Origin of the sequence: Ensifer sp. Root31 (assembly GCF_001424825.1) — a bacterium.
Taxonomy (GTDB): Bacteria; Pseudomonadota; Alphaproteobacteria; order Rhizobiales; family Rhizobiaceae; genus Ensifer; species Ensifer canadensis.
This window is the reverse complement of sequence record NZ_LMCO01000013.1, coordinates 1-57,428: the sequence shown is the minus strand read 5'-3', so window position 1 is coordinate 57,428 and position 57,428 is coordinate 1. Positions and strand designations below refer to the sequence as shown.

The 57,428-nt window shown below is 62.0% G+C and carries 50 protein-coding genes and 1 pseudogene (1 of these 51 running past the window's edge); 21 read left to right on the top strand and 30 right to left on the bottom strand.

The window, feature by feature from the left end:
* The 6 genes in view from ASD00_RS14970 to ASD00_RS14945 are tightly spaced (at most 18 nt apart) and all read right to left on the bottom strand, a layout consistent with a single transcriptional unit that may run on beyond the window.
* Positions 1-544: the 5' portion of a phosphotransferase gene (locus tag ASD00_RS14970; RefSeq protein WP_057207366.1), read on the bottom strand. 470 nt of this gene lie to the left of the window's left edge; 544 of the gene's 1,014 nt are visible here — the first part of the coding sequence; it begins with the start codon at positions 542-544; its stop codon lies beyond the left edge, outside the window.
* 7 nt (positions 545-551) lie between these two features.
* Positions 552-1,835 (bottom strand): aminotransferase class III-fold pyridoxal phosphate-dependent enzyme, encoded by a 1,284-nt coding sequence (locus tag ASD00_RS14965; RefSeq protein ID WP_057207365.1) that lies wholly within the window; start codon positions 1,833-1,835, stop codon positions 552-554.
* Between the two features lies 1 nt (position 1,836).
* Positions 1,837-3,195, bottom strand: a complete 1,359-nt coding sequence (locus ASD00_RS14960; RefSeq protein WP_057207364.1) for an aspartate aminotransferase family protein — start codon at positions 3,193-3,195, stop codon at positions 1,837-1,839.
* An 18-nt stretch (positions 3,196-3,213) separates the two neighbouring features.
* Positions 3,214-3,861: an HAD-IA family hydrolase gene (locus ASD00_RS14955; RefSeq protein ID WP_057207363.1), complete on the bottom strand. Its 648-nt coding sequence runs from the start codon at positions 3,859-3,861 to the stop codon at positions 3,214-3,216.
* A complete protein-coding gene (locus tag ASD00_RS14950; protein ID WP_057207362.1) occupies positions 3,858-5,111 on the bottom strand; it encodes a Tm-1-like ATP-binding domain-containing protein in 1,254 nt (417 codons plus the stop codon). The genes ASD00_RS14955 and ASD00_RS14950 overlap by 4 nt, the downstream gene beginning before the upstream one ends.
* Positions 5,111-5,893, bottom strand: coding sequence for an IclR family transcriptional regulator (locus tag ASD00_RS14945; protein WP_057207361.1), 783 nt, complete (start codon positions 5,891-5,893; stop codon positions 5,111-5,113). The genes ASD00_RS14950 and ASD00_RS14945 overlap by 1 nt, the downstream gene beginning before the upstream one ends.
* Positions 5,894-6,200: 307 nt before the next feature.
* Between ASD00_RS14945 and ASD00_RS14940 the strand changes: the two genes are divergently transcribed.
* Positions 6,201-7,652 carry an APC family permease gene (locus ASD00_RS14940; protein ID WP_057207360.1) on the top strand — a complete coding sequence of 484 codons (1,452 nt, stop codon included), beginning with the start codon at positions 6,201-6,203 and terminating at the stop codon, positions 7,650-7,652.
* A 59-nt stretch (positions 7,653-7,711) separates the two neighbouring features.
* Entirely contained in the window at positions 7,712-9,190 is a 1,479-nt protein-coding gene (locus tag ASD00_RS14935) for an aldehyde dehydrogenase (RefSeq protein WP_057207359.1), read from the top strand.
* Between the two features lie 77 nt (positions 9,191-9,267).
* On the opposite strand, the gene ASD00_RS14930 is transcribed toward ASD00_RS14935, so the two are convergent.
* Positions 9,268-9,780 carry a flavin reductase gene (locus ASD00_RS14930; protein WP_057207409.1) on the bottom strand — a complete coding sequence of 171 codons (513 nt, stop codon included), beginning with the start codon at positions 9,778-9,780 and terminating at the stop codon, positions 9,268-9,270.
* A gap of 10 nt (positions 9,781-9,790) precedes the next feature.
* Complete coding sequence (locus ASD00_RS14925) at positions 9,791-11,353, bottom strand: 4-hydroxyphenylacetate 3-hydroxylase N-terminal domain-containing protein (RefSeq protein WP_057207358.1); 1,563 nt, start codon at positions 11,351-11,353, stop codon at positions 9,791-9,793.
* Positions 11,354-11,448: 95 nt separating this feature from the next.
* Here ASD00_RS14925 and ASD00_RS14920 point away from each other — a divergent pair, with 95 nt between their 5' ends.
* The 3 genes from ASD00_RS14920 (at position 11,449) to ASD00_RS14910 (ending at position 13,855) form a co-directional block, all read left to right on the top strand.
* A complete protein-coding gene (locus ASD00_RS14920; protein WP_057207357.1) occupies positions 11,449-12,330 on the top strand; it encodes a helix-turn-helix domain-containing protein in 882 nt (293 codons plus the stop codon).
* Positions 12,331-12,922: 592 nt separating this feature from the next.
* Positions 12,923-13,216 carry a hypothetical protein gene (locus tag ASD00_RS14915; RefSeq protein ID WP_128090486.1) on the top strand — a complete coding sequence of 98 codons (294 nt, stop codon included), beginning with the start codon at positions 12,923-12,925 and terminating at the stop codon, positions 13,214-13,216.
* A 78-nt stretch (positions 13,217-13,294) separates the two neighbouring features.
* Complete coding sequence (locus ASD00_RS14910; RefSeq protein ID WP_057207356.1) at positions 13,295-13,855, top strand: type 1 glutamine amidotransferase domain-containing protein; 561 nt, start codon at positions 13,295-13,297, stop codon at positions 13,853-13,855.
* 91 nt (positions 13,856-13,946) lie between these two features.
* On the opposite strand, the gene ASD00_RS14905 is transcribed toward ASD00_RS14910, so the two are convergent.
* The 5 genes from ASD00_RS14905 to ASD00_RS14885 all read right to left on the bottom strand — a co-directional run bounded on the left by ASD00_RS14905 (position 13,947) and on the right by ASD00_RS14885 (position 19,498).
* Positions 13,947-14,954 (bottom strand): alpha/beta hydrolase-fold protein, encoded by a 1,008-nt coding sequence (locus ASD00_RS14905; RefSeq protein ID WP_057207355.1) that lies wholly within the window; start codon positions 14,952-14,954, stop codon positions 13,947-13,949.
* A gap of 115 nt (positions 14,955-15,069) precedes the next feature.
* Entirely contained in the window at positions 15,070-15,876 is an 807-nt protein-coding gene (locus ASD00_RS14900) for an alpha/beta hydrolase (RefSeq protein ID WP_057207408.1), read from the bottom strand.
* Positions 15,877-16,038: 162 nt separating this feature from the next.
* Positions 16,039-17,718, bottom strand: a complete 1,680-nt coding sequence (locus ASD00_RS14895) for a flotillin domain-containing protein (RefSeq protein WP_057207354.1) — start codon at positions 17,716-17,718, stop codon at positions 16,039-16,041.
* On the bottom strand, positions 17,715-18,362 hold the full coding sequence (locus tag ASD00_RS14890; protein WP_057207353.1) for an OB-fold-containig protein: 648 nt from the start codon (positions 18,360-18,362) through the stop codon (positions 17,715-17,717). Before ASD00_RS14890 ends, ASD00_RS14895 begins: the two co-directional genes overlap by 4 nt.
* A gap of 5 nt (positions 18,363-18,367) precedes the next feature.
* A complete protein-coding gene (locus ASD00_RS14885) occupies positions 18,368-19,498 on the bottom strand; it encodes a PspA/IM30 family protein (RefSeq protein WP_057207407.1) in 1,131 nt (376 codons plus the stop codon).
* 265 nt (positions 19,499-19,763) lie between these two features.
* Between ASD00_RS14885 and ASD00_RS14880 the strand changes: the two genes are divergently transcribed.
* A complete protein-coding gene (locus tag ASD00_RS14880) occupies positions 19,764-21,254 on the top strand; it encodes a sensor domain-containing diguanylate cyclase (RefSeq protein WP_057207352.1) in 1,491 nt (496 codons plus the stop codon).
* Between the two features lie 158 nt (positions 21,255-21,412).
* Here the strand turns inward: ASD00_RS14880 and ASD00_RS14875 are convergent, their stop codons facing one another.
* Together ASD00_RS14875 and ASD00_RS40010 are read right to left on the bottom strand one after the other, a co-directional pair.
* Positions 21,413-21,754, bottom strand: coding sequence for a GFA family protein (locus ASD00_RS14875; RefSeq protein WP_025428289.1), 342 nt, complete (start codon positions 21,752-21,754; stop codon positions 21,413-21,415).
* 282 nt (positions 21,755-22,036) lie between these two features.
* Positions 22,037-22,201 carry a hypothetical protein gene (locus ASD00_RS40010; protein ID WP_156408417.1) on the bottom strand — a complete coding sequence of 55 codons (165 nt, stop codon included), beginning with the start codon at positions 22,199-22,201 and terminating at the stop codon, positions 22,037-22,039.
* On the opposite strand from ASD00_RS40010, the gene ggt reads away from it, so the two are divergent.
* Entirely contained in the window at positions 22,200-23,945 is a 1,746-nt protein-coding gene (gene ggt / locus ASD00_RS14870) for a gamma-glutamyltransferase (RefSeq protein WP_057207351.1), read from the top strand. The genes ASD00_RS40010 and ggt overlap by 2 nt on opposite strands.
* Positions 23,946-23,971: 26 nt before the next feature.
* Here ggt and ASD00_RS14865 read toward each other — a convergent pair whose 3' ends face one another.
* Complete coding sequence (locus ASD00_RS14865; protein ID WP_057207350.1) at positions 23,972-24,862, bottom strand: LysR family transcriptional regulator; 891 nt, start codon at positions 24,860-24,862, stop codon at positions 23,972-23,974.
* 97 nt (positions 24,863-24,959) lie between these two features.
* On the opposite strand from ASD00_RS14865, the gene ASD00_RS14860 reads away from it, so the two are divergent.
* On the top strand, positions 24,960-25,709 hold the full coding sequence (locus ASD00_RS14860; protein WP_057207406.1) for a sulfite exporter TauE/SafE family protein: 750 nt from the start codon (positions 24,960-24,962) through the stop codon (positions 25,707-25,709).
* Positions 25,710-25,819: 110 nt separating this feature from the next.
* Here the strand turns inward: ASD00_RS14860 and ASD00_RS14855 are convergent, their stop codons facing one another.
* The 5 genes from ASD00_RS14855 to ASD00_RS14835 all read right to left on the bottom strand — a co-directional run bounded on the left by ASD00_RS14855 (position 25,820) and on the right by ASD00_RS14835 (position 31,530).
* A complete protein-coding gene (locus ASD00_RS14855; protein ID WP_057207349.1) occupies positions 25,820-27,214 on the bottom strand; it encodes a CehA/McbA family metallohydrolase in 1,395 nt (464 codons plus the stop codon).
* Positions 27,215-27,229: 15 nt separating this feature from the next.
* Positions 27,230-28,330 carry an ABC transporter ATP-binding protein gene (locus ASD00_RS14850; RefSeq protein WP_057207348.1) on the bottom strand — a complete coding sequence of 367 codons (1,101 nt, stop codon included), beginning with the start codon at positions 28,328-28,330 and terminating at the stop codon, positions 27,230-27,232.
* Positions 28,331-28,346: 16 nt separating this feature from the next.
* Complete coding sequence (locus ASD00_RS14845) at positions 28,347-29,177, bottom strand: carbohydrate ABC transporter permease (RefSeq protein ID WP_025428295.1); 831 nt, start codon at positions 29,175-29,177, stop codon at positions 28,347-28,349.
* Positions 29,177-30,085: a sugar ABC transporter permease gene (locus ASD00_RS14840; protein ID WP_025428296.1), complete on the bottom strand. Its 909-nt coding sequence runs from the start codon at positions 30,083-30,085 to the stop codon at positions 29,177-29,179. Before ASD00_RS14840 ends, ASD00_RS14845 begins: the two co-directional genes overlap by 1 nt.
* Before the next feature lie 83 nt (positions 30,086-30,168).
* Positions 30,169-31,530 (bottom strand): extracellular solute-binding protein, encoded by a 1,362-nt coding sequence (locus tag ASD00_RS14835; RefSeq protein WP_025428297.1) that lies wholly within the window; start codon positions 31,528-31,530, stop codon positions 30,169-30,171.
* A gap of 290 nt (positions 31,531-31,820) precedes the next feature.
* On the opposite strand from ASD00_RS14835, the gene ASD00_RS14830 reads away from it, so the two are divergent.
* The gene (locus ASD00_RS14830) at positions 31,821-32,861 is read left to right on the top strand and encodes a LacI family DNA-binding transcriptional regulator (RefSeq protein WP_025428298.1); all 1,041 of its coding nucleotides are present in this window, start codon (positions 31,821-31,823) and stop codon (positions 32,859-32,861) included.
* Between the two features lie 10 nt (positions 32,862-32,871).
* Positions 32,872-34,803, top strand: coding sequence for a DUF5054 domain-containing protein (locus ASD00_RS14825; protein WP_057207347.1), 1,932 nt, complete (start codon positions 32,872-32,874; stop codon positions 34,801-34,803).
* A 73-nt stretch (positions 34,804-34,876) separates the two neighbouring features.
* Here the strand turns inward: ASD00_RS14825 and ASD00_RS14820 are convergent, their stop codons facing one another.
* The 8 genes from ASD00_RS14820 to ASD00_RS14780 all read right to left on the bottom strand — a co-directional run bounded on the left by ASD00_RS14820 (position 34,877) and on the right by ASD00_RS14780 (position 44,697).
* Positions 34,877-36,325: an MFS transporter gene (locus ASD00_RS14820; protein WP_057207346.1), complete on the bottom strand. Its 1,449-nt coding sequence runs from the start codon at positions 36,323-36,325 to the stop codon at positions 34,877-34,879.
* Between the two features lie 554 nt (positions 36,326-36,879).
* Complete coding sequence (locus ASD00_RS14810) at positions 36,880-37,506, bottom strand: DUF1554 domain-containing protein (RefSeq protein WP_025428302.1); 627 nt, start codon at positions 37,504-37,506, stop codon at positions 36,880-36,882.
* 404 nt (positions 37,507-37,910) lie between these two features.
* Entirely contained in the window at positions 37,911-38,249 is a 339-nt protein-coding gene (locus ASD00_RS14805) for a hypothetical protein (RefSeq protein ID WP_025428303.1), read from the bottom strand.
* 13 nt (positions 38,250-38,262) lie between these two features.
* Positions 38,263-38,823 carry an ATP-binding protein gene (locus tag ASD00_RS14800; RefSeq protein ID WP_025428304.1) on the bottom strand — a complete coding sequence of 187 codons (561 nt, stop codon included), beginning with the start codon at positions 38,821-38,823 and terminating at the stop codon, positions 38,263-38,265.
* 4 nt (positions 38,824-38,827) lie between these two features.
* Positions 38,828-41,188, bottom strand: a complete 2,361-nt coding sequence (locus tag ASD00_RS14795; RefSeq protein ID WP_025428305.1) for a SpoIIE family protein phosphatase — start codon at positions 41,186-41,188, stop codon at positions 38,828-38,830.
* Complete coding sequence (locus ASD00_RS14790) at positions 41,185-42,363, bottom strand: class I SAM-dependent methyltransferase (RefSeq protein ID WP_025428306.1); 1,179 nt, start codon at positions 42,361-42,363, stop codon at positions 41,185-41,187. Before ASD00_RS14790 ends, ASD00_RS14795 begins: the two co-directional genes overlap by 4 nt.
* Positions 42,360-42,878: a hypothetical protein gene (locus ASD00_RS14785; RefSeq protein WP_025428307.1), complete on the bottom strand. Its 519-nt coding sequence runs from the start codon at positions 42,876-42,878 to the stop codon at positions 42,360-42,362. Before ASD00_RS14785 ends, ASD00_RS14790 begins: the two co-directional genes overlap by 4 nt.
* 139 nt (positions 42,879-43,017) lie before the next feature.
* The gene (locus ASD00_RS14780) at positions 43,018-44,697 is read right to left on the bottom strand and encodes an EAL domain-containing protein (protein ID WP_025428308.1); all 1,680 of its coding nucleotides are present in this window, start codon (positions 44,695-44,697) and stop codon (positions 43,018-43,020) included.
* 772 nt (positions 44,698-45,469) lie between these two features.
* On the opposite strand from ASD00_RS14780, the gene ASD00_RS14775 reads away from it, so the two are divergent.
* The 8 genes from ASD00_RS14775 (at position 45,470) to ASD00_RS14740 (ending at position 52,736) form a co-directional block, all read left to right on the top strand.
* Positions 45,470-46,243: an amino acid ABC transporter ATP-binding protein gene (locus tag ASD00_RS14775; protein ID WP_025428309.1), complete on the top strand. Its 774-nt coding sequence runs from the start codon at positions 45,470-45,472 to the stop codon at positions 46,241-46,243.
* Positions 46,240-46,884, top strand: coding sequence for an amino acid ABC transporter permease (locus ASD00_RS14770; RefSeq protein WP_025428310.1), 645 nt, complete (start codon positions 46,240-46,242; stop codon positions 46,882-46,884). The genes ASD00_RS14775 and ASD00_RS14770 overlap by 4 nt, the downstream gene beginning before the upstream one ends.
* Positions 46,884-47,546, top strand: coding sequence for an amino acid ABC transporter permease (locus tag ASD00_RS14765; RefSeq protein WP_025428311.1), 663 nt, complete (start codon positions 46,884-46,886; stop codon positions 47,544-47,546). Before ASD00_RS14770 ends, ASD00_RS14765 begins: the two co-directional genes overlap by 1 nt.
* A gap of 27 nt (positions 47,547-47,573) precedes the next feature.
* Positions 47,574-48,413, top strand: a complete 840-nt coding sequence (locus ASD00_RS14760; RefSeq protein WP_057207345.1) for a transporter substrate-binding domain-containing protein — start codon at positions 47,574-47,576, stop codon at positions 48,411-48,413.
* 102 nt (positions 48,414-48,515) lie between these two features.
* Positions 48,516-49,250, top strand: a complete 735-nt coding sequence (locus ASD00_RS14755; RefSeq protein WP_025428313.1) for an aspartate/glutamate racemase family protein — start codon at positions 48,516-48,518, stop codon at positions 49,248-49,250.
* A gap of 43 nt (positions 49,251-49,293) precedes the next feature.
* Positions 49,294-50,433: an aldo/keto reductase gene (locus ASD00_RS14750; RefSeq protein WP_057207344.1), complete on the top strand. Its 1,140-nt coding sequence runs from the start codon at positions 49,294-49,296 to the stop codon at positions 50,431-50,433.
* 50 nt (positions 50,434-50,483) lie between these two features.
* Complete coding sequence (purU, locus tag ASD00_RS14745; protein WP_057207343.1) at positions 50,484-51,374, top strand: formyltetrahydrofolate deformylase; 891 nt, start codon at positions 50,484-50,486, stop codon at positions 51,372-51,374.
* A gap of 78 nt (positions 51,375-51,452) precedes the next feature.
* Positions 51,453-52,736, top strand: a complete 1,284-nt coding sequence (locus ASD00_RS14740) for an FAD-binding oxidoreductase (protein WP_057207342.1) — start codon at positions 51,453-51,455, stop codon at positions 52,734-52,736.
* Here ASD00_RS14740 and ASD00_RS14735 read toward each other — a convergent pair.
* Entirely contained in the window at positions 52,733-53,668 is a 936-nt protein-coding gene (locus ASD00_RS14735; RefSeq protein WP_057207341.1) for a LysR substrate-binding domain-containing protein, read from the bottom strand. The two genes, ASD00_RS14740 and ASD00_RS14735, sit on opposite strands and share 4 nt — an antisense overlap.
* Positions 53,669-53,763: 95 nt before the next feature.
* On the opposite strand from ASD00_RS14735, the gene ASD00_RS14730 reads away from it, so the two are divergent.
* The 3 genes and pseudogenes from ASD00_RS14730 to ASD00_RS14720 form a co-directional block, all read left to right on the top strand.
* Positions 53,764-56,205 carry an FAD-dependent oxidoreductase gene (locus ASD00_RS14730; RefSeq protein WP_025428318.1) on the top strand — a complete coding sequence of 814 codons (2,442 nt, stop codon included), beginning with the start codon at positions 53,764-53,766 and terminating at the stop codon, positions 56,203-56,205.
* A gap of 23 nt (positions 56,206-56,228) precedes the next feature.
* Positions 56,229-56,981 (top strand): electron transfer flavoprotein subunit beta/FixA family protein, encoded by a 753-nt coding sequence (locus ASD00_RS14725; protein ID WP_057207340.1) that lies wholly within the window; start codon positions 56,229-56,231, stop codon positions 56,979-56,981.
* A gap of 216 nt (positions 56,982-57,197) precedes the next feature.
* A pseudogene (locus ASD00_RS14720) lies at positions 57,198-57,428 on the top strand (electron transfer flavoprotein subunit alpha/FixB family protein); the annotation flags it as partial.

The window sequence follows — 57,428 nt, the reverse complement described above, 5'->3', positions numbered from 1 at the left end:
AGCGGCCCCAGACCGGCCTTTCGCCAAGCAGGCCCGCGATGTCCCAGGCAGGACGTTTGAAGCCTGATGGCGCCGACCAGCGATCGGCAAGGTTGTGCATGTCGGCCATCATTGCCCCAAGCGCATGAAACAGGACGATCTGCCTCTCACCGCTATGCGCGAGCGGAACGCCGCTTTCACCGAGCGGCGAGCCGTCCAGCCAGCTGACGATATCGGCATGCTGTGCGCCAAAATCATCGGTCGGGTCGAGATGCACGAGAAGACGGCCGTCCGGTGTCGCAATCGCGCTAGGCACCGTAAGGCCGCCGTCGCGCAAGGCTGTCATCCACTGCAGTTCGGAGCGCAGCGCGGCCTCGTCGTGATAACCCGGTCGGTGCAGTCTGAGCGCAGCCGGCTCGCCGTCGGCGAGGGTGACCCGGAAGACGGCGTTCTCCCGATATTTCAGCAGCTCGGGCCGCACGTCGGCAAGTCCCCAGTGGGTTATGGCCTCCAGTGCGCGGGCCTCGAGTGCTAGCAGCAGATGTTGTGGCAGATGCTCGGCCATGGCGCGTTCACAAGCCTGAAAGCACGTCGTCGAGGGTCGAAAGCATCAGGTCGGCGTTCTCCTTGGAGAACGGCATCGGCGGGCGGATCTTTGTCGCGCATTGATGGATGCCGAGCTTGCCCATCAGCACGCCACGCTCGCGCATGTCGTTGATGACCTTGGTGGCGAGTTCGGCGGCCGGCGTCTTGTTACCCCGGTCGAGCACGAGTTCCGCTCCGAAGAACAAGCCGCTGCCGCGCACGTCGCCGATGATGGCGTGCTTGTGCCTGAGCCGGTCGATGCCGGCCTTGGAATAGGAGCCGACCTCGCGGGCATTATCTACAAGCTTTTCATCCTCGATGACGTCGAGCACGGCCATCGCCGCGGCACAGGACACCGGATTGCCGCCGAAGGTGTTGAAGTAGCGGAACGCCTTGCGGAACGTGTTCAGCGCATCGCTGCCGGCAACGACGCCGCCGATCGGATGGCCGTTGCCCATCGGCTTGCCTAGCGTGACGATGTCGGGGGTGATGCCGGCCTTCTGGTGGCCCCACATGTGCCCGCCCGTGCGGCCGAAACCGGGCTGGACCTCGTCGGCAATCACCACGCCGCCGGCTTTCCGCACGGCCGCAACGGTCCTGTCGAGGAAGCCCTCAGGCAGATCGGGGAAGCCCTCATTGGCGAAGAACGGGTCGATGATCAGCGCGGAAAAACCAAACGGGCTTTTCTGCAGCTCGGCGATCGCCTTTTCCACTTCGGCCGCAAACGCGATCGAAAAGGCTTCGCCGGAAACGCCGCCGAGTAGCCGGTAGCTATCCGGTGCCGGCACGTGGCGCACATGGCCGCCGAAGCCGCCGACCGGCGGCATCCGGGTGGAAAGCTGCGAAACGGAGGCAGTGTTGCCGTGATAGGTGTGATCGGTGGCGATGACCCCGGTTTTTCCGGTCACCGCCTGAGCCATGCGCAGGGCAATGTCGTTGGCCTCGCTGCCGGTGCAGGTCAGGATCGCTGTGTCTAGACTAGGATCGAACGTCGCGGTCAGTCGTTCGACATAGTCGAGGATACCCTCGTGCAGGTAGCGCGTGTGGGTGTTCAGCGTCGATGCCTGCCGGGCGATTGCCTCGACCACGTGCGGATGGCAATGGCCGACATGCGGCACATTGTTGTAGCAGTCGAGATAGCGTCTGCCGTCGGCGTCAAAGAGCCAGACGCCTTCTCCCCGCACGATGTGCACCGGGTCGCTGTAGAACAGCGACATGTTCTTGCCGAGCAGCCGGTCGCGGCGTGCCAGCAGCGCTGCGGTGTCGCTCATGTCATTTGCCTCCGGCAGCACTCAGGCCGGCGTCGAGCGCCGAAAGAATGCGCGTGACATCCTCGGCAGTGATCACGAGTGGCGGCGACAGGATCACATTCGGGCCGGAGGTTCGGACCATGACGCCGGCCTCGTAGGCTGCGTCCTGGACCTTCTGGATCACATCCTTGGCGGCGGGCGACTTCTTTTCGCGATCCGACACGAGTTCGAGCGCGCACATCAGGCCCTTGCCGCGCACATCGCCGATGAGGTCGTGGTTGGCCTTCAGAGCTTGCAGGCCGGCCATCAACTCCTCGCCGCGCGCGCCCGCATTGGCCGCCACATCAAGGCGTTTTGTTTCCTTGAGGGTTGCAAGGGCGGCAGCCGCACCGACCGGGTGACCGGAATAGGTGTAGCCATGGCCGATCGAACCGGCAGCCGTCCTGTTGGTCTCGAAAGCCTCGGCAACCTTGTCCGAGATCATCACCGCGCCGAAGGGATAATAACCGTTGGTGATGGCCTTGGCCGTCGACATCAGGTCCGGCTTGACACCCCAAAGACGCGAACCGGTCCAGGCGCCGGTGCGGCCGAAGGCGGTGATCACCTCGTCAGCAATCAGCAGGATGCCGTGGCGATCGCAGATCTCGCGCATTAGCGGCATGAAGGTTTCGTGCGGGACGATCACGCCGCCAGCACCGAGAACCGGTTCCATGATCAGCGCGGCGATGGTGTCGGCCCCCTGGAAGGCGATCTCGTCTTCGAAGAGGCGGGCAATGCCCCTGGCGATCTCGGCGCCGTCCGTCGTCGCGAACGGATTGCGGTAGGTATAGGGGGCGGGAAGGTGGAAGACGCCCGGCAGCAGCGGCTCGTAGTTGCGGCGGAAATTAGAGTTGCCATTGACCGACGCGCCGCCGAAATGCGTGCCGTGGTAGCCCTTCTTCAGCGCGACGAATTTGGTGCGCTCCGGCTGGCCGTTGAGCTTGTGGTACTGGCGGGCGAGGCGAAGGCAGGTCTCGACCGAGTCCGAGCCGCCCGAGGTGAAGAACGAGCGGCTGAGGCCATCCTCCTTGAACCATTCGGCAAGTTCATAGGAAAGCTCGATCAGCGGCGAGTTGGTGGTGCCGCGGAAGGTCGAATAATAGGGCAGGTCGTCGAGCTGATCGCGGATCGCCTTCTTCACCGGCTCGCAGGAATAACCGAGATTGACGTTCCACAAGCCGCCGACCGCATCGAGTACCTTCTTGCCGTGGATGTCGACGATCTCCACGCCCTCGCCGGCATTGATGATGCGCGGCGGCGTCGCGTGCATTTCGGCGGGGTGTGCCATCGGATGCCACAGGTGGCGGGCGTTGTTCTCGATGAGGAAATTGGTTTCGCGCATGTCTTGCTCCTGGTCAGTTCAAATGCCGAGCATCCGGAGGGCTCTGGCGTAGCTTTCGGCGGGTCTGGTGACATCGAAGTGCACGTTGGGCAGGGACACTGCCTCGGCGCCCTCAATGTTCTTTTTCTGGTCGTCGACGAAGACGCAGGCCTCTCGCGGCAGGCCGAGCTCGGAAAGTGCGAGTTCGTAGGCCCGCGGGTCCGGTTTCAGGATGCCGGTGTAGGTGGCATCGACGATGACGTCGAAAAGCTGGATCAGCGGGAAGCGCTTGCGAAACTCGACCCCGTAGAAAAGATCGAGCTCGTTGGAAAGAATGGCGAGCCTGATACCGGCGTCCTTGGCCTGTAGGATCGCATCGCGCGCTTCCGGGCGCAGCACCAGTTCCGGCTCGGCGCCGCGCGCGCGCTGGACGAAGGTCTTCATATCCGTCCAGTCTTCACCGACGAGGCGCCCGACTTCGCGGGTGCGCTCCGTCCAATAGTCGCGCTCGGTGATCTCGCGCCTCTGCATCGACACCCAGAGTGGATCGGTGGCGGTGTCGAACGGCCCCCGCCAGGTCAGGCTGCCGGGGGCAAGGCCGAGCGCGCGCTCGGTGACATCGTGGGTTTCAAACAGCGTGCGTGTAACGACGCCGCCGAAGTCGAGGATGAGAGCGCGATCCGTCACGGGCGGCCTCCCGGGATCACGCCGCGGGCGATCCAGTCGTCGAAGATGGCGAGCGCCTTTGCCGAAAACTCCGGTGCGTTGATGTGGCTGTCGATTTCATGAAGGCTGACGGAGGAGGGGACGGCGCGGCGCATCTCGTCGATGAAGGCGTCGAGCGCTTCAGGTTCGTGCAGCGGTTCCTCCGGCTTGTCCCATTCCTGGATGCCCTTGAGCGGCAGGATGAAGGCGACTTCGGCGCGGGTGTCGGCGAGCTTGCCGCCGATGATGCGGGCGATCTCGCGCCGGTCTTCAGGCGATGTCGTCACCGAACCGAGCAGCCGGTTATGCGCATGGTAGGGCCGGTCGGCGAAAGCAGCAGGCAATGCCTGCCAGGCGGGCAGGTCGACCATATCGACTGCTCCCGGTGCGACAAGCTGCGGAATTCCGACGCGGCCGGCATTTTCCAACCGGTCGGGGCCGGAGGTGACGACGGTGCCGTGATGATGGTTGCTGACTTCCTGGATGCAAAAGTCGAAGACGGCCGTAAAGCCGTTCTGTGCGGCAATCGCTTCGAAGGCGCGGCCGCCCATGCCGGTTGCGTGAAACACCGCGACATCATAGCCGCGCCGTTCCAGTTCGGGCTTCAGGTATTTCATATATTTGAGGCAGCTCGACCCCAGCGAGGTCATGCCGATCAGCGGGCGGTCCTTGTCCGGCTTGGTGCCGAAACGCGCAGCTCCGACGACGGCGCCACAGGCTTGCGAAAGCACCGATCGGCAAATGCCGTTGAGGCCGTAAAGCCCGCCGGCCCAAAGGATCATCATCAGATCGGGCGCGATGCGCTCGGGCGGGAGCAGGTGCGAATAGGCGATCGTCGAAACGACGAACTTCGGCACGCCGAGCGGCAGGGCCGCCGCGACATCGAGCGCCAGATCCGTGCCCATCGAGCCGCCGAGAATGATGACGCCATCGGCCTGCCCGGCATCGTAGAGGGTGCGGGTGAGGGCCGCCGCCCCTTTGGCCATCAGTTCCATCGCGCTGTTTTCGTCGCCGCTCGCCGCAATCGCTGCGATCGAGGTGCCGGCCGCATCGGCGATATCGTGGCGCGAATATTCCGGGGCATAGGGTGGGTCACCGAGGATGCTGACATCCATCATGACAGGCAGGCCGCCGGCTTCCCGGATGACGGAGGCCATGAATTGAAGTTCTTCGCATTTGGTGTCACCCGTTCCGACGACGAGGATGTTGGGTAGACGGTTCATCGCATTCATCAGCCGGTCTTCCTTGCCAGCGGATTGGCAGTCACCTGCTCCAACCCAAAGAATTTCTCCGAAATGCGTTTGGCGATCGCTGCCGTTGCCGGTCCGAGTTGCTCGATCGTGTCGGCATTGGCGCGGACCTGCGGTGCGGCAACGGCAATCGCGCCGATCGGCACGCTGTTCGGCGCACGGATCGGCGCGGCGACACTGATGACGCCGCTCTCAAGTCCCTGCTGGCTGATCGAATAGCCGCGGTGGACGGTCTCCGCGAGCAGGCGGAGAAGTTCCGTTTTCGAAGTGATCGTGTGTTCGGTGAAGGCTTCAAGGGGCATGGACAGTGCATCTTCGACCTGCCTTGGCGGGCAGAAGGCAAGGAAGGCGTGGCCGGACGCGGTCGCATGGAACGGCAGCGCGCTGCCGATATCGACGATAACCCTATGGGCGCGCGGCGAATCCTCCACGTGGACGGTCGAAAGTCGGCCGGCGACGAATTCCGAGAGATGCACGGTCTCGCCTGATGTGCTGGCAAGCTCTTTTACGAATGGAATGGCGAGCGTGAGAAAGGGGAACCGTGCTTCCCGGATGCGGGCAAGCCGGACCGGCGCGCCGCCGATGCGGTAGCGCTTGGTATCCGGATCCTGTTCGACGAAACCGTGTTTTTCGAGCTCGACGAGAAAGCGTCGCGCTGTCGCCTTGTCGAGCGCGCAATGCCTGGCGATGTCGCTCAAGCCCACTTCCTTGTCCAGCCGCGAGATCGCGTCCAACAGGGTCAGTGCCTTACCGATGGTGCTCATCCAGTCCTCCGTCGCCGAGCGCCGCCGCCAGTGATCCCGATGCCTGTTCCCTTGATTTCCAGGCGGTTTGGCCGCCCGTATCGCGTTTTTATCCGGCCGAGATACTTAACATGCGAAATAACTTGACAGGTCGCCGTGGCATTTGCAAGTCTATATTTGAAGCAACGGTTTGAATATTGAACCGATTATTGCGCGCGGCCAAGAACAAAAAGCAACATGGTCAGCAGCAGCTTCGCGGAGGATGCCTTTGGAGAGATGGACCTGAGGCGAAGGCAAATAGTGCCAAGAAAAGGGGAGCTAAGAAGCTATGGACAATCAATCGTCGCCCGCAACCGGCGCCAACCAGTTGCGCAGGAATGCGCTCGGAGTCGGTGCCGTCACATTTCTCGTGGTATCGGCCGCCGCGCCGTTGACGGCGGTCGCCGGCGGTGTGCCGCTGGCAATGCTGCTCGGCAACGGCGCCGGCATTCCCGGCACGTTTCTGCTGGTCACGCTGATCCTTCTGATGTTTTCGATCGGCTACGTCGCCATGGCGCGGCATATCCGCAACGCCGGCGCCTTCTACGCCTATACCGCGCAGGGGCTCGGCGGGTTGATGGGCGGTGCCGCCGCGATGATCGGGATCCTTGCCTATAACGCGATGCAGATCGGCGTCTTCGGCCTGTTCGGCGCGGCGACCGCCGGCCTCTTTGCCGGGCTCGACCTCGACCTGCCCTGGTGGGTCTGGACCTTCATCGGCATCGCGATTGTCGGCGTTCTCGGCTACCGCCGCGTCGACCTGTCAGCGAAAGTGCTGACGGTGCTCGTCATTCTCGAATATCTCGTCGTGCTGGTCATCGACGTTGCGATCATCGCCAAGGGCGGCGACAGCGGCCTGACGATGACGTCCTTCGCGCCTTCGGCCCTGATGTCCGGCTCGCCGTCGATCGGCATCCTGTTCTGCTTTGCAGCCTTCATCGGCTTCGAGGCGACGACGATCTACAGCGAGGAAGCCCGCGATCCGCACAGGACCGTGCCGCGCGCGACCTATATTTCCGTGCTGATTATCGGCGTTTTCTACATGCTGACATCCTGGCTGATGGTGAATGCGGCCGGTGCAGACAAGCTGGTGCCGGAACTGCAGGGCCTTGCCGACCCGACCACCTTCCTCTTCGGCCTGGCGGAACGTTATGCCGGAGGCTGGCTGCCGCCGATCATGAATGTACTCTTCGTCACCAGCCTGTTTGCCGGCGTGTTGGCGTTTCACAATGGTGTCGCCCGCTATCTCTACGTCGCTGGCCGCGAGCGCCTGTTGCCGGCTTCGATCGGCGTCACCCATCCGGTCTACCATAGCCCGCACGCCGGCTCGGTCATCCAGACGATTACAGCTGTGCTTGTCGTTGCGCTGTTTGCGGCAACCGGACAGGATCCGGTGCTGGCGCTGTTTTCCTGGCTGACCAATGTCGGCACGCTGGCCGTCATGGTGCTGATGGCGTTTACCGCCTTTGCCATCGTCGCTTTCTTCAATCGCAATCCGGGATTGGAATCGAATGCGCTGGTGACCAAGATCATCCCGGTCATCACAGGCATCATCCTGATTGCAGTGATCATCGCCATTGCGATCAACTTCGGCGACCTCGCCGGCGCCACCGGTCTGCTTGCGGTCTTCCTGCCCGGACTTGTCGTTATCGCTGGCGTCATCGGGCTTGGCTTGGCGGCGATGCTCAAATCGGGCCGTCCGCTCGAATTTGCCCGGCTTGGCGCCGGCCAGGAGATCTGATCCGATAGGGGCGGCCGAGCAATCGGCCGCTCTTCTGCCTGACACATGGAACAGAAAACATGCAGGAAAAAATCGACCAGTTGCGCCGCAATGTGGTGCCGTCGCAAAAGCTTTTCATCGGCGGCAATTGGCGCGACGCACAGTCCGGCAGGACGCTGGATGTCATTTCCCCGATCGATGGTACGCAACTCACGACCATCGCCGATGCTGATGTCGACGACGTCGACGCCGCTGCGCGTGCGGCCCGGGCGGCCTTTGAGAAGGGCACATGGTCGAGGGCTGCACCCGCGGAGCGCAAGAAGGTGCTTCTGCGCATAGCCGAACTCATCGAGAAAAATGCTCTCGAACTTGCAGTTCTTGGCGTGCGCGACAATGGCACGGAAATTTCGATGGCGCTGAAGGCTGAGCCCGGCAGCGCCGCCGGTACCTTTCGCTACTATGCCGAGGCGATCGACAAGGTCTACGGCGAGATCGCGCCGACCGCTGATAACGTGCTCGGGCTCGTTCATCGCGAACCCGTCGGTGTTGTCGCCGCTATCGTTCCCTGGAACTTTCCGCTGATGATCGGCGCCTGGAAGATCGCGCCGGCGCTCGCGGCCGGCAATTCGGTCATTCTGAAGCCTGCAGAGGGCGCGTCACTGACTTTGCTGCGGCTCGCCGAACTTTGCGCCGAAGCCGGCCTGCCTGAGGGCGTGTTGAATGTCGTGACGGGAAGGGGATCAGTCACCGGCGAGGCGATCGGCCTCCATGCCGATATCGACGTGCTGGCCTTTACCGGTTCGGGAAGCGTCGGTCGGCGGCTGCTTGAATATTCGGCGCGATCCAACCTCAAGCGCGCCTATCTGGAGCTAGGCGGCAAGTCGCCCAACATCGTCTTTGCCGATGCCCCGGATCTCGATCAGGCGGCCAAGATCTCCGCCTATGGTATCTTCCGCAACGCCGGCCAGGTCTGTGTCGCCGGCTCGCGCCTGCTGGTGGAGCGATCGATCCACGAGACCTTTGCCGAAAGGGTTGCGGCGATCGCAGCAAACATGAAGGTCGGCGATCCGCTGCTGCTCGCAACCGAAGCCGGTGCGATCTCCAGCGAAATCCAGCTTAACAAGAATCTCGGTTTCGCCGAGCAAGCGATAGCCGAGGGCGCGCGGCTGAGGGCCGGCGGCAAGCGCATCCTCGAAGACACCGGCGGCTTCTACATGCAGCCGACGATCTTCGACGTCGAGCCTGGGATGACGCTCGCCAAGGAAGAGGTCTTCGGACCAATCCTGTCGATCATCCCCTTTGACGATGAAGCCGATGCGCTCCGCATCGCCAACGGCACCGAATACGGGCTTGCGTCTGCCGTCTGGACCGCGAACCTGTCGCGGGCACATCGCATGGTGCGCTCCATCCGGGCCGGCGTCGTGCATGTCAACACCTATGGCGGCGCCGACAATACGGTGCCGCTTGGCGGAGTGAAGCAGTCGGGCAATGGCCACGACAAGTCACTGCATGCGCTCGACAAATACACCGACCTCAAGACCGCCTGGATCCAGCTCTGAGGGCAGCGAATAATCGCCACCAAACGAAACGGGCCGGAGTTGAACACCAGCCCGTTTCGTTTTTGTATTTCGGTATTCTACCCGCCGAAACTGCCGAGCTGTGTTGGCACGTGCACGTAGTTGCGATCGAAGTAGAGGAGCGCGTTGCCGTCGCTGCGCGATCTTATGCCGACGACGCGGCCGATCAGGATGTGGTGGGTGCCGAGCAATCTTGCTTCCGCCAGTTCGCAATCGAGCGAGACGATCGCATCCTTCACAGCGAGACTTCCCGACTGCATCTCGACCCAGTCGGCGGCGGCATAGCGGGTTGCCATGTCCCGTGTCGCGCCGGCGAAATGGCCGGCGAGCTCGGTGTGGTCGTGGCTGAGCACATTGACGCAGAAGCGGCGGTTGTCGATGAACAGGCCGCATTGCGTCGAGTTCCGGTTCATGCAGACGAGCAGGCTCGGCGGGTCGTCGGTCACCGAGCACATCGCCGTTGCAGTGAACCCGCCGCGCCCGGCGGGTCCATTGGTGGTGACGACATTGACGGGCGCACAGACCCGCGCCATCGCGTTGCGGAATTCGGTCTTGGAGATAGCCGTTTCCATGGCAATCGCCTCACTCGGCCGCATTGCGGATCGGCGTCTCGGCGCCGATTGGCGGCAGCCAGGTGTTGCCGGTCCAGCCATGCTGGTCGTAGTCGCTCATGCAGGTGTCGACGAGGGCTTCCATCTCCTTCAGGCGTCCGCCGCGCTCGGCGCCCTTCAGCACCTGCAGGCGGACTTCTTCAGGCGCGCCGGCATAGTTGAGTTCATAGAGCGCATGGCGCCCGCCGAACTCGGTGCCGGTCGCGTCCCACAGCAGCTTCATGATCTTGATGCGCTCGATATGCTCCATGTCGTTGGAGCCGCGGACATATTGCGCGAGGTAGCGATCGATCTCGCCATTGCCGAAATCCTTGACCGACGACGGCAGGTAGATGAGGCCGGAGGCGATAACCCGGCGAATGGTGTCGACCACTCGCGGATAGGCTTCCGACATGAACGTTCGGTAAGAGAGTGCGGCTTCGAGATTGGGCAGAACGGCGCCATCCGCCCACGGGATGGGGTTGTAGGCCATGGCATTGGAAAAGCTCCAGAACATGTGCCGAAGCGCAATGACCTCGCCAAGGGCTGCCTGGTTGCCGCGAAACGCGTCGCCGCCGGTTGCCCGCAGTGCCTTGGCCAGCAGGCCGGCGAGGAAGTCGAGCTTGACGGCAAAGCGGGTGCAACCCTGGAAGCAGTAGCCGTGCATGAAGCCCGATGCCGGATGAAACGAAAGGATCTTGGCGGCATCGCGCAGCACGAGCACGTCCTCCCAGGGCACGAAGACATTGTCGAGCACCAGGATGGCGTCGTTTTCGTCGAAGCGCGACGACAGCGGATAGTCGAAGGGGTGGCCGACGGTGTTGGCCGTCTGTTCGTAGGAAACCCGGCAGAACATCTTGATCCCCGGCGCATTCATCGGGACGATGAACATCACCGAGAGCGACGGATCCTCGGTCACTGTTGCCGAGCTCTGGGCAAGGAAATTATAGTGCGTCAGCGCTGACGACGTCGCCACCACCTTGGCGCCGGAGACATAGATGCCGGTATCGGTTTCCTTGGTGATATGAACGAACACGTCTTTCACCGCACCGGCAGGTTTATGCCGGTCGATCGGCGGGTTGACGATCGCGTGGTTCATGAACAGCGCCGCTTCCTGGGCGCGTTTGTGCCAGGCGAGTGCATTGTCCTTGAAGGGTCCGTACCAGGAGGCGTTGGCGCCAAGCGTGTTCATCAACGCCGCCTTGTAGTCGGCCGTGCGTCCCATCCAGCCGTAGGACATACGCGCCCATTCGGCGATCGCGCCCTGCTGGGCAACGAGGTCGGCAGACGATCGGGCGACGCGGAAATATTTGTGGGTGTAGCCGCCGGAGCCGGTGTCAGTGGGGGCGGTCAGGGTCTCTTTCCTCGCCGGGTCGTGCAGCGCATCGTAGAGCCTTGCCAGCGAGCGGGCCGAATTGCGCATGGCCGGGTGCGTGGTCACATCCGCGATGCGCTCGCCGTTGATATAGACCTCGCGGCCATCACGCAGGCTTTCGAGATATTCGGCCCCGGTAAACGGGCGCGCCTTGTCGGCGCGAAAATCCTCAGCTCTCACGGTTCTCCTCCTTGAGTTTCGTCAAGACTAGGCATTGATTGTCGAGGCAGCCATGGACAGAATGCCAAAATGACTTGCACTTTTTCGGGTGGTTGATGGCCGACATCATTCCAAGCTTCTTTGTCTACGGCGAACCGGAACAACAGCTCGAACCGGGGTTCTTCCACGTCGAAACGGTGATGGCTCGGCGTGGACTGCATCAAGGACAGGTCAGGGCCCATAAGCATGATCAACTTGCCCAGGTGACCTACTGGTTTCGCGGACGTGGGTCGTATTTCATCGAAGACAAGGTTTTGGACTTTTCCGCGCCAGCCGTCAGCTTCGTGCCAAGCGGTATCGTGCACGGTTTCTCCGTCGAACCGCTGGAAAGCGATGCTTTCGTAATATCGATCGCCGACGGCTTGATGCTGTCCGCCCGGGAGAGAACAGTCCTGGCGCTCGATGCGCCGATCATGGTTGCCGGCGCCCGGGACGACCGGCAGTGGCAGCGCCTATCGTCATTGATGGACATGATCGCAGAGGAGTACGGCACGGGAGCTTTCGGTACCCAGTCGATGATGGCATCGCTGGTATCGGCGATCCTGACGCAGATCGCGCGCCTTGCCACCGCCGCGCCATCGCCGTCGCAGTCCCCCGATATGATACTCGCAACACAGTTGCGGCGCATGATCGATGCGCATTTTCGCGAGAACTGGACGGTTGGGCGCTATACGAGTGCTCTTGCGACCACCCCGCACCTGCTTGCCAAGGCCAGCAATGCCGCGTTCGGGATGCAGGTGAAGGAACTGATCAATGAGCGCCGGCTGCTGGAAGCCAAACGTCTGTTGCTTTTCACCGTTCGATCACTGGAAGATATAGCCTACGAGATCGGACTGAAGGATGCCGCCTACTTCTCCCGTTTCTTCCGCTTGCGTACCGGCATGGCGCCAAGCGACTGGCGACGGCTCAAGCTGGCGGACGCGATCGTGCCATCCTGATTACGACTTCGCCTATCTGTCCCGACAATGCGCTCATCCATGCTTCATTACGGACCGCCGAGTGGAAGAAATCCCGATCGGATCCGGCCCGACAAAGTGTCTTTGCCGTGCCGATCAAACAATTTCCGGGATAATCATGATTGGGCCTTGAAAACCCTGAGCCACTGACTATTTAGGGCATCACTACCCGTATCGATGGCGTCCTGCAGCGGCTAAGCCCGCGCGTTTGACGTTGTCCGGGTCAAGAAAGGGCGCTCCCCGTCAAGGGTCGAGCGCCCTTTCTATTTCGGGGCTCTCCCGCATCGGGCGGCGGCGGGCCTGCCGTCCGTCAGCTTGCAGGTGCTGTGGTCACGAGACGTCTGCCGCCCTTCGCGTTTTCCGGGCGGTGAACCGTGTTGTGATGGAACAAACGCGTTTCCGGTGTATTGTTGTTACGGGAGGCCCCAAGATGTCAGTCCGTCACCCGAAAGGCAGACGCACGTCCGCAATGCTGCTGCCGTCAGCGCAATGGCCACGTCACGCGGCGACGGCTCAGGCGCGCCGTGCCTGGCTTCACGCGCTGTTGGGACGACCGGAGCCGGAGGATCGCGTGTTGCGTGAGAGCCAGGTGGCAGATGCCGGCGACGGCGGGATTGTCAGCGCCGGGGTTTATTTTGACGAATCCACAACGGTGAACCGGCAGCCGCGTCCTCACGATTACAGTTCGGCAGTGTCAGCGCAACAAGCGCCGGCGTCTGCGGCAACCACCGACGTCGATGCTTCCGGCGGAGCCTTGTGGAACGCGCTTTTGGGCGACGACACATCCCACGGCATGCAGCGCTTCGCCAGGCTGATCGCCCTTTTCATCCTTCTTTCCGGGCTGGTGTTCTGGTTGCTTGCGCCCTGAAGGGCTTGCAGAAGGTCGGAACCATTTCATTCGCAGCCGGTTCTACCCCTGGGTTCACAAACCGGGAAGGACTTCGCCATGCCATCGATCGACACAGCCAAAATTCTGATCCTCGCTACCGACGGCTACGAGCGCTCGGAACTGCACGTCCCGCGCGACGAACTGTCAAAGCGCGGCGCCAAAGTGACCATCGCATCGCTGGAAAAACGGGCCATCAAGAGTTGGGACAAGGGCGACTGGGGCGACACCGTTGACGTCGACCTGACGGCAAAGGACGTGTTCGTGCGAGACTTTGATGCGCTTGTGCTGCCAGGCGGGCAGATCAACCCGGACCTGCTAAGGAAGAACCCCGACGCGATGCGCGTCGTCACCGATTTCGTGCAGTCGGGCAAGGTGGTGGCAGCCATCTGTCATGCGCCGTGGCTGCTTGTCGAAGCCGACGCCTTGAAGGGGCGCAAGGCCACGTCCTATGCCTCCATCCGCAAGGATGTCGAGAATGCCGGCGCGCAATGGGTCGATCTGAAGGTCGTCAGCGACCACGGTATCGTCACCTCCCGCTCGCCCGACGATCTCGACGCCTTTGTTGCCAAGATCGTCGAGGAGATCGAAGAGGGTCGCCACGATCGGCGTGCCGCTTAAGCTCGACAGAACGAGGGCGACCGGATCAGGTATCGCCGCATCTCGAGACACTATGGCCGGCGTTTGCTTCCGGCCGGGCCATTGACGCTCGTTACTGCAGCGCCTTGGCAAGGAAGGGCAGGCTGACATCCATGCGGTAATCGACCGAATTGTGGTTGTCCTCGAACTCCTCATAGGTGTGTTCGATGCCGAGTTGCTTCAGCGTCCGATGGATGCGGCGGTTGCCGTAGAGCAGATTGTACTGATCCACAGTGCCGCAATCCATGTAGAAGGCCTTGAGCTTGCCGATGTTGTGCCCATGGGTCTTGGCGAGCTCAACGGGATCGCACGCCATCCAATTCTGCCAGCGGTCGTCGATCGGCTCGCAGGTCTCCAGATCGACCGGGAGCCGCAGGCCTTTGAAGGCCTCGAGGTTGGGATCGGGGTCGTAGCTTGCCGCCTGGGCCAAAACGAGGAGGACGGGGATGTCCTCATCGGCATGTTTCTCCCGGGCCTCATAGGCTCGAAACCAGCTTTCAATCGAGAGATCATGCCGCGCAAGCGCGCGCAGCACCATGGGAAAGTCAGCAGCCATCAGGTCGAAGCCGGCATCTCCCGAATGGCTTGCCGCCGCGGCCCAGACATCCGGCCGCCGGAAGGCGTGGGAGAACGAGCCGTAGCCGCCCGAGCTTTTTCCAAAAACGCCGCGCCGTCCGGTGCCGCCGCAGCCGAAGCGGGATTCGACTGCCGGAAGCATCTCGTCGATGAGGAAATCCTCCCAACGGCCGACGACCGTGCTGTTGACATATTGGTTGCCGCCAAGAGAAGTGAAGCAATCGGGAAAGGCGACGACCACCGGCAGCATCTGCCCGGTCGCAATCAGCCGGTCCAGGCGTTCCGGGACATTTTCGAAGAAGGCTTTCCAGGCGGTGTGCAGTGGGCCGCCGGCGGTAAAGCCGACGAGATCGACGAGCAACGGCAGGCCGGCGCCATCATGGTTTGCCGGGACATAGACGTCCACGTCGCGACGGCTCGGATCCCCGAGCCTGTTGCTTTTAAGCACGTCGCTGTCGACGCTGAGACGGGACACCGTGCCCTTGGGGTAATCTGATTTCCGCATTCTTTCCTCCTGATCGCTCCCCGGTTGTATCGCGCGCAATCGACACGAGCCACCATTATCGTCGGTTTGAAGACGTCCCTTCGGAAGGACGGCTCTCGGGATCGAACAGCCAGCGCTAGCGCAAGACACGCTTCAAGAACGTGATCACGGCATCATTGAAAACATCCGGTGCCTGCAATGGGGCAAAATGGCTGAGACCGGGAAGGTCGTGAAGCGTCGCGTCAGGTAGCGTTTTGGCGAAATAGGTCATGTGCTCCTGCTCGATGAATTCGTCAAATTCGCCAAGGACCGCGGCCACGGGCACGGAGATACCGGCAAGTGCTGCCGCCGACAGGTTGGGCTGTGTCCGCTGCATCGTTTCGACGGCTGCCGAGAGCGCGTCGAAATCACCTGGCGTCGCCGAGAATGCGGCGTAGTCCTTCTGATGTTGCTGCCAAATGCGGCCGATAACAGGGGTGAACACGAACGGTTTGGTGCCTGTATCGTCGACGTTGCAGGCGAAGAAGAAAATGCCGGCAACGCGCTCGGGCGTTTCTTGGGCGAGGATCAGGGCAGTATCGGCGCCATCGCTCCAGCCGACGATCGCGGCCTTCTCGATCCCTAGCCGATCCATGACGGCGCGGGTATCGGCGGCCATCAGCTGGTAGCTGTATTCACGTGCGTCGCGTGTGCTGCGGCCGTGGCCGCGGCTGTCGATGACGACAGCGCGATAGCCGGCTTCGACGATTGCCGGGACCTGATAGCCCCAGTTTCCGCTGTTTCCCATGCCACCATGCAGCAGGATGACTGCGGGGCCGGAACCATGGCTCGCATACCAGATGCGTGCGCCTTCGTTTTCGACGAAGCCCTGTTCGTCCGGCTCCGGAAGCGGTGGGATGCCGTGGCTTTCAACATAAGTCAGATCAAGGTCGCGAAAGGTCATTGCATACATCCCATTCAGCGCTGCAGGAACGCCGTCAGATAGAGACCGTGGCGATTGCCGCAAGGGTAGCGGGTGCTTGTTCCAATGTTCGGTAGGCTGTTGTCTTCGCCTAGGTTCAATCTGCGCCGGCCATGTGGAGGCGGCCGGCGCGATTGGAAAAACTCAGTCTTTTTCGAGCACTTCCAGTTCCTTGGGCTCGTCGCCCTGCAGATTGGCAAGCAGCGAAGAGACCGCGTTGTCGCCCTCGAAGCCGGCTTCTTTCAGCAGGCGATCGAGGATCGGCTTGTTGGCCTGGTAGGCGAGCAACTGTCCGGCAAGGCCTTCGCCCATGCCGATACCACTTGCGCCGCCCGCACCGGCACCGCCACGACCCAGCATGCCGCCGGTGTCGAAGATGCGGATATCGGAAATCTTCTCGATCGGCTTCACCGCCTCGGCCAGCGCCTGCGGGATGATGCGGATGCGTTCGCGCAGGATCTCGAACTCGATGATGGCGGGGCTGAGCTTGTTGCGCGCCTCGTTGAGCAGCGCCTCGCTCTGGGCTTCCGCCTTGCCGGTCTCCAGAATGCCCTTGGCCTTGATCACTGCGGCCTCAGCCTCGGCGGTTGCAAGGGTTCTGATGGCATCGGCCTGGTCAGTGGCCGCCTGCTTTTCAGCTTCGGCGCCGACGGTGACGGCCGTTGCTTCGGTTTCAGCAGTCTTGCGGGCGTCGATGACGGCGATCTGGCGTTCGCGCTCGGCAATTTCGACGGCCTTGGCGGTGCCGACCTTTTCTTCCGCGGCGATTGCCAGAGCGCGTGCGGTTTCAGCCTGAGCTTTCGCCTCGGACTCCTCGCGGCTCTTGTTGGCGACGGCGATAGCACTTTCCTGGGCGACGATTTGCAGGTCGCGCTTGGCTTCCGTATCGCGCTGCTGGACCGTGCGGGTCGCCTCGATATTGGCGCTTTCGCGCACCTGCTTGGCGGCCGCCTCGCGCTCGGCAATGGCCTGCTCGGTGGCGATGCGGGCCTCTTCTTCGGCGCGCTTGGCGGCCTGCTCCTGTTGGGCGGTCTCGGCGCGGGTCGCTGCAGACTTGTTGGCGATGTCGCGTTCCTGGTTCAGTTCCGCTTCCCGCTTGGTTCGTTCGATCGCCAGCGACTGCTGGCGAGCCTCAAGATCCTTCTGCGCGATGGCGACTTCGGTGTCGCGCACGATCTCGTTGCGCTCCTTCTTGCGGCCTTCGGTGATGCGCGTCAGCGCGGCGAGGCCGTGGGCGTCGAAGAAGTTGTTGGCATTGAAGTGCTTGATATCGGTCTGGTCGAGCCGTGTCAGCGACACGGACTCCAGTTCAAGGCCGTTCGATTGCAGGTCGGCACCAACCGCTTCCTGAACCGCCTTGACGAAATCCATGCGCTGCTCCTGCAGAGCGTCGAGGCTCATGGTGGCGGCGACCGAGCGCAGGCCGTCGACGAACTTCGCCTCGATCAGCACGCGCAGCTGTTCCGCATCGTTGGTGCGGTCGCCAAGCGTCTGGGCCGCAAGCGCGATCGACGACGCGTCGGGCTTCACGCGGACGTAGAATTCGGCGCCGATATCGACGCGCATGCGGTCCTTGGTGATCAGCGCGTCGCCTTCGCCGCGGCGAACTTCAAGACGAAGGGTCTTCAGATTGACCCGGGCGATCGAATGGAAAATCGGCAGGACGATAGAGCCGCCGTCCAGGACGACTTTTTGGCCGCCGAGGCCGGTGCGGACATAGGCTTCGTCCCGGCTCGATCGCGTATAGAGCGATGCAAGCACGAAGCCGATGCCGAGGATCAGGACGACGCCGATGCCGGCGGGCAGGAGAAGATCAAAGATCATTGTTGCTCCATGGAGGTGGTGTTTGGCGAAGTGAGAAGGTCTTCCGGCGCGGGAATGGCGATGAAGACATCCTTGGCGCGGTCGACGATGAGGATCTGTGTACCGATGGCGATGGCAGCTTCGCCCTTGGCGGCTTTGGCACGCAGATTGTGCCAGTTTCCGTGTTTGTCTTTGAGGCGCACGCGCCCCGGCAGGCCCTGATCGAGCGGGCCCACGGCCACTTCGGCGGTCTGGCCGACGAACTCGGAGAGGTCGACGACATAGGTTTCGTCGCGCGGCACGATCCGCGCCACGGCCCGGCTCGATGTCCTGACTGCGGGAAGGCTCAAGAGAAGCGCCGGGATGGAGGCAATCATGGCCGGCAGCGGCAGCCAGACACTGTGGGCGATGCTCTGGATGACGAACCCGGTCATCGAGAACAGGGCCAGCAACAGCATCACCAGGATGAGGATCGGGACGCCGCCGACATTCAGCCAGGAAAGGAGCCCGGCCATGCCGTTGTGCTCATCGAGCCCGGCCTTGTCGATCACCTCGCCAAGGGAAAATCCGAGCAGCAGGCACAGCATCTCGATTGCGGTCAACGCCGCCAGCATGATGGCGGCAATCGCAAAGGGCAAACATTCAGGAGCGAAAAAGAGCTCCATCGGGGTCAGGCCTTTCCGGCTTTGAACTTTGCCAGCCGCGCTTCGATCGCTTGCTCGCGGTGAAGCCGGTCGAGCTCGTCGAGCTCGGCACTGGTCGCGTTGCTGCCGGCGGGAACGCCGGTGACGCGGGAGACGGCGGCAGCGGCTCGCGCGGCACCATCGGCGGGGTTGTTGCGTGCCCTTGCTGCCGCCGGTTCGTCCGGATACTGCGTCAGGCTGCGTTTCAGATCGGCAAGTCTGGCTTCGGCTTCGCGGCGGGTGGCAAACACGGCCTGCAGCGCCTTCTGTCCCTCATCGAGATGGATCCGGGCATCGGCCAGCGCCTTGTCGAGCGCTGCGGTCTGGGATTCTAGGTCGATCTGGCGGGCAACACCGGCCTTGGCGAGATCGTCGCGGCCGGACGAGACCGCCATTTGGATCTTTTCTTCCAACATGTTCAGATCGGCGACGATTTCTTCACGGCGACTTTGAATGCGATATTCCTCAGCCCGCGCCTTGCCGATGTCTGCCTTTGCCTCTTCGGCGGCGGCATCGATTTCCCGCAAGGCTTGTTCGACGACGGCGACCTTGTTGGTGCCTTCCGCTTTGTCGACGGCGGCGTTGGCGATGCCGGCGATCAGCCGGCCCATGCGCGAAAGAATGCCTTCATTCATCATCATGTCTTCCTCCGTTCGATCCGTGTGTGGCGTGACGCCGATGTGAATTTCATAACCGCCGAGATCGGCGACGAGCTGGGCCGAAAAAATGTTGAGCGTGCCGCGCGAATAGCCCGCCACGTCGAAGGGGATGGCGACACGGCCACGCACGGTTGCGACCGTCAGGTCCGCCGGCCCCTTGATCGCAAACAGCTTTTCGTCGAGCGGCAGCCGCAGCGGATCGCTCGGACGTCCGCGGTTTGAGGCGAAATCGCGCAGACCCAGCGTGACGAAGCGCGCCGGAAGGCCCGTGTGCTCCCTGACGGTTTCATAGGCGAGCTCGTGCAGGGTCACGAGATTTGCCCCGCCTTTTTCCGCCGTCAGCTCCTCGAGCAGGGCCAGCATCGCCGCATAGGCGGCGAACGTTTCCACCAACGCGCGCCGGGCCTGGTCGTCGGGCGCGAGACGGTAGCGAAGGATCGCCGTGTGGGTCATTTGCATCATGCATCTGATGTAAAGCACCGATTTGGTGCTTTCAAGGAGGTGGTGACCTCAGGTTGCAAATATTTCTACTATGCGGTGTGACGGCCGGTAACCGAAGCAAACCCCGTATCGATCGGACAGCCGTGTGTTGAGCGGATGGTTCGCATCGACGGCGATCTGCGGTTGAGGATTTAGGCATCTTTACTTAAAGACCGTTAGAATGCACTCAAAGGCGATGCGCCTTGCACGGAACCCTCTCCCCGCGAACCGAGATGGAACAGTAATGACAGGTTCTTCCGACACCAATATTTTTGATCTGGCGCCGATCGCGATGTGGATCGAGGATTTCAGCGGGGTCACAACGCAGTTCGATCGTTGGCGGGCCGAGGGCGTGGTCGATATCCGCGCCTATCTCAGAGAAGACTTGACGCGTGTCGCCGCCTGCTCCAGCCAAATTCGTGTCCTGCAGGTCAATCGCCGGACACTGGACCTGTTTGAAGCCAGGGATCTCGATCACCTCTCCGCGAACCTGTCGAAGGTCTTTCGCGATGAAATGCTCGACAGCCATGTCAATGAGCTTGCCGAATTGTGGGAGGGCAAGACCGAGTTCAGCAGCAGCGCGGTCAACTACACGCTGTCTGGCCGCAGGCTCGACATTCAGCTGCGCGGCTCGGTGCTACCAGGATACGAGAACACGCTCGGCCGGTTGCTGCTGACGACGGAAGATGTCACGGCGCGTGAGGAGGCGCGCCGCAGCGAACTGGCCAACCGCCGTTACGCCGAAGGTATCTTCGAGCATTCGCCGGTGTCGTTGTGGGTCGAGGACTTCAGTCGCATCAAGTTGCTGCTCGAGGATGTCCGTCATCGAGGGATCGTCGATTTTCGCGTGTTCACGGACGTCCATCCGGAGTTCGTGCGCCAGTGCATGAGCGAGATCAGGGTCATCGACATCAACCAGGCGACGCTCGACCTGTTCTGCGCGCCGGATCGGAACACGTTGCTGCAGCGTCTCGGCGACATTTTCCGCAACGAGATGGAGAAGCACTTCAAGGAGCAGTTGATCGAGCTGTGGAACGGCAATCTTCTGCACCACCGCGAGGTGGTCAATTATGCGCTCGACGGTTCCGAGCGCCACGTCCTGCTGCAATTCTCCGTGCTTCCGGGCCATGAAGGCGACTGGTCGCTGGTCCAGGTGGCGTTGACCGATATCACCGCACGCAAGAAGGCCGAGGCCTATCTCGAATATCTCGGCAAGCATGACGTGCTGACCAAGCTGCACAACCGCGCCTTCTACATGGACGAGCTGAACAGGCTGGAGCGCAAGTCGCTTCGCCCGGTCTCGGCCATCGTCATCGATCTTGATGGCCTGAAAGCGGCCAACGACCAGCTTGGCCACGACGCCGGTGATGCCCTCCTGCGCCGGCTCGGCGAAGTGTTGAACGGTGCGGTGTCGCAGCCCAACCATGCCGCCCGCATCGGCGGCGACGAGTTCGCCATCCTGATGCCGGGTGCCGACCGGCTGGCAGCGGCCACCATGGTCGAGACGATCAACGAACTGTTGAAGATCAACAACCAGTTCTATTCCAACGCTCCCCTCAGCATATCGCTCGGCGTTTCGACCAGCGATACCGGCGAATCGATGGAGGCGCTGGTCAAGCGAGCGGACCTCAGCATGTACGAGCAGAAGCGGGCGCGATACGCCACAAAGGAGAGCCGTGACGCCCAATATGCCAAGGCGGTCAGCGAGCGTGGCGGCGCAGCCTCGGCGGCCTAGCACCGTTTCTGCAGGACTGTCGTGCAGGCAAGGCGCCCTACAGCGCCGCGAGTCTTATTAGACGCGCAAATGTCGCTGTAGCGCTTTGGATTGCTGCATGTTTTTATCCTCAAATCGAATAGGATGTAAGGAAACATGCAGTAGGAAGAGAGTGGCACCTACCATCTGGCGCCGTCGATGAGCCGGTGGGGTATGTCTTCCCAGACGGATCGATCGAACAGGCGCATGTTGACACCCATGCGCGTCGCGTCAGTGCCGATCGGCGACCAATGGGTGGTGCAACCGCAGGTGCCGCAATGGTGCATCGTCAACGTGGCATCGCCTTGGACGTAGCCGACGAGCTTGCCCTGCGGGTCGCTGATCGAAACCTCTTCTGCGTTGTAATAGCCCCAAAGCGTGCCTAGTCTTGAACACAGCGAACAGTTGCAGCTGCCAAGTGTGTCAGGGCGGACACGGACGGAAAGGCGAACCGACTTGCAATGGCAATGGCCTTCGATCATGCGACCTTCTTCCCGTTTAGTGTCCTCGTGCAGAAATCCGGATGCGGATGATACCAGATCCCTGGAGCGAACTGTCACAGCCACGGTTGTTCATGGCAATGGCAAAAATTTGGTGGTCGCTAGGATGCGGTCATCGGCTGCACTCCGGCTTGTCGCGACCCGGTACTCACTGGGGTAGCGTCGCGGCAATGACAGAGCAATGGTAAGCCGATCGTCTTCGCATTCGAATTGTTCGCCGATCATGATCGTCAGGCGACGATTGCCCGTGCCGTCCGCACATGTCTATACTCCGGCCAAGGCTTCAATTTCTGAACAAGCCTCAGCCCGCCCGATGGCCGGACTGTTGTCCGCCGCCTGATGCGTGGTGCCTTTGCGAACTTCGATGCCGCCGCCCTTAATCGAGGGCGTCAATTGCCAGCAAAACCTGTTGTCGCGGGAGAAAAGCATGCGCAGTTCCTGCCTGAATGTTCTGTCCTTCACCCTTATCGCCGCACTCGGCTCGGTTTCGCCATCGGCCGTCAGGGCCGCCTCGCCGGAGCCGGTCAAAGCCGAGCACGGCATGGTCGTCACCGCCCAGCATCTGGCGTCGGACATCGGCGTCGAGGTCCTGAAAAAGGGCGGCAACGCCGTCGATGCTGCCGTTGCCGTCGGCTATGCGCTTGCGGTGCTCTATCCGACCGCCGGCAACATCGGCGGCGGCGGCTTCATGACGATCCGTTTCAAGGACGGCAAGACCACCTTCCTCGATTTTCGCGAGCGGGCGCCCGCTGCTGCGACCAAGACCATGTATCTCGATGACAAGAAGCAATTGGTCGATGGCCTGAGCACCGAAGGATATCTGGCCGTCGGCGTTCCTGGGCCGGTGATGGGCTTCGAAGTCGCGCGAAGCCGCTATGGTACGCGTCCGCTGAAAGAGCTGATCGCGCCTGCCATCGCCCTTGCCAAGGACGGCTTTCGGCTGGAGCAGGGCGATGTCGATTCCTTTGACGGCGAAACCGAAAGGCTGGCCAAGGACCCGGCAGCGGCAGCAATCTTTCTGAAGCCCGACGGAAAACCCTTTGCCGTCGGCGAGACACTGGTTCAGGCGGATCTCGCCGCCTCGCTTACAAGCATCTCCGAAAAGGGAACCGACGCCTTCTACAAGGGGCCGATCGCCGATGCCATCGTCAAGGCAAGTGCTGACAAGGGCGGCATCCTCGCCAAGAAGGATTTCGAGCAATACGCCGTGCGCGAGCTTGAGCCGGTCAAATGCAACTATCGTGGTTATGACATCGTCTCTTCGCCGCCGCCATCCTCGGGTGGCGTCATTATCTGCGAGATCCTCAACATTCTCGAGGGTTATCCGATCTCCTATCTCGGTTACGGCTCGGCCGAAACCGTGCATGCGATGATCGAGGCCATGCGCCATGCCTATGTCGATCGCAACACGACGCTTGGAGACCCCGATTTCGTCGAGAACCCGGTCGCCAAACTGCTCGACAAGGCTTACGCGGCCGAGATCCGCGGCAAGATCGACCCGTTCAAGGCTGGCGTCTCGCAGGCGCTGATGCCGGAGGGGTTCGCAGAAAGCAAGGAGACCACCCACTATTCGATCATCGACGACGAGGGCAACGCGGTCGCCGTTACCTATACGCTGAACGGTTCTTTTGGCGCCGGCGTGGTCGCTCCAGGAACCGGAATTCTGCTCAACAACGAGATGGACGATTTCACAGCGAAGCCGGGTGCTCCCAATCTTTACGGGCTCGTTCAGGGCGAGGCGAACGCGATCGCACCGGGCAAGACACCGCTTTCATCGATGAGCCCGACCATCGTCTCCAAGGACGGCAAGCCGTTCATGGTGATCGGCAGCCCCGGCGGAGCGCGCATCATTACGATCACGCTCGAGGCGATCCTCAACGTGGTCGATCACGGCATGAATATTCAGGAGGCCGTCGACGCGCCGCGCATCCATCATCAGTGGCTACCGGACAAAGTGTTCATGGAGCCCTACGCCCTTTCGCCCGATACGCGCAAGCTTCTCTCGGAGATGGGCCATGATGTGCAGATCGACAAGAGCTGGAGCATCTGGGGGCAGGCGACCGGCATCCTTGTTGGCGGCGAAAGCCTGGCCGAAATCAAGGACGGCGGTGGCGCCCGCTACAACGGTGCGGTCGACAGTCGCATCGGCGCGGGTGCTGCCAGAGGCTACTGATCGACCGCCACGGGTCGCCTCGACGGTCAGTCCGGCTTGAAATTGCCGAGATGCTCGACCAGGTCGCGGGCGAGCGGCGAGAGGTCTTCATCCGGCCGCAGGCAGATCGACAGGCGACGCGTCGCCCACTTGTCGGTCAGGCGGAGGGCGGAAATCGCCGTGCGACGGCATCGGCGCGCAGCTGTCTGCGGGACGATGCCGACACCGACATCCTGTGCGGCCAGACCGCAGACATCCTCGAAGCTGCGCACGCGCAGGCGGTAGCTCATCCGGCGGCCGATGCGGGTCGCCTGGCCCTCGATATGGGCCTGCAGGGCACTGCCTTCCGCAAGGCCGACGAAGGCGTGGTCGAGCAGATCCGTGAAGCTGATCTGTCTTGTTTCTGCAAGAACATGGTTCTTGGCGACCACGGCAACCAGCCGGTCGATCGCGAAGGGGATGAGGCGCAGGCCGGTCGCGTCGACGGCATCCGAGATGATGCCGATCTCAGCCCGGCCACCTGAGACGGCCTTGACGATGTCCGCGCTCTGGCGCTCCTTCAGGTCGATATCGGTTTGCGAGTGGGCGCGAAGCCAAGGCCCAAGACGGCCGGGCAGGAACTCGGTGATCGCGGCGGTGTTGGCGAGAAGGCGAATGCTCGCCCGCAATCCCCTGGCGTATTCGCCGAGCTCCCCATGCATATGCTCCATCTGGCGCAGTACGAGCCGGGCATGATGGGCGAGCGCATCGCCGGCGGCGGTCGTGGATACGCCCCTGCGGCCGCGCGCCAGAAGTTTTACGCCGCCGTTCTCCTCCATGCCGCGCAGCCGCTCGCTGGCGGCGGCCAGGGAGAGGTTCGCGACCCCGGCGCCGTGGGTGATGCTGCCTGCCTCGACGACGGCAAGAAACAGGCGAAGGTCGATCAGATCGAAGCGCATGCCGGCACGATAGCGGCAAATGTGCCTTCGGCATAGCCGAAGCCAACCTGCGGATCATCCGCATTGCGCTGTCGCAATGCTTCATGACTTTAGAGCCATGATCGAACTCTCCACATGGCTCACCGGCGCAATCGCTGCCGCCTTTTTCCTCGCCGGCGTGGTCAAGGGCGTGACGGGTATGGGGCTCCCCACCGTCGCCATGGGCGCGCTCGGTGCGCTGTTGTCGCCGATTACGGCCGCCAATCTGCTGATCCTGCCGTCCCTCGTGACAAATGTCTGGCAACTGCTGGCGGGTCCGGCCCTCGGCCCGCTCATGCTGCGGCTCTGGCCGATGATGCTGGCGATCGGCATCGGTACCATCCTCGGCACGGCTCTTCTCGCGGGCGGCGATACGGCCCTGTCGACAGCCATGCTCGGGACGGCGCTTGTGGTCTATGCCGGATATACGCTCATGGCGCGCCCGTTCTCAGTGCCGGCAAGGGCCGAGGTGTGGTTGTCTCCGCCTATCGGCATGATTACGGGCGTGGTCACCGGCTGCACCGGCGTCTTCGTCATGCCGGCGGTGCCGTATCTGCAGGCCCTTGGTCTGGAGAAGGACGACCTGATCCAGGCGCTCGGCCTCTCCTTTACCGTGTCGACGATGACGCTTGCGGCAGGTCTGCTGTGGCGTGGGGCGTTGGAGGCCGACAACCTGCTCCTGTCGGTGGTTGCCATCGTGCCGGCGCTGGCCGGCATGTGGGCCGGGCAGGCGATCCGCCGTCTGGTCAGCCCGACCACGTTCCGCCGGTGGTTCCTGGTCGGTCTGCTGCTTCTTGGCGCGGAGCTGGCCCTGCGACCCTTTTTCTAGCCCTAGAGCGTTTCCGATTTAAACGGAGTCACGGAAACGCTCTACCTCTTTGTTTCCAAGCATTTCCTAACGGAAAACCGCTTCGCACTTTTCCTGGAAATGCTCTCCGATCACGCCACATAGATCGGATTGCTGATGGCGCGGCGCACGGTCTGTAGTTGCAGTTCCACTTCGGTTAATTGCCAGGGCAACCCGCCGCCAAGGGCCGCGGTGAAATCGCCGATTATCTGCGGCCGGCTCTTCTCTGCTGCGATTTCGGCGCGTAGGAACAGGCTCGGCCGCCCGGAGAATTGTCCGACCCAGCGGTCGTCTTCGATGAGTTGATCGGCAATCTGCCCTGTCGCGTCGAACCAGAGCAGCCGATCGCCTTTTGCTCCGTGAACGTCGGCCTTCGCGTCGACGGGCCCTCGGATCGTCGAGCCCATCGGCTGGCCATCGACCGAAAGTGCCAAATGCGGTCCATCAGGGCTCTCGGTGATATAGCCAAGCCCGGTCTTCATCGCGGCGAGGATCGCGTTTTCAGAAAGTTCGTCGAGCCACAGCACCGTCGTCGGTCGCGCAAGCACGAGCGGCCCTTCGGGCATCAGCCGGGCCGGCTGGTGGAAGTCGCTGCCGCCGATTGCCGAGATTTTCTTGCCCGAAGCCAGCCGCTGCTGATATCGGCCGAGCGATACCCAGTTCCAGGCCATCCAGTGCGATTGCCAGACTTCCATGCAGTCGATCTCCGGCACGTCGTAATCCCAGGGGATCGTCGGCTTGTCGTGGTTGATCGACAGCATGCCGCCGCGCTCATGCACCATGTCGGCAAGCGTGTGCCCATGTTCGGGCCGGGTCATGCGGAAATCGATCCAGTCGTCGACGCCAAAGACGTTGGCATGGCCGACTGCGGTCGTCACCTCCATCGCACGCACAAAGACGAGGTCGGCGGACGAGTTGGGATGGAAATAGCGGCGCTGGCTGATGGTGTTGTGGTCGGCGACGGCGAGAAAGTCGAGCCCGGCCTGCTTGGCGGCTGCGTGCAGCAATTCGGGCGAGCCTGCCGCATCGGAGTGGAAGGTGTGACAGTGCAGATCGCCGCGATACCAGCCGGCCGCCTTCCTGACGGGGAAGGTGCGCGCGGGCTGCGGTTCGAGCGCGAGAGGCGCATTGTCATGGCTGAACGTCAGCGTGACATCGGCACCTTCTGGCGGAAGCTTGTAAAGGCCGAGCATGACCTGCCAGCGACCGGCAGGCATCTCCCCGTGGATGTAGCCGGGCGTGGCGTCGTCCGTTGCGACGAAAAAGCGGTCGCGGGCGCCGCCGCTCCAGCCGCGAAAGCCGGCGCGGGTCGGATAATCGGTCGCGCGCGGATCAAGCATGCCGAGATCGATGATGCAATCTTCCGCTTTTGCATGGGCCATGGTGACATCGATGCGCGTCGTGCCCTCGGGCACGTCGAAGGGCACGTAAAAGTACGGGTTGGCGGCCTGGTCGGCGCGTGTCACGTGAACGGTGGTCGTCATCATTTGCAGCAGTCCGGACTATTCGCCAAGGACGGGAATGCGGGCGCCGGTGCTGTCGAACAGCGTGACGTGTTCGGCGTCGAAGGAAAGTCGCACCGTCTTGTCTACCCTGATCTCGTCGTCGGTAAAAATGCGGGCCGTGACGCGGCCGGCATCTTTCCGCTCGATCGTCACCAGGCTTTCCGGCCCCATGTTCTCGTTGGCGAAAAGCTCGCCGGTGATGATGTTGCCGACGTCGGGACGGGCAATGCGCAGATGCTCCGGGCGAACGCCGAGCGTTATCGTTTTGGCGCCGACCGCCTTTGCGATGGCGTCGGAAACCGGCAGTGCCGCGACCGACAGCCCCTCGGCGCGAAGCTGCAGCTTTCCGTCGATGATTGCAGCCTGCGCCGGCACGAGGTTCATCGGCGGGTTGCCGACGAAATTGGCAACGAAGGTGGTGGCCGGGCGCCGATAGATCTCGATCGGCGGCGCGAACTGGACGATCCGGCCCTTGTCCATGACCGCGATGCGGGTGGCGAGCGCCATCGCTTCCGCCTGGTCGTGGGTGACGTAGACGGCGGTCATGCCCATGTCGCGCTGCAGGTGGTTGAGAAACCCGCGTGCTTCCAGGCGCAGCTTGGCGTCGAGGTTGGAGAGCGGCTCGTCGAAGAGATAGACCTGGCTCGGATAGACGAGCGCGCGCGCCAGCGACGTGCGCTGCTGCTGGCCGCCGGAGATCTGGCTCGGCAGGCGCTTCATCAGATCGCCGATCTTCAAGACGTCGGCGACCTCCCTGGCGCGGGCATGACGCTTGTCCTCCGCCTCGCCGCGCACCTTCAGCGGATAGGCGATGTTGTCGGCAAGATTCATGTGCGGATAGAGTGCATAGTCCTGAAAGACCATGGAGATCTGCCGATCCTTCGGGTGCAGGTAGGTCACGTCCTTGCCGCCGATCAGCACCTTGCCGGAGGACGGCGTTTCGAGCCCGGCGATCATGCGCAGGCTCGTCGTCTTGCCGCAGCCGGATGGTCCGAGCAGGCAGACGAACTCGCCGTCAGCAATCGAGAAGCTGATATCGGGCAGGGCGTTGAATGCGCCGAAGCTCTTGGAAAGGTTCTGGAATTCGACAGAGGCCATGAGACTGGTTTTCCGATTACGACTTGATGCCACCGAAGAACCGGAAACCGAATTTCCAGTTCACGAAGAGGTAGAGCGCGATGACGGGGAGCGAATAGATGAGTGAGTAGGCGGCAAGCAGTGTGACGATCGGCGTGCCGGCCTCGGAATAGAAGGAATAGATGGCGACGGAGGCGGGCATCAGGCTGTCGCTGCGCAAGAGGATGAAGGGGATCAGGAAGCTTCCCCAGATGTTGACGAAGGCCCAGACGACGACCACGACGATACCCGGCCGGATCACCGGCAGGGCGACGTCGAAGAACGCCTGCAGTGGAGAGGCGCCTGCAACCATCGCGCTTTCTTCATAGGAGCGCGGGATGGCGTCGATGAAGTCGCGCAGGATGAACATGGCTGTCGGCAGTAGCCCACCGGCAAAGACGAGAATGACGGCGAGATGCGTGTCGATCAGTCCGGCCGCAGAAACGATCAGGAAGATCGGCACCATCGCGGCCGAGCCGGAGACCACTGACGAGAACAGCAAGAGCACATAGGTGACTGCGCCTTTTCCGGGGATTGGCGAGCGGGAAAGCGCATAAGCCGCAAGCGTTGCTGCCGCGCCGACGAGGACGACGCCGCCGAAGGCCTGCACCAGGCTGTTGAACAGCGCCTGCATGGCGAAGGTGTTCTGAAACACCGTAGCAAAATTGGCGAACGTGAAGGGTTCCGGGATGGCAAGGCCGAGTTCGGCGCGGGCGTTGAACGGCGCGAAGAGGAACCAGACGAGCGGTAGCGCGAAGATGGTGCCGAGCAGGGCGGCGACCACCGAAAAGCCCATGCGGCGGAAGTAGATACGGGAAGAGAACGGCATCATTCGGCCTCCGCCGGCTTCTTGTGGGCAAGCCTCAGATAGACGAGTGCGAAAGCCAGATTGATGAGCATGATGACCACGCCGACGGCCGCGCCCTTGCCGAACTCGAAATCCTTGAAGGCGATGCGGTAGGTGTAGATCGACAACAGTTCGGTCCGATAGGACGGCCCGCCATTGGTCAAGAGGAACGGCGTGAAGACATTGAAGGTCCACATGGTGATGAGGATCAGATCGGTGACCACATGGCCGCGGATCAGCGGCAGGGCGATATCGCGCAGCTTCTGCCAGGAGGTTGCGCCGGCGACATCCGCCGCCTGGAAATAGCTCGGCGGGATCGACTGGAATGCCGAGTTGAACAGCATCATCGAGAAGGCAGCCCCCCGCCAGGTGTTGAAGAACACGATGACCCAGAAGGGCTGCTGCAGCAGCCAGTCTCCCGGCGGCAGGCCGAGACCGCGCATGATCATGTTCAGCGTTCCGCTGTCATAGTCGAGGAATGCGAACCAGGCGAAGCCGATGACCACTTCCGGCAGGATCCAGGCGGCAATGACGGTCGTCTGCAGAAAGGACTTCATACCGGGCGACACGGACTGGCTGAGCCAGGCGAGGATCAGCCCGAGCAGCGCCTGGCCGATGAGCGCGGAGAGCAGCACGAACTGGATCGTCAGGATCAGCGAAAAGCCGAACTGGCCGCGGGTGAAAAAGGTGGCAGGATTGAAGAGGGCGAAATAGTTCTGGAGACCCACGAAATCCGGGTCGAGCGCGGTCCGTCCAAGCAATGTCCTGTTGGTGAAGGAAACGAAGATCACCCAGAAGAAGGGGATGATGACGAAAACACCGACCAATGCCGTTGCGGGAGCCAGAAAAAGGGCGCCCGCCCGCGTGGACAGTAGCGAGAATTTCTTCATGCGTTGAGTTTCCCATTGCAGGGCGAAGCGGTTCGGCAAGATCACCGGCCGGCCGATCGGCCGACCGGTGATATTAGGCCCGATCAGAGACGGCTGACCGTGTTCTCTTCACCGACGATGGCGATCACGGCGGCCTTGTACTGGGCCATCGCGTCTTCCGGCGACAGTTCGCCCGAGACGACGCTTTCGGTCATGCGCTGGATTTCGGTCGAGACTTTGTTGTAGTTGGCGTCATTGGGACGTGCCGTGGTGATGGGCAGCAGGACCTCGGCGGTCTCGGTCAGGAACGGCGAGTTGGGGATGGTGACGTCGTTTCGAATGCGGATCGCCGGCTGGATCTCCTGGAAGGCGGTGAGCTGCTCCTGGCTGTTCATGAAAGACAAGAGCTCCCAGGATTCCTTCGGGGCGTCGGTATGCGGGTTGATGACGAAGCCGGTGCCGCCGGACATGGTGACGAAGTCCTGGCCGCGCAGGCCCTTGCCTGGTTGCGCCGCCGGCATCTTCTTCCAGGTCATGACATTGTCACGGTCGGCGACCGCGAACTCGGCGTCCGGTGCGGTGACGGAACGATAGAACCAGTCGCCCTCCACCAGCATCGCGGTCTTGCCGTCGCGGAAGTTGGCGAAGGTTCGATTGCGCCCGTCGGCCAAGAGCTGGGCGCGCTGGTCGCCGAGCTTGTCGTCGACATAGATGGTCTTGTAGAGCTTCAGTGTATCGAGGATGCCCTGGCTGGAGACGATATATTTGCCGGCATCGTCTGTGACCTGCTCGCCGGTGCCGAGCAGCGCCATCCAGTAGCCCTGCATGGTGGTGGCCTCGCCCATGGAGACGCCGGCATTCAGCTGCAGCGGGAAGGAATCCGGCGCCGCCGCCTTGATCTTGCGCGCGGCGTCGAGCAGTTCGTCCCAGGATTTCGGCTGCCACGTCGCCGCGTCGAGGCCCGCCTTCTGGAACAGGTCCTTGCGCACGAAGATCATGCGCGCGTCGGTGCCGAGCGCGATGCCGTAAGGCTTGCCCTGATAGCTCATCAACGCCTTGGTGCCGTCGGAAATGTGGCTCCAGCCTTCCCAGGCATTGACGTCGGCGCCGGCCACTTCTTCAAGCGATTTCAACAGCCCGCCCTGGACGAAGCTCGGGATCAGGAAGCCATCGAAGCCGGAGACATCCGGGCCAGCACCGGTGGAGAAGTCAAGCGCCAGCTGCTGTGTCAGCTGCTCGTCCTCGCCGCCGAACTGATTGAGCTTGACGGTGACGTCCTTGCCTTCGGCCTTCATCTTGGCGGTAAAGGCCGGAATGACCTTGTTTTCGATCCACTCGGCCATGCCGCTGTTGACCCCTCCGACAACGCATCGGCAGGTGATGTTGAGCTCGGTTGCCATCGCCGGCCCGGACAGGGCCATGATGGCCGCCGCGCTCAGCAAATATGACTGAATCCTTCTGCGCATTGAAACTCCTCCCACGGTGGTCCGGTTCTCCGGACCGTTTCGGCTGCGGTGCATCCGGGCTGGAATCGGCCTCCTCCGGTCAATCCCATCCCGTCTGAACTTAAGAATGAACACGCTTTCATTTTTGTCAACACGCCATGAAGTGGATTCTGGTGATGAGGCTTATACGAGTTCATGCTCTCCGGGTTTTGCCGTCTATGAGGTGATTTCTACTGACATCTTGACGGAAGCGCGATCATTGGTGCAGGTTGAATTGAACACGTTTTCATTTTTGCGCAGAGCACTACCCCATGAGCGAGAAAACCGACAGGAAAGCAGGACGCGCCACGGCCGATCTGGTGGCACGAGAGGCCAATGTCTCGCGCGTCGCTGTCTCGCGCGCCTTCAATCCGAATGCGTCCCTGAAGCCGGAGAAGCGAGATCGCATCCTGAAGGTGGCACGTGAGTTGAACTATACGCCTGACATGGCCGCGCGTTCGCTGGTAACCAGGCGCTCGCATCTCGTCGGCATGATCGTTCCCGATGTCTGCAGCCCCTGGGAAAGCCAGGAGATCGACGCCTTGACGACCGCGCTGCAGGCAGAGGGCTTCGCGACACTTCTGTTCAAGGCGAAAGCCGATTTCAGCATGGACCCGATGCTGCTGACCTATATGCGCGGCTTCAATCCCGACTCGGTCATCGCCTTTACCGAGAATATCGAGCCTGATGTTCTGAGCGGCTTTCTCGATCGTGCCGTTCCGATCTACGTGATCTATGACGACGCGGATGCGTTTGCCGGCAGGGCGTCCGAAACACTCTATGACCGTCTTCTCGTGCGGCAGAAGGACGGCATCGAACAGGCGGTCGCCTTGCTGCAAGGCTATGGTGCCCGTCGCATCGCCTATCTCGGCGGCAAGAAGCAATCCCTTGCCAATACCGAACGCGAGCGGATGATCGCGCAGGTGCTGGCCGAGCGCGGCATGGCGCCGCCGGTTATCGTCCCCGGTGACTACACCTACGACACCGCCTATCGCTCGACGCTTGATCTCTTCCGGGTCGGATCCGGCGCCGATGCGATCTTTGCGGCCAACGACGTCGGGGCGTTCGGCGCGATCGATGCCCTCAGGCACGAACTCGGCCTTTCAGTGCCTGGCGATGTCAAGGTCGTCGGCTTCGACGACATCCCGCAGGCACATTGGAAAAGTTACAATTTGACCACCGTCCGCATCGATCTCGACGATCGCGTTCGCGCCCTTGTCCGGTTGATCCTTCGACGTCTCAAGACGCCGGATGCCGACTCCCTGGTCGAAACCCTGACCACCCGCCTCGTCGTTCGCGGCACCGTCGGCTGAATGGAAGAACATGACAGAAAAATGCGTGCATCTGGTCTTCAAGACCCATCTCGACATTGGCTTCACCGATCACGCGGAAAAGGTGCGTCGCCAGTACCACGACCGGTTCATTCCGCAGGCGATCGAGACGGCCGAGCATTTTTATGCCGAGGATCCGCGAGATCCGAAGTTCGTCTGGACGACCGGTGCCTGGCTGATCTGGGATCACCTGACGTCGCGTTCGGCCGCGGAGGTGAAGAAGCTCGAGCGGGCAATCGATCTCGGACTGATCCGCTGGCATGGCCTGCCGTTCACCACACATACGGAGTTGATGTCGCCGGAGCTCTTTCGTGCCGGCCTTTCCTATTCACAGGAACTCGATCGGAGGTTCGGCAAGAAGACGATTGCGGGCAAGATGACGGACGTGCCGGGGCATACGCTCGGCATGGTGCCGCTGCTGGCCGAGGCCGGCATTCGCTTCCTGCATCTCGGCGTCAACACCGCGTCGCCGCCGCCTGAAACACCTGACATCTTTCGCTGGCGTGCGCCCGGCGGCGCAGAAATCGTCGTCATGTATCAGCGATCCTATGGGGAGACTTATTTCCCCGAAGGTTTTGCCGACGGCCTGAGCTTTGCCCACACAAGCGACAATATCGGTCCGCAAAGCGTGCCGCAGACCGCCGAGGTCTATCGCGACATGCGCCGCGAACAGCCGGATGCGACCGTCCGCGCGGCAACGCTCGAAGATTATGGCGCGTTGATCTGGGATGCGCGGGAAGCTTTTCCCGTCGTCGAGCACGAGCTTGGCGACAGCTGGATCCACGGCAGCGCCTCCGATCCGGTAAAGACCGCCCGTTTCCTAGCGCTTCAACGGCTTTACGACCGGTTCGCAGCCGAAGGCCTGACCGCCAGCCGCCTGGCTTTCGGGCAGAAGCTGACGATGGCGGCCGAACATACCTGCGGCGTCGATATCAAATCCTATCTGCGCGACGACACGGCCTGGTCTCGGCCCGACTTTGAGGCCGCCCGCAAGACCGACCACCGCTTTGCCTATACGGAAGCCTCCTGGCGCGAACAGCGCGCCTATCTTGATGACGCTCGCTCAGTGCTCGACGGCCCGGACGCAGCGGCAGCCGATGCCGCCTTGGCCGAATTGACCGTACCGGCCCTGATAGCCAGAGGAGACAGGCGGACCAGTCTCGCCTGTGGCAGCTGGTCGATCGAGCTCGAACCTTCGACCGGAGACATTCTTTCGCTGACTGCCCCGTCCGGGAAGTACATGGCTGGCCGGTCAGGTCCGCTGATCGCCTATCGCTACGAGAGCTATGACGCTACCGACGTCAACAGGCACATGGACACCTATCTGACTCATCGCCAGGAATGGGCGATCCTCGATCACGACAAGCCGGGTCTTGCCCGGTCCGGCGCGGCTCTGTCCCGTGTCTTTACGCCGACCTTTCAGGCAGCGGACGCATCCGGCCTGCTCCTGTCCATGCCTGAGCAGGCGGTTGCCGGTTACGGCGCGCCGCGCCATGTCGCTCTCGCCTTCTCAGGCGAAGACGACACGCTCGAACTTCACCTGACCTTGCACGAAAAAAGCGCCAACCGCATGCCGGAGGCGAGCTTTCTCTCCTTTATGCCAGCAGGCGATGTCGCGTGGAGCCTGCGAAAAATGGGGCTCTGGCACAAATCCGGCAACGCCGCTGCCGGTGGCGGCGCGCAACTTCAGGCGGTCACCGGCGTTCGCGGCGATCTTGCTTCGGGTGGTTCGTTGTCGATCGAGCCGCTCGACACGCCCCTGGTCGCGCCCGAGGCTTGGGACTTTATGACGTTCTGCAAGACATTGCCGGACTTCAGCGAAGGCGTTCGTTTCAACATCCACAACAACAAGTGGGGAACGAACTTCCCGATGTGGTGGGAGGGCGATTTTTCCGCCCGCTTCCGGCTGCGATTGGACGACTGAATGCGAAGCCGACGGGCGGCGATTGAGATGAGAGCGCTGCTGCCCGGGCATGCGAGCTAGCCCGTTCGAATGCCTACGTTGTGCGAGGTCGGGTTGTATGCCCGGAAACCTCGGCGCCCGCCTCCCGAGGCAGGCCAAGAAAACGCAAGCTCGAGACGATGCCGATCGACGCAACCACCAGAAACGCCCAGCGGAAGTCCGCAAGGGCTGCCGTTTCGCCGCCGCGAAGGGCTTGCGACAGATTGAGAACGGCGGCGGCAACCGCAACGCCCAGAAGCATGGCCACCTGCTGGAGCATGCTCGACAGGGTTGACGCCGAGCTGCGCTGGCTCGCGTTGATATCGGCAAAGCCAAGGGTATTGAGTGCGGTAAACTGCATCGAGCGGAAGAGCCCGGCAGCAAATAGCAGCAGAAGCGTCAGCAGTTGTGGCGTATCCGTTGAAAGCATCGCGCAGGCGCCGATCGCCAGTGAGGCGAGCAGGCCATTGCCGACGAGTATGCTGCGGAAGCCGAAACGGCGCAGCAACGGCGTGGTCGCCGTTTTCATCGCGAGATTTCCGGCGAAGTAGGCGAGCACATAGATGCCGGTCTGGATCGGAGCGAGGCCGAAGCCGACCTGGAAGAGCAGCGGAATCAGAAAGGGCGTCGCATTGATCGCGACCCGGCAGGCGGTGCCGGCCGACAGTGTCGACATAGCAAAGGTCTGAACCTTCAAGGCGGAGAGATTAAGCAGCGGATTGGTGATTGACTTGAAGTGCCGTGTCGCCAAGACCCCGATGGCAGCACCTGTTGCCAGCACCAGGACGATCGCCAATGCATTGGCTGTGCCGTGGACGAAGGCTTCGAGCCCGGCCAGAACCAGTGTGAGGCTGGTCGACGACAACACGAAGCCCTTGGCGTCGAGGCGGCGCGTCGCTTCCTCGCGCTGATCCGGAACGAAACGCAGCACCAGCGCCAGGCCGATCAGTCCGATCGGGATGTTGATCAGAAAATTCCAGTGCCAGCTGAAGTAAGTAGTGATGACGCTGCCGAGAAGCGGGCCTACGACCGGGGCAATCAGTGCCGGCCAGGTGATGAGCGCGATCGCGCCGACAAGCTCCGACTTGCGGGCGTTCTTCAACACGATGATCCGGCCGACCGGCGTCATCAACGCGCCGCCGATGCCCTGCACCGCGCGTGCAGCGATGAACTGGCCGAGGCTTCCCGACAATCCACAAAAGAGCGACGCGAGGGTAAAAATGGCGATCGCGACGAGGAAGACGTTGCGCGCCCCGAAGCGATCGCCGAGCCAGCCGGAGAGCGGAATGAAGGCCGCCATCGTCAGCATATAGACGGTGATGCCGATGCTCATGGCGACGGGCTGGACGCCGAAGGAAGCCGCCATCTGCGGCAACGAGGTAATGACGATCGTCCCGTCGAGCATCTGCATGAAGAAGGCGATGGCGACGACGAGTGCGACGATGCGGGAATTGAAGCTGGCGGATGCGTCGGAAGCGTCCGTGCCGGAGGGGATCGTCGTCATCTGATCAGCACCGGCCTGTGTTGCGAACAAGGATTCGGATAACCGACGGGAAGGAAGGGGAGCGCTCGATTGTAGTGGAATACGACATCATAGGGGCGGTTCAGAGCTGATCACGGTTTCGCCGATCCACGGCTTTAAATGCGGATCGCGGTGATAGAAGGGCGGGCCACTCTACCGGTTGGCGCCAACGCCCTATATGCCTCGTCCGACGTGTGGATGTCGATGCATTTGTCGCAATCGATGCAGTCTTTGAAACACTTTACCTCGGACATGAACTTCTGCGCGCCCATAGCGACGCACAAGCTGAACACCCGGCGGGAAGGCGTATGCTGGTCTTGCACCGGCCGTAATCATTCTCATAGCGTGTCGAGCATGAAATCGAGACCCGGTCGGATTCGAAACTGTTTTGCAAGTTGGCCGCCACGAGACGTCCGCTCATGTCACGTGAAAGTCGGCGGCAACCCGCCGAAGCCTGAGACACGCAGCGACCTGCTGAGATGCGGCGTTGCTCCATGCGGTACTGTAGAGCGGGCACATTTTGTGGGCTGCCGTGGTCAGTTCGCAGCGAAGCAGTAAAAGAGGCCGTCGCCGCCCGTTCCCTTGAAGGCCTCCTGGGTGCAGCCACCGCGGGTCGCATGCGAGGCGTTCCAGGACTTGGCTTCGGCGCTATCGTTGAGGCCGGTTCGGTCGCTGTGGCCGACAATGGCCGCGCCGTCGGTCCCGCCCAGGGTCCAGTTGCCGCAGGTCTCCGGCGCGGCAGTGCCGTCCGCCTTGGAGCCGGTCAGAATGTCGTGCCGGTTCGGCGTGTCGCCGCGGCCGTTGATGACCTCGCCCTTCTCGTTGAGTGCGGTTTGCTTCGTAAGGTTGTTCTTGTCGCTATGCAGAGAGGCGACATCGTCGGCGATCTTTTCGCCCTTGGCATTGTACCAGGGGCCTGCGCCGATACGGTCCTTGGCATTTTCCGCGTCGGTGGAAAGATAGGCCTTCCAGGTCTTGCCGGTCGAGCCGCTCGTCGTGGCCAGCGTGTTGCAATAGGCATCGGCACCGGCAAGACCGCCAAGATTGCCGCCCTTGCCCGGATTTGCACTGGTGACGAAGAAACTCATCGTCGTGTCTTGGGCGTGGGCCCCGACGATAGAGCAGGCCAGAGCGGCCGCGACAAGTACGAGCCTGCGTTTCATGGCGTTTCCTCCCGGTGCTGTTTGAACCGGATGAAGCCTAGGGGCAGCCTGGATCGGAGTAAAATCGAAATCTTGTGAACCGTCCGCCGACAAGCGTCGTCGCGATGTCCATTCGACGTCCCGGCCAAAAGGGGACATTGTTGTCAGTCCACCTTTTCCGTCGGCTCCGGTTGCCGACGCCGAAGAAAATGTGTGAAGGGAAAGGCCGGTTTCGGCGCAGAAAGGCGTTGGCGCCTACAGCGCCGCGCGTCCTACTAGACGCGTAAAGATCGCTGTAGCACTTTGAATTGCTGCATGTTTCCTTAAATCGAATAGGATTTAAGGAAACCGCAGTAGGTCAAGCCGGGCATTTGCCCGGATGACCGCAGGCAGCCTGTGCAAGAGACAGGCTGGCAAATCGCGGCTCAGTTCAGCCTGAGGTCGATGCCGGGATGGAGCTTCTTGAGATTGGGTAGGGACTTCGACTGCCACGGGATCTCGGAGGTTCCGCGCACGGTCAATTGCACGTTCGGACGGTTGCGCGCCTCGATCGTCAGTTTTGCGAGCAGGTTGATCCCCGACGAGTTCAGGAACTGCAACTCCGTCAGGTCGATCGTCATGCGATCGGGCTCGGCCTCAAGCACGCCCATGGCAAGGGAGAAGATAGGGGCATAGGCTTCCGTACCGGGAAGCCGCATGGTTCCCTCGAAGTGTATGTCATTGCCCTCGGACCAAATGCGGTAGTCCTCGTCCTTGATTTCCATGTTCACCTGCTTGTCAGTTCGAGATATCGGGGACGGGGATCGAGGCATAAGTCTCGAGCGCGATGCCGCCTCCGTCGCCGTTGGGTCCGAAAACCCAAGCGAAACGGACGCCATAATCGCTCATCAGTGTTAATAGACCAAGACCAGATCCACTCTTGCCTGTGCCGATTGCGTTGGCTTCGATGCGTTCGATCAGAAGGTCGCCCGGATCACCTGTCGTGATCTCGGAAAGCAGATCCTGGAAGCGGGCTGCAGTCTCACCATCGACGAAATTCGACACCTTGGCACGGAAGTTGCTGTCGTCGATCGAGGCCTCGACCATGATGCCGCCGGTGGCACGGAACTTCACCGCGTTTTCGACCAGCTCGTTTGTCAGGTAGCCGATATTGTGGCGAACTTCCTTGTAGGCATTGCGCGAGGCGCGGTAGCGCATGGCGATCAGCTCGGCGACGAAATCCGAGGCGATGGCGCAATGTTTCCAGCTCAGATTGAGCTGGCCGTCATAGAGGCGCAGCCGCGTCACGCTTTCGTTGGCACCCCTGGTCAGGTCCGCCGGTCCGTACAAAGTCGTCATCTGCTCACCTGTGTCTCATGACCACGAGGGTAATGTCGTCGTGTATTTTCTGCTTGCCGATATGCGCCATCAAGTCTTCGATGATACCTGATTTCGCATCTTCGGCGCTGCGTCCGTAGAACTGCCGCGCACTGTCGCAAAGCCGCTCGATGCCGAACAATTCGCCCGCCGCGTTCTCTGCCTCGGTCACACCATCTGTGTGCAGGATGATCATGTCGCCGCGGGCAAATGCGACCTCGCGCGTGGCGACGAAACGCGAGATATCCGACTCCAGACCGATCGGCAGGCCCAGATCCAGCGTATCGATGCGCTCCACCTCTTTGCTGTTGCGAACGACGATCAGTTCCTCGTGCTGCCCGGAAAGCGTCAGGCGGCCACCATCATAATCGAGGAATGCGAGGGAAAGGTGCTTGTCGGTGTTGGTGCGCACGATGTTCTTGTAGATCGCCCGGTTCAGGCGGTTCAGGAATTGATTGGGATCCATGTCGCCGGCTTCCTGCAAGGCACGAGCGACAGATTGGACCATCAGCATCAATACGCCGCTTTCAAGGCCGTGGCCGGTCACGTCGCCGATGCCGATCTTCAACCGTGCGCCATCGCGCAGAACATCGTAATAGTCGCCACCCACTTCGTCGGCGGGACGCATATAGGCGGCAATTTCGAGTTCTGCGATCTCGTCGAGCTCGCCGGCTTTCGGCAGCACCATCATCTGGATTTGCCGGGCGACCGCCAACTCGGCGCCCAGGCGCAGGTTCTCACTGCGCAACTGCTTATTCAGGGCGGAGATCTGCTGATTGGCCTCCTCGATCTGCTTGGTGCGCTCTTCGACGAGATGCTCGAGGTTCTCGGTGTGGAAGCTGATCTCTTCGGCCATCCGGTTGAAGGCCGTGCCGGCTTCGCCCACTTCGTCGCGCGTCGAGATAGGCACCCGGACCGAGTAGTCCTTCGCCTGGATGCGCTTGGCGGCGCCGGCAAGCGCACTGATGCCGGCGGTCACGCGCTTGGAGATGCCGAACACCGCCGCCGTCACGAAGAGCAAGGACGCAAGCAGCGCCAGGATCTGATAGGCGAGAATGCGGTTGGTCGCCTGCGAGATACCTGTCTGGGCGGCAAACAGCGACGCATAGATTTCCCGCTCGGGAACCACGATGCCGAGCGACATCGTCTCCTTGCGAACCGGGCCGGACATCCAGAAATTCTCCGGCAGCAGCTGCTTCAGGAGAACGAGATAAGGCACTTTCTCGCCGGCCTCGTCGAGCATGACGCGCTGGATCACGCCGTCCTGCCCGAGCGGTAATTGCGCAATGGCCTGCTGAGCACTCTTGCGCAGCGAGCGGTCGGCACCGGTCACACCTTGTGTGCCGGTATCGCTTGAGGTCTGCAGCCCGATCGTCTTTTCGCCGGCAGGGTTGATGGCGAGCACATTGCCGTCGGACATTGCCAGGAAGCCAAAACCGCTTTCGGCGACCTTGACGTTCTGCACGACCTCGGCCAGCTGGTCGAGCGTGATGTCGGCGCCGGCGGCGCCTGCCACCGTCTTTCGATCGCGGGACCACAGCGGCTGGAAGAAGCTGACGATGAGCTTGCCGGTGATCGCGTCGGTATAGGGCGCCGTCTGGGTAATATCGCTCGCCACCGGCCTGAGGCTCGGATCCTTCGCCCATTGCTCCCAGGATTCATAGATGCCGGGGAAGAAGAACGTCCAGAATTCAGCCTGATTGTGACCGGGATAAAGCCGATCGAAGGTTTGCGCCTGATCCGTATAGGGCGCGGTCCGGAAAATCGGCCGCTCCTTGGGGCCGATGTAGTACATCTGCAGTTTGGAGCGCCCGCTTTCCAGCAGGCTCGGCGCAACGAGGTCGAGTACCGCGCTGTTCTCAATATCCGCCTGGACGTCAGGAAGCGGATGGTGGTCCGGCCCCAGAAGATATCCCCAGACGCTGATCACAGAGAGCGGGCCGGGCAGGTTCTGAGCCCATCCGCCCTTCTCGTCGTAGACGACGGTGACGGCGCCGGGTGCGCCGCGGGCAAGGGCCTCGCCGATTTGCGATTTGCGCACCGGCCGATCGATCTGCGACTGCAGAACGCCAGCGAGCGTTCCGACATCGGTATGAACCTGGCCAAGAAGCAGGTTGACGCGGGCGGCGGTCGATTCCGCGTAGGAGCGCATATAGTCTTGGTTGGCCTTTTGCAGGCCCTGACCGACTTCCGTCGCGGCATCCCGCGACAGCCTCTGCACGTTCCAAAGGGCAAGGCCGCCGGTCACCATCAGGTCGAACAGCACGGCGCCGCCGACAACGAGCACGAACTTGGCGCGGAAGGATCTCAAGCCGAGGCGGGAGCTTGGGGTACTGGGCTCCTTCATGTCGGCTTGCGTCCCGATGCGACCCAGATCGGCCAGCCGGCATAGCCCTTGGGGTGCAGCGCGGCAAAGATGTGATCCCTGAACCCCTGCCGGAAGCGTTGGATGAACTCCGGCGGATCACCGCGCCGGACAGCCATTTCGCCGGCATAGACGTGTTCCCAGGCGGCGATCACGTCGGCGAAGTCCTGCGGATCGCCGTCGTGATTCGTCACCATGAACGATTCGACCAGGATGTCGTCGAAACCTGCATCGGCAAGGTAACGGCGGCTTTTCGGTCCGAGTTCGACGTCCATTTCAAAATGACTGAACAGTTTAGCAACTTCGTTGTAGGTCCACTGGATGCTTTGAGCGCGGGGCTCGCCGAGGCAATGGGAGTTTTTTTCATTGGTGATGTAGACACGTCCGCCGGGTTTGCAGATCCGGTAGAGCTCCTTCAGGAGCAGCTCCCGTTCGTTGAAAATCTGCAGCGAATGCCGGCAACTCACGAAGTCGAACTGGTTGTCCTCGAGCAGCATTTCTGATGCATCGCCGTAGGTGTACTCGATATCGGTGATGCCGAAGTTGGTCGCCACTTCGCGTGCATAGGCAAGACTGGCCTTGGAGTGGTCGAGGGCGACGATCCTTGCCGGCTGGAATTCCTTCTGGACGAGAACAGCAAAGTCGCCGATGCCGCAGCAGACGTCGGCCATGGCAATGCCGGGCCGCAGCCCGTGCCGAGGCAGGATCGAACGCTCGTGCCGCCAGGTCATCTTCGTCTGGGTTCTCAGGATCGGGATGAAGCTGGTGTCTTCGACGAAGCTCTGTCCGGGATAGAACGTCGAATCGTACACCTCGACTGTAATCTGCGGCTCGATCTCGTTGAGATGGCCGAACATTCTGGTGGCCCAGCCGACGACGCTCGACGTTACGATCACCACGCGCAAGTCGGCGCGGGCACGGCAGGCGTCGAGGGCAACCCGCACGAAGGCATGGAATGCGGTGTTATTCATCTGGATCAGGCGTTTCACGTCGACGTAGAGTACGCCGCGCACGCCGTCGATCGCCTGCTTGAGCATTGCGATGCTATCGGCGATCTCGTCGACCGACCGCGGCCGGATGACGCCGGCGAGCGAAAACACCTGGCTGTTGGCGTCGAACGCCGCCTTGAAACTGGGAGAAAGGCCCGCGACGCTCAACTCACCAGCCCTTCCAGCGGCAGGTCGACGATCAGCGTGACAGCGTGCAATGTGCTTTCCTCAATGCGGATGCTCGCGTCGAAATTGATGGCGAGATCAAGTAGGATGGACTCGCGACTGGGCGCCATGTCGGTCGATATGGAATCGAGATAGCGGGCATGTGCATCGCTGCGATCAACCTTCGACACCGCCTCGCGGTAGAACGGGACCTGTTCGGCTGGGCATGGGAACGTGATTTGAACCCGCTCGATCGGGCCATGTCGGTAGATCGCCAGACCGATGTGACCGCTGGCGGCGCCGCTGCGGAACGAAACTTCAAGCAGTTCGTTGAGCGCCGACGAGAAGAAGTTCGAATGCCTTACCGGATCGGTCCTGTTGTGGCTGATCATCCGGGCCAGATAGCTGGAGAGATGGTCGCAATGCTGCCACTCCGAGAGAAATGTTCCCATCTCCATTTCGAACTGGAGCAGGGGCTCAAAAATCGCTTCAGCTGGAACACTGTTACCGACGTCCATGCTTGCTTTGTCCTCCATCTGCGGAACTTTGCCACGGCCCGCAGGCACTTCTAGGCTGATTTATCAGGCACGCAAACCGGTGAGCGGCCAGGCGGCCCTTGCGCCGGTGGCCGACCCGACAGCATAGCCCCTCGCCGTGTTATGATATTTCCATCGTCGACGATTGGCGCAAGTAACTGTCGATTGTATTGGGCGGCATCGGAACACCAAGGAAATACCCCTGCAATCGATCGCAGCCTTCGTGGTCCAGCCATAGGGCCTGCGCCCGCGTTTCGACGCCTTCCGCGGTCACTGACATTCCCAGCCCGTGCGCGAGCGCGATTATCGAACGCACGATCACCTGGCTCTTCTCGTCGTTCTCCAGATCCTTGATGAAATAGCGGTCGATCTTGATCGTGTCGAACGGGAAGTTCTTGAGATAACTCAGCGATGAATAGTAGGTACCGAAATCGTCGAGCGAGATCTGAATGCCGAGGACGTTCAGCGTATTGAGCGTGTCGAGATTGTTGGTCGTCTTCTCAAGCAGAACCGATTCGGTCACTTCGAGTTCGAGCCGGTCCGCCCGCAATCCGACCATATCCAGCGTCTGCGACACGCGATCAGTGAAGCCGTCGTGCAGGAACTGCGCCGGAGACAGGTTGACGGCTACGGTAAAATGCGAGGGCCATTTGGTTGCTTCGCGGCAGGCCTGCTCAAGCACCCACTGGCCGATATCGCTCATCAGCCCATCGGCTTCGGCCATCGGCACGAAGACATTGGGCGGAATGATGCCCACCAAAGGATGACGCCACCGCACCAACGCCTCGAAACCGACAATGGTGAAAGGCGGCTTCACCAGAGGCTGATACTCGAGGGAGAACTGGTTTTCCTGAAGCGCGGTGCGCAGGCTTCGGCGCAGCATTTCCCGTTGTTCCAGCACGATCAGCATCGAACGGCTGAAGGTTTTGGCGCGGCCGCGGCCCTCCTTCTTGGCCGCATAAAGGGCGATGTCGGCGGCCTTCATCAACTGTTCGCCCTCGTTGCCATCGGGCGGGGCAACGGCGATGCCAATGCTCGCACCCACGAACGCCGAAATGCCGTCGACCGTGAAAGGCTCCTTGAAGGCGTTGACCACAGCATTGGCCAGCCGCTCGGCTTCCATAGGCTGATCGGCGTCGCGCTGAATGATCGCGAATTCGTCTCCGGCAAGCCGGTAGGCGACCTCCCCGTCGCGCAGAACGCTGCGGATGCGTTCGGCTGCCATCCTCAGTACCGCATCGCCGGCACCGTGTCCGAGCGTATCGTTGATCGGTTTGAAGTCGTCGAGGTCGATCTGCATCAGCGCCGGCTTCTTTTCATGAACCGCCGGCAATACGCTTCGCAGATCATCGCTGAACTGACGCCGGTTGGGCAAACCAGTCAGGGCATCGTGCGTCGCCTGGTGAAGCAGCAGCGCACGCTCGTTTTCGCCCTGGCTCGCGGCTTCCCGCCGGACCGATGCCCCGTCCGTCTCGATGACGCCGATGCCATGTCCGGCGCGAAAGACGAGCAGTGTCCGCCGTGATCGTTTGGGCGCATCGATGATTTCGATGCTGCGTGGAACGCCATTGGCAAGAACGGATTCTGCCATTGCCTTCGAGGCCGGCTCCAACAATTCGGGGTAGACGTGCCAGAGCGTTGCATCGACCAGTTCAGCCACCTCGTAGCTTCGCTGAAGCGCGACCGAGGCCCCGACGAGATGAAGAGCCTCGTCATAAAGCGAGATGACCTCATCGGTATTGCCAAGGACGGTATCGTCCACGGAAGACGCAGCAGACAACGTCGAGTCAGTACCTGACATTCTAGCCTTTCCCTTTCCGTCGCGGTTTTGACTGGACCGCCTGTGACCATTGATATGATCGAGACGCCGTGCTCGAAATACATGGTCGTACTATTTCAGTCGACCCTTATGCACAGCTATCGCGAAAAGTGTCGCGGTCAATGCTGCTCGCCTATGGTGCGGCTGGACACCGAAGCTCCGAGCGTCGAACCGGGTGTACAAGCACAAGAATCTTCTCTGTTCGGTTGCAATTCTGTAGCTCTTTCTATCACTTGCGGACGACGCAGGCAATTTTCGTTCGACTCAATAAGCATAGCGATATCTAGCGATCTGAAGGCTTTGCTCATCGGTCGTGGTTAAAATAGTGTTATCTTGCCAACAGCGCGGATCGTCAGCATTAACCATTTTTGGTTTGACCGGCAGGACGTTCGCATGGCTTTGCGCATCACGCAAACGCCTGGCAGTTCACGCGTTCGATCGGTTTCCAAGCAATACAGTGTAACGCTCCCACCAATGGCATAACCTCAGGTTATGCGGCTCTGCAATTTTTGTCGTCTGCCGACCAGACGTCGAATCGTTATGGTGATCCACAAGAAAAGAACGGGAACGACTGTCGTTCGCCCCGCGGCGCACGACAAACATCAAAATACATTCAGCGAACAGGACGCGGCCTGCCCGGCGCAGGGTCGATCCGTGCCTGCAGTGGAGCGAAATCGTCATGGATGGCGCTGTCTTGCACTTGGGGAGTGGCAAACCGACAATGACTGAAGACGATGCTCTGGCCGCCAAAAGGATGCCTTCCGCAAAAGGCCGGGCGCGAAAGCCGCTTATCAAGCTCGACAAGTTGAGCAAACACTACGGCAATCACACGGTGCTCGACGGCATTGACCTTGAGGTGATGCCCGGAGAGGTGCTGGCGATCATCGGCCCGAGCGGCTCCGGCAAGAGCACGCTGCTGCGCTGCATCAACTATCTCGAGCCGCCGGATGGCGGCCATGTCACTATCGGCGACATCTCGCTCAACGCGGCCGCACCCGCCGGGCGATCGGAACTTTCGACCCTGCGCCGCAGCGTCGGCATGGTCTTCCAGTCCTTCAACCTCTTTCCGCATATGACGGTGTTGCGAAATGTCAGCCTGGCGCAGGAGCGCGTGCTCGGACGCAGCCGCAGAAACGCCGACGACCGGTCGATGCAATTGCTGAAGCGTGTCGGCCTGGCCGACAAGGCGCAACAGTATCCCGGCCGCTGTTCCGGCGGCCAGCAGCAGCGCATCGCCATTGCGAGAGCGCTCGCACTCGACCCTGAAGTGATGCTGTTCGACGAGCCGACCTCTGCGCTCGATCCCGAACTCGGCCTCGAAGTCCTCGCTGTCATGCGGGAACTGGCAGAAACCGGCATGACGATGATCGTTGTCACTCACGAAATGAGCTTTGCCGAGAATGTTTCCGACACGGTGATGATCATGGCCGATGGCAAGATCATCGAGAAGGGGCCGTCGGCAGACGTCATGCGCAATCCGCAGCAGGAGCGCACCAAGCGCTTCCTTCGGGCGGTGCACGACCGATGAGCACGGCCGACGTCTTCGCCATATTGCGCGGGCTCCCCTGGACGGTCGCCCTGACGCTCGGCGCGTTCTTGGCCGGCGCCGTGCTTGGGATGCCGCTGGTGGCGGCCAGGCAGAGCCGCATCCTGCCGCTGCGGATCGTGGCGATGGTGCTCATCCAGATCGTGCGCGGCATTCCGCCGATCCTCTGGCTGTTCATCATCTTCTTCGGCCTGGGAATGAGCGTCTTCCCGATCAGCCCGTTCAACGCGGCGCTGGCCGGGCTCGGCTTGATCGCGGCTGCCAACATGGCGGAAATCTACCGCGGCGCGCTGGCCTCGATACACTTCGGCCAATGGGAGGCGTCGTCGGCGCTGAACCTTGGCCGCTGGTCCACGCTGACCGACGTCGTCGCCCCGCAGGCCTTCCGCGTCGCTCTGCCTTCGGCGGCGAGCTACCTGATCGGCCTGATGAAAGAGACGGCCGTGGCTTCGACCATTGGCGTCAGCGAACTTGCCTTCCAGGGCAACCAGCTGTCGCAACTGACATTCCGCGGTCTCGAAGTCTTCGCTCTGGTCGGCATGTTCTACATCCTTTTGAGCCTGCCGGTCGCCTGGCTGTCGCGCGTCGCCGACAGCTATCTGCAAGCAAAGGTGGCCCGCTGATGTTGCCGAGCTACGAAGAACTCTCCGCCTGGCTCCCCGATCTCCTGTCGGGTCTGTCGATCAGCCTGCAGGTCACGGTGCTCAGCCTCTTGATCGGCATTCCGTTCGGGCTGCTGCTTGCACTTGGCGTGCTCGCCAAGAGCCGGTTGACAAAGATACTGGCTCTGTTCCTGGTCGAGGTCGGCCGCGGCGCGCCGGCGCTGGTGCTGCTGCAGTTCATCTATTTCGGCCTGCCGACATCGGGCCTGACGCTCGGGTCCTTCACCGCGGCCGTCATCGCGCTTGCCTGGAACACCGGCGCCTATACCAGCGAGATCATTCGCGCCAGCCTGCAGTCGATCCCGCATGGCCAGCGCGAGGCGGCCGTCGCAATTGGTCTCAATCGACTGGATGCCTTGCGCTACGTCCTGCTGCCGCAGGGCTTGCGCGTCGCGCTTCCGGCGCTGCTCGCCTTCTCGATCCTGATCTTCCAGGGCACGTCGCTGTGCTTCACCATCGCGCTGCCGGAACTCGTCAGCCGCGCCTATGAAATCGGCTCGAACACCTTCCGTTATTTCCCGGCGCTGCTAGCCGCCGGCGTTCTCTACGCCTCGATCTCCATCCCCGCCGCTCTCCTCGTCAGTCATGTCGAAAAGCGCGCCGGCTCCTACGCGCAACGCTGAACCAACACCACGAAAGGGCATTCAGGCATGACCACATTTGCGACCAAAACCCGCCTTCTGCTGACCGGCATCGCCGGCCTCCTCGTATCGAGCCAGGTGGCGCTTGCGCAGGATTGCACACCGAAACACACCTTCGCCACCATCGAAGAGGGTACGCTCACGGTTGCCGTCACAACCTATGTGCCGCATTCCTACCTGGACGACAGCGGCAACATGAAGGGCATCGACGGCGATATCGCTGCGGAATTTGCCAAGCGCGAATGCCTGAAGGTGAAGGCGGTCGCCGTCGATCCGGCCGCCGCCATCCAGTACGTGCTTTCGGGTCAGGCCGATATCGCCACCGGCGACTGGTACCGCACGGCCGAGCGCGCCAAGGTCATGAACCTCTCGGCGCCGCTCTACACCGATCAGATGGCAATCTATTCCAAGAACGGCTTCGCGGATGTCGGCGACCTTGAAGACAAACAGGTCGGCACAGTGCAGGGCTATCTCTGGGTCACCGACCTGAAGACCATGCTCGGTTCCAAGCTGAGGCTCTATCCGAATTCGGTCAACATGCAGCAGGACCTGTTCTCCGGCCGCATCGACGTGGCGGTGGACGGCTATTCGACCGGCGTCGTCGCTGAAAAGAACGGTGCGCTCAAGGACGTCAAGGTCAAGGTCGCTGCCTCCGACGACCGGGTGAGGGCGACCAAGGAAGCCGCACAGGCCGCGTTCCCTTATTCCTTCAACGCCAAGGAACTGGGTGTCGCGCTGGATGCCGGGATCGAGGCGATGCATGCGGATGGCACCATCGTCGGCATCCTGAAATCCTACGGCCTTGACGGTACGGCGGCCGAGACCGGCGCGCCGCGCCTGGTCCAGTAATATAGTTGCCAGCCGCAACAGGTTGCGGGAGCCGCTAGGCTCCCGTCCCCCCTCCCGGCAGGTATGCCGGTTAGCGAACAATTTGATATCGGAGACAAGACGATGACTGTCTACACAGTCACGCGGAAGACGCAGTCGTGGTACGGGGAGCAGATCGGCATCCTCATCCTCGATGCTGCGTACCCCTGCGTGCCCGGCAATGTCGGCAACGCCACCACCTATGACTTTCCGGTCCGCTTCCAGGAGGTGCGCGGCGCCTCGATCGACCGGCTGCTCAACCAGCGCGATCCCGCACTTCGCGACGTCTTCATCGAAGCGGCCGTCGAATTGCAGAACCGCGGCGTCAAGGCGATCACCGGCGCCTGTGGTTTCATGGCCTATTTCCAGGAAGAGGTTGCAGCCGCGGTCGATATTCCGGTGTTTCTGTCGAGCCTGATGCAGATCCCGTTCATGCATGCGGCCGCCGGCGGCAGCGTCGGCATCATCACGGCCAATGCTAGCCGACTGACGCCGCGCCACTTCGAGGCGAGCAACGTGCCAGGGCATATCCCTCTTGCGATTGCCGGCATGGAAGGGCAGACGGAATTCCGCGAAGCCATTCTTGAGGAGAAAGGCACGCTCGACAGCGCTCAGATCGAGCGGGAAGTGACCGAGGTTGCCCGCAAACTCGTCGAGGATAACCCGGATGTTCGCTCCATTCTGCTCGAATGCAGCGATCTGCCGCCCTATGCTCATGCGGTGCAGACGGCGACCGGTCGACCGGTCTTCGACTTCATAACCATGATCAACCACGTTCAGCAAAGCGTCGCCCGCCGGAGCCACCACGGCCACATGTGATCGGCGCCAGCGGCAAACACGTGCGATAAACCAGGAACCACTGATGTCCATGGACCACTATTACCTTCTCGGGCGCTCGGGCTTGCGGGTCAGCCGGCTCGCGCTCGGAACGATGACCTTCGGCAATGGCGGCATTCGGGGTATCGGCGGTTCGTGGGGATCGGACGAGGATGCCGCGCGCGCGATCTTCAACCGTTACCTCGAGATCGGCGGTAACTTCATCGACACGGCCGATTCTTACGCGGCTGGCGTCAGCGAGGAACTGATCGGCAAGTTCGTCGCCGAGGCGGGCATACGCGACCGGGTGGTGATTTCCACCAAGTTTTCCAACAACGTCGAGCCCGGCAATCCGAATGCCGGCGGCAACGGCCGCAAGAACCTGATGCGCGCCGTCGACGCCTCATTGCGGCGGCTGAAAACGGACTACATCGACCTCTATCTGCTGCATACCTGGGACAGGATCACGCCGGCCGAAGAGGTCATGCGGACATTCGACGATCTCGTGCGCGCCGGGAAAATCCGCTATGCCGGGCTTTCCGACGTGCCGGGCTGGTATGCGGCACGCGCCCAGACCTGGGCGGAGGCGCATGCGCTGACGCCACCGATCTGCCTGCAGCTACCGTATTCGCTGGCCGAACGCAGCATCGAGAACGAATTCGTGCCGCTCGCCCAGACGCTTGGCCTCGGCATCACCGCCTGGAGTCCACTCGCCATGGGCTTGCTCTCCGGCAAATACCGGGCCGGCCAGCAGGCCGCAGGGCGGCTTTCGCTCGACGCCTCCGGCAGCGGGCTCGGGCTCTTTACCGAACGCAATAGGCGCATTGTCGCTGCGCTCGAAGCGGTTGCCGGCGAGGTCGGCCGCAGCATGGCGCAAATCGCCCTGAACTGGGTGGTGACGCAGCCCGGCGTCGGTGCTGCCATCATCGGCGCAAGCCGGATCGAGCAGCTCGACGACAATCTGGCTGCACTGGATTTTTCGATTCCCGCCGAGTTGCGCCAGCAGTTGCAGGCAGCAAGCGCGGTTGACCCCGTCTACCCCTATTCGCTGTTTGCCGACGATTACCAGGCCGGCATTCTCAATGCAGGGGTCGCAGTCGGCGACAAGCCGCGCGGGTATTACAGCGAGACCTTTCTGCCCAGGGTCACCGACTACGTCTTTGGCCAGTCGAAATCCAAGAGCTGAGCCGCAACGGCGCGCCATTCCGGCCACCGTTATCACGAAAGGAAAGAGGCATGACCTTGATGCCCGCAAACCTGACATCAACAGGCACCGCTGCCTCATTCGTCCTGACGCTCGCCTGCGACGACCAGCCCGGCATCGTTGCCGCGGTGACGACCGAGCTTGCGGCGATCGGCGGCAACATCGTCGAAAGCAATCAGTTCCGCGACGTCGAGACCAACTGCTTCTTCATGCGCATTGCCTTTACCGGTCCGTTGGGCATGTCGCGAGACGGTGTCGAGCGGGCGCTGAAACCGGCGATCGATCGCTTCGGCATGAGGGCCACGGTTGCCGACGCGACACGGCGGCCGAAGATCATCGTGATGGTCTCGAGGTTCGATCATGCGATGCTGCATCTGCTCTACCAGATCCGCGTCGGCTGGCTGAATGCCGAGGTGGTCGCCATCGTCTCCAATCATGACGACAGCGCAAGGACCTCCGAGCTCGGAGGTATCCCCTATCACCACTGGAAAGTGACGAAGGACAACAAGGCCGAACAGGAGCAGCGGCTGATCGACCTGGCGCGTGAGACGGAAGCCGACCTCGTTATCCTCGCCCGCTACATGCAGGTGCTCTCCGATAATCTGTCGAACCGGCTCTATGGCAGGATCATCAATATCCACCACTCGTTCCTGCCGTCCTTCAAGGGCGCCAAGCCCTATCACCAGGCCCATGCGCGCGGCGTCAAGCTGATCGGGGCGACCGCGCATTATGTCACGCCCGACCTCGACGAGGGCCCGATCATCGAGCAGGAGACGGAGCGGGTCAGCCATTCGATGAGTGCCGAGGATTTTGTCGCCACCGGCCGCGATATCGAAAGCCGGGTTCTCGCCCGGGCGGTGAAGATGCACCTGGAAAACCGCGTCATGCTCAACGGCCACAGGACGGTGGTCTTTACACAGTGATGGCGGCGTTATCATTGTCATGATTGATGGAAGTTGCGGGAAAAGACGAGCGACACCCCCGCACGAAGGACCTGAACGATGCTGAATGATCCCCGCTCCCATGGGCTTTGGGAAAAGACCGCCCCGCCGCCGCCGGTCACCGGCCCGCTTGCCGCTGACGCATTCGCCGATGTGGTCGTCGTCGGCGGCGGCTTCACCGGCATTTCGGCTGCCCTGCATCTGGCGGAAGCCGGCCGCAGCGTCATCCTGCTCGAGGGGGCGGAGATCGGCTTTGGCGGTGCGGGCCGAAATGTCGGTCTTATCAATGCCGGCATGTGGGTGATGCCTGACGATCTACCAGGCGAGCTCGGCGATGTGCATGGAGAGCGGCTGCTGGATCTGCTCGGCAACGGGCCGCGCGTCGTGATCGACCTGATCGACAAGCACGCGATCGCCTGCGAACTCGAACGCAACGGCACGCTGCACTGTGCCGTCGGCGATGCCGGCCTGAGGGAGATCAAGGACCGTGCGTCGCAATGGCAAAAGCGCGGCGCGCCGGTCGAACGTCTCGATGCGGCCGAGACCGCCGCAAGGATCGGCACGACCGCCTATGCCGGCGCCCTGCTCGACAGACGGGCGGGCACCTTGCAGCCGCTCGCCTATGTGCGCGGCCTGGCGCATGCGGCCCAGCGCGCCGGCGTTGTCCTGCACACTTCGAGCCGGGTCGTCTCGACGGAGCGGATCGGCAGTGGCTGGAAGGTGGTGACCGACAGGGCGTCCGTGACGGCGGACTGGATCATCGTCGCGACTGATGCCTATAGCACCGGCCCATGGGAACGGGTGCGGACCGAGCAGGTGTATCTGCCCTATTTCAATCTTGCGACGCGGCCGCTCGCACCCGACTTGCTCTCGAGTATTCTGCCCAACCGCGAAGGCGTTTGGGACACCAAGGAAATCCTTTCGTCCTTCCGCATGGACAAGGCGGGCAGGCTGGTGTTCGGCAGCGTCGGTGCCTTGCGCAACGGCGGTGCGGCCGTCCACAAGGCCTGGGCCCGCCGCTCGCTTGCCCGGCTTTTCCCGCAATTGGGCAAGGTCGATTTCGAGTGCGAATGGTACGGCCAGATCGGCATGACCACCAATGCATTGCCACGGTTCCACCGCTTCGCGCCGAATGTCGTCGGCTTTTCCGGCTATAACGGTCGTGGCATCGCGCCGGGAACGGTGTTCGGCCGGGTGCTGGCGCGTCACATCCTGGGCGAGATCACCGAGGCGGAGCTGCCGCTGCCGCTCAGCGACCCGAGCGATCCGCCGATGCGGCGTCTGAAGGAAGTCTATTACGAGGCAGGAGCCCAGGTCGCCCACTTCGTCGGCGAGCGGTTCTAACCAACCTCGTCGGCGAAAATGTCGGCGTCGGCATTCTGCTCCATCAGCCAGTCGCGAAAGATCTCGGTGCCCCGCTTCGGCGGGCGCTGGGAAGGCATGACGATATGGATGCTCTGGCCAGAGTGATAGCTCGCCCGGATCGGGCAGACGAGCTTGCCCGCCTTCAGGTGGTCGTGCACCAGATGCTTCCAGCCGAGCGCGACGCCTTGCCCGTGCACGGCTGCCTCGATCGAATTGAGTGCATCGGTGAAGACGAAATCCTGCGTCAGCTTGGCGGCCGAGACTTCATTGCGCTCGAGATATTCCCGCCAACCGACGCGTGAGCGATGTCGCTCCTCGAAATGCAGCAGCGTGTGGTTGAGCAGGTCGGCTGGGGTTTCGATCGGCCCATGCTCTCTCAGATAGGCGGGGCTGCACACCGGCCAGACTTCCTCGGTGACGAAATGCCAGGCGTGAATACCCGGCCATTTGCCGGTCCCGAGCCGGGCAGAAAGATCGATATCCTCCTCCAAGAGGTCCTGGTCGTCGCGGCTGCTTTCGGCAATGCGCAAGGCAATATCAGGATGCTGCGCCTTGAAGGCCTTCAGCCTGGGAAGAAGCCACAATTGCACGAAGGATGCGGAGAACGAGACGCGCACGATATCACGCGAGTGCTTTTGCCTCAGCGACGAGATCACCATGTGCAGATGGTCGAACGCTTCCTGGGTTTCCTTGTAGAGCCGTTTGCCCTCGGCCGTCAGTTCCAGCCGGGCGTGTTCGCGGCGGAAGAGTTTCAGGCCGGTCGCCTCTTCCAGGAGTCGGATCGTCTTGCTGACGGCCGGCTGGCTGACATTCAGCTCTTCCGCAGCACCGGTAAAGCTCTGCCGCCGGGCGGCGGCCTCAAAGACGAAGAGATAGTTGGCGGAGGGGACGAGCGAGCGGAGTCTATGCATAAACTGAGGTTATGCCCCCGGACAATTTTTAGCAAGATTACAAGCGTGCCAGCCGTTTGTAAGTTGCTGAAAATTCCACATAAGGGAACCTCTTTATGCAAACTCATGCACGGGCTGTGGTCATCGGTGGCGGTTGCGTCGGCGCAGCCATTCTCTACGGTCTGACGAAGCGCGGCTGGACCGATGTCGCGCTGCTCGAACGCACGCAGCTGACAGCCGGCTCGACCTGGCACGCCGCCGGCCTCATTCCGTCCTATGCCCGCAGCATCAATATCGGCCGCATGATCGCCAAGACCATCGAGATCTACGAGGGCCTCGAAGCCGAAACCGGCCAGCATGTCGGTTGGCACAAATGCGGCCAGTTGCGCATCGCCAATACCCGCGACCGTTTCGACGAGTACAAGAGCTACATGAGCGTTGCCGAGGTTCAGGGCATTCGCGCCGAACTCGTCTCACCGGCGGAAGCCCGCGAACTCTGGCCGCTGCTTGAGAACAACAAGGAGATGCTCGGCGCGCTCTATCATCCTGATGACGGTCACATCGCGCCGGCCGACGTCACCCAGGCGATGGCCAAGGGCGCGCGCGATCGCGGCGCCAAGATCTATCTCAACACGGAGGTGCGCGGCTTCGAGCGCATGCCGAGCGGCGAATGGAAGATCAAGACCAACCAGGGCGAGATCATCTGCGAACATATCATTTCGGCGACGGGCAACTATGCGCGCCAGACCGGCGCGATGCTCGGACTCGAAATCCCAGCGATCCCGATCGTCCACCAATACTGGATCACCGATGCCGTCCCTGAAGTGATCGAGCGCAAGCGCCAGGGCCTGCCGGAGATGCCGATCCTGCGCGACGAGGGGTTCGAGGGCTACCTGCGCGAGGAGGGCGACGGCCTGATGTTCGGTCCCTACGAGAAGACAGAGCATCTGAAGCTGTTTGCCGAAAACGGCGTGCCGGAATGGTTCGGCGCCGACCTGCTGGAAGAGGATTTCGATTCGGTCGCCTGGAACTGGGAGCGGGCAATGGACCTCGTGCCGGCGCTCGGTCGCGTCGGCATCAAGGCCAATGTCCGCGGTCCCTTCCAAATGACTGCCGACGAACTGCCGCTGGTGGGGCCGGCCTGGGGGCTCGACAATGTCTGGATCGCCGAAGGCGTGCCCGGCGGCATCCTCTGGGGTGGCGCGATCGGTTACTATCTCTCCGAGCGTATCGTCGAAGGCGGCAACAGCCTCGATACCTCCGAGCTCGACCCGCGCCGCTTCGGCGACTACGCCAACAAGAATTGGACGCGCGAAAAGGTGCGCGAAGCCTGGGGCACCCATGCCGAACAGCACTATCCCGGTCAGGACATGCCGGCCGCCCGGCCGCAGAAGACTGCACCGTCCTATGATCGGTTGACCGAGAAGGGCGCCGTCTGGAGTGTACTCAACGGCTGGGAAATGCCGAACTGGTTCGCGCCTGAGGGCGTAGAAGCCAAGGATCAGTACAGCTGGCGCTGGACCGAGAAGGGCAAATATGTCGGCGAGGAGGTTCACGCCGTCAGAAATGCCGTCGGCCTCGTCGAAATGACGCCGATGACGAAGTTCGAAGTGAGTGGCCCCGGCGCCGAAGCCTGGCTTGACGGCATCCTTGCCAACCGTTTGCCGAAGACCGGCCGCGTCAACCTCAGCCATCATCTGACCCCGAAGGGTGGTGTCCAGGCGGAATATGTCGTCGCCCGGCTGAAAGACGGCTCGTTCTACCTGATTTCGACGCCGCGAGCCGAGCGCTGGAATTTCGACGATCTGTCGAAGCTTCTGCCTAGGGATGGCAGCGTCCAGCTTCGCAATGTCACCAACGATCGCGGCTGCTTCACCATCGTTGGCCCGAAGGCGCGCGACGTGCTGCAATCGCTGACCGAGATCGATCTCTCCAACGAGGCGTTCCCATGGTTCGGGGTGCAATCGGGCACGGTGGGGCTCGCCAGCGACGTCCGCCTGCTGCGCGTCAACTACGAGGGCGAACTCGGCTGGGAACTCTATCATCCGCTCTGCTACCAGCGACACCTGCTCGATGCGCTGCTAGCCGCCGGTAAGGCCCATGGCCTGAGGCTGATCGGACTGCAGGCGCTGGAATCGCTGCGTCTCGAAAAGTCCTACCGGGCGATGTATCGCGACATGAACCCGGAACTCAGCGCCTGGGAAAGCAGCCTCGATCGCTTCGTGCGCCTCGACAAGGGCGAGTTCATCGGCCGCGACGCTCTGGCAAAGGCAAAGGAAGAGGGCATTGCCCGTCGTTCCTTCACCATCGCGATCGACACCGATGGCGCAAGCTCGCTGATTTATGAGGGCGTCTACCACCAGGGCAAGCTGGTCGGGCGCATCACCTCGGGCGGTTATGCCTACACGCTCGGCCACGACGTCGCCTTCGCATTACTGCCGGTCGAGCTTGGCGTTCCGGGGACGGAGCTCGAAGTCCCGATCCTCGGCGAGCGGCGCAAGGCCCGCGTCATCGCGGAATCGCCCTATGATCCCGAAGCTAAGCGCGGGCGGATGTAACCACCGTCAGCAGACAACGAAAATTGCCGGAAAGGGTTGGCCATGAAAAGCGGGTGGTTGACTACAACGTCAAGATCCGGGTGAAGGCTGACGGCTCGGGTGTCGAGCTTGCCAACGTGAAGATGTCGATGAACCCGTTCGACGAGATCTCAGTGGAAGAAGCGCTGCGGCTGAAGGAAGCCGGCAAGGCCGACGAGGTCGTGGTCGTCTCGGTCGGTCCGGCCAAGGCCGAGGAAACGCTCAGGACGGCGCTCGCCATGGGCGCCGAYCGGGCGATCCTGGTCGAGACCGACGACCAGGTCGAGCCGCTCACTGTTGCCAAGATCGTCAAGGGTGTGGCCGAGGCCGAACAGCCGGGGCTGATCATCGTCGGCAAGCAGGCGATCGATGACGATTCGAACCAGACCGGCCAGATGCTGTCGGCGCTTCTGGGCTGGGCCCAGGGCACCTTTGCCTCCAAGGTCGAGATCGGTGACGGCAAGGCAACGGTGACGCGTGAAGTCGACGGCGGCCTGCAGACGATCGACATCAAGCTGCCGGCGGTGGTGACCACCGACCTGCGCCTGAACGAGCCGCGTTATGCCTCGCTTCCCAACATCATGAAGGCGAAGAAGAAGCCGCTCRACAAAAAGACCCCTGCCGACTTCGGTGTCGACACGACCGCGCGGCTGAAGGTGCTGAAGACCGAGGAGCCGGAAGGCCGCAAGGCCGGCATCAAGGTCAAGTCGGTGGCCGARCTGGTCGARAAGCTCAAGACCGAAGCCGGCGTGCTCTAGTTCATGCKTCCGCAAAGTGGGAACCGGTTTGCGGACAAACGCATGAACCACGTCAGAACCGTTGAGCTCCGATCGCCAAGGGATCGTTGAGCTCGAACCGAAAGGGNTCCGCAAAGTGGGAACCGGTTTGCGGACAAACGCATGAACCACGTCAGAACCGTTGAGCTCCGATCGCCAAGGGATCGTTGAGCTCGAACCGAAAGGGAGAACAAAACCATGGCTATTCTGCTTCTGGCTGACCACGACGGCAGCCACCTTTCCGACCAGACGGCAAAGGCGCTGACGGCGGCCGCCAAAATYGGCGGCGACGTGCATGTGCTGGTGGCCGGTGCCGGTGCCAAGGCGGCTGCCGACCAGGCCGCCAAGCTTTCCGGCGTTGCCAAGGTGCTGGTGGCCGAGGATGCAAGCCTTGCCAACAATCTGGCCGAACCCTTGGCGGCGCTGATC

Bases quoted from the DNA above. Each gene is read 5' to 3' on its own strand.
- ASD00_RS14965 (WP_057207365.1), bottom strand. From the start codon at position 1,835: ATGAGCGACACCGCAGCGCTGCTGGCACGCCGCGACCGGCTGCTCGGC.
- ASD00_RS14960 (WP_057207364.1), bottom strand. From the start codon at position 3,195: ATGCGCGAAACCAATTTCCTCATCGAGAACAACGCCCGCCACCTGTGG.
- ASD00_RS14950 (WP_057207362.1), bottom strand. From the start codon at position 5,111: ATGAATGCGATGAACCGTCTACCCAACATCCTCGTCGTCGGAACGGGT.
- ASD00_RS14945 (WP_057207361.1), bottom strand. From the start codon at position 5,893: ATGAGCACCATCGGTAAGGCACTGACCCTGTTGGACGCGATCTCGCGG.
- ASD00_RS14940 (WP_057207360.1), top strand. From the start codon at position 6,201: ATGGACAATCAATCGTCGCCCGCAACCGGCGCCAACCAGTTGCGCAGG.
- ASD00_RS14935 (WP_057207359.1), top strand. From the start codon at position 7,712: ATGCAGGAAAAAATCGACCAGTTGCGCCGCAATGTGGTGCCGTCGCAA.
- ASD00_RS14930 (WP_057207409.1), bottom strand. From the start codon at position 9,780: ATGGAAACGGCTATCTCCAAGACCGAATTCCGCAACGCGATGGCGCGG.
- ASD00_RS14920 (WP_057207357.1), top strand. From the start codon at position 11,449: ATGGCCGACATCATTCCAAGCTTCTTTGTCTACGGCGAACCGGAACAA.
- ASD00_RS14910 (WP_057207356.1), top strand. From the start codon at position 13,295: ATGCCATCGATCGACACAGCCAAAATTCTGATCCTCGCTACCGACGGC.
- ASD00_RS14905 (WP_057207355.1), bottom strand. From the start codon at position 14,954: ATGCGGAAATCAGATTACCCCAAGGGCACGGTGTCCCGTCTCAGCGTC.
- ASD00_RS14900 (WP_057207408.1), bottom strand. From the start codon at position 15,876: ATGACCTTTCGCGACCTTGATCTGACTTATGTTGAAAGCCACGGCATC.
- ASD00_RS14895 (WP_057207354.1), bottom strand. From the start codon at position 17,718: ATGATCTTTGATCTTCTCCTGCCCGCCGGCATCGGCGTCGTCCTGATC.
- ASD00_RS14890 (WP_057207353.1), bottom strand. From the start codon at position 18,362: ATGGAGCTCTTTTTCGCTCCTGAATGTTTGCCCTTTGCGATTGCCGCC.
- ASD00_RS14885 (WP_057207407.1), bottom strand. From the start codon at position 19,498: ATGCAAATGACCCACACGGCGATCCTTCGCTACCGTCTCGCGCCCGAC.
- ASD00_RS14880 (WP_057207352.1), top strand. From the start codon at position 19,764: ATGACAGGTTCTTCCGACACCAATATTTTTGATCTGGCGCCGATCGCG.
- ASD00_RS14875 (WP_025428289.1), bottom strand. From the start codon at position 21,754: ATGATCGAAGGCCATTGCCATTGCAAGTCGGTTCGCCTTTCCGTCCGT.
- ggt (WP_057207351.1), top strand. From the start codon at position 22,200: ATGCGCAGTTCCTGCCTGAATGTTCTGTCCTTCACCCTTATCGCCGCA.
- ASD00_RS40010 (WP_156408417.1), bottom strand. From the start codon at position 22,201: ATGCTTTTCTCCCGCGACAACAGGTTTTGCTGGCAATTGACGCCCTCG.
- ASD00_RS14865 (WP_057207350.1), bottom strand. From the start codon at position 24,862: ATGCGCTTCGATCTGATCGACCTTCGCCTGTTTCTTGCCGTCGTCGAG.
- ASD00_RS14860 (WP_057207406.1), top strand. From the start codon at position 24,960: ATGATCGAACTCTCCACATGGCTCACCGGCGCAATCGCTGCCGCCTTT.
- ASD00_RS14855 (WP_057207349.1), bottom strand. From the start codon at position 27,214: ATGATGACGACCACCGTTCACGTGACACGCGCCGACCAGGCCGCCAAC.
- ASD00_RS14850 (WP_057207348.1), bottom strand. From the start codon at position 28,330: ATGGCCTCTGTCGAATTCCAGAACCTTTCCAAGAGCTTCGGCGCATTC.
- ASD00_RS14845 (WP_025428295.1), bottom strand. From the start codon at position 29,177: ATGCCGTTCTCTTCCCGTATCTACTTCCGCCGCATGGGCTTTTCGGTG.
- ASD00_RS14840 (WP_025428296.1), bottom strand. From the start codon at position 30,085: ATGAAGAAATTCTCGCTACTGTCCACGCGGGCGGGCGCCCTTTTTCTG.
- ASD00_RS14835 (WP_025428297.1), bottom strand. From the start codon at position 31,530: ATGCGCAGAAGGATTCAGTCATATTTGCTGAGCGCGGCGGCCATCATG.
- ASD00_RS14830 (WP_025428298.1), top strand. From the start codon at position 31,821: ATGAGCGAGAAAACCGACAGGAAAGCAGGACGCGCCACGGCCGATCTG.
- ASD00_RS14825 (WP_057207347.1), top strand. From the start codon at position 32,872: ATGACAGAAAAATGCGTGCATCTGGTCTTCAAGACCCATCTCGACATT.
- ASD00_RS14820 (WP_057207346.1), bottom strand. From the start codon at position 36,325: ATGACGACGATCCCCTCCGGCACGGACGCTTCCGACGCATCCGCCAGC.
- ASD00_RS14810 (WP_025428302.1), bottom strand. From the start codon at position 37,506: ATGAAACGCAGGCTCGTACTTGTCGCGGCCGCTCTGGCCTGCTCTATC.
- ASD00_RS14805 (WP_025428303.1), bottom strand. From the start codon at position 38,249: ATGGAAATCAAGGACGAGGACTACCGCATTTGGTCCGAGGGCAATGAC.
- ASD00_RS14800 (WP_025428304.1), bottom strand. From the start codon at position 38,823: ATGACGACTTTGTACGGACCGGCGGACCTGACCAGGGGTGCCAACGAA.
- ASD00_RS14795 (WP_025428305.1), bottom strand. From the start codon at position 41,188: ATGAAGGAGCCCAGTACCCCAAGCTCCCGCCTCGGCTTGAGATCCTTC.
- ASD00_RS14785 (WP_025428307.1), bottom strand. From the start codon at position 42,878: ATGGACGTCGGTAACAGTGTTCCAGCTGAAGCGATTTTTGAGCCCCTG.
- ASD00_RS14780 (WP_025428308.1), bottom strand. From the start codon at position 44,697: ATGTCAGGTACTGACTCGACGTTGTCTGCTGCGTCTTCCGTGGACGAT.
- ASD00_RS14775 (WP_025428309.1), top strand. From the start codon at position 45,470: ATGCCTTCCGCAAAAGGCCGGGCGCGAAAGCCGCTTATCAAGCTCGAC.
- ASD00_RS14770 (WP_025428310.1), top strand. From the start codon at position 46,240: ATGAGCACGGCCGACGTCTTCGCCATATTGCGCGGGCTCCCCTGGACG.
- ASD00_RS14765 (WP_025428311.1), top strand. From the start codon at position 46,884: ATGTTGCCGAGCTACGAAGAACTCTCCGCCTGGCTCCCCGATCTCCTG.
- ASD00_RS14760 (WP_057207345.1), top strand. From the start codon at position 47,574: ATGACCACATTTGCGACCAAAACCCGCCTTCTGCTGACCGGCATCGCC.
- ASD00_RS14755 (WP_025428313.1), top strand. From the start codon at position 48,516: ATGACTGTCTACACAGTCACGCGGAAGACGCAGTCGTGGTACGGGGAG.
- ASD00_RS14750 (WP_057207344.1), top strand. From the start codon at position 49,294: ATGTCCATGGACCACTATTACCTTCTCGGGCGCTCGGGCTTGCGGGTC.
- purU (WP_057207343.1), top strand. From the start codon at position 50,484: ATGACCTTGATGCCCGCAAACCTGACATCAACAGGCACCGCTGCCTCA.
- ASD00_RS14740 (WP_057207342.1), top strand. From the start codon at position 51,453: ATGCTGAATGATCCCCGCTCCCATGGGCTTTGGGAAAAGACCGCCCCG.
- ASD00_RS14735 (WP_057207341.1), bottom strand. From the start codon at position 53,668: ATGCATAGACTCCGCTCGCTCGTCCCCTCCGCCAACTATCTCTTCGTC.
- ASD00_RS14730 (WP_025428318.1), top strand. From the start codon at position 53,764: ATGCAAACTCATGCACGGGCTGTGGTCATCGGTGGCGGTTGCGTCGGC.